A 57,671-nucleotide genomic window follows, 5' to 3' on the forward strand; every position below is an offset into this window, starting at 1 on the left:
ATTTCTCCCCGCAGACGCCAGAACTCCTGTAGTAAACATTTATGGGGATGGCGGTAAAAGCTGATTTGGCCCTTTTGATTGACGATAGCGATAATCTTGCCGTTAGTCAGCGTGGCCTGCTTTTGGTCGTAGACGATATGGCAGGCGCTCTCCGCCACCGGCTCCGTTAGCGCCCAGTCTTCATTTCTCATAACCGGCAGATGACGGCCGCTACGCACGCGCAGGCTGTTCTCGCCCCAGGGTTCAATCCATAAATAGCGATCGTTTTGCTGCCAGACCAGACGATGCGGGTCTTGTTGCAAAAATGGCATGGTGGTTTCTCCCATATTTGGCTGGTAAAGATAAGAACGTTAGTGATTGATCGTTTCCAGATCGCGGCGAACCTCGTCTTCCATGGCTTCATATTTACGGAAGAAAAGCAGGGGGATTGCTGCGAGCGTGAAGAGGAGGGCGGGCGCCCAGATAAAAGCCCAGGTTATCCCTTCCAGGCCTGTAGCGCTCTGCGCATGGTTAGGGACGTAGCCAAAACTGTTCATGATCCAGGCGGCAAAAGCGGTACCGAGACCACTGCCCATTTTGATGCAGAAGGTGCTGCCAAAGGCGATAAGAATGCCGGTAGCTTTGACACCCGTCTTCCATGCGCCAAAGTCGACGGCGAATCCGAGCATGGCGAAGGGCATTGAGCAGGCGATACCGCTACCGATATTGCCCAGAACCCAGGCGGCAATCAGCATTGGAATGTTATCCGCAGCCAGCCACATCATCACACCGCCAAACGTAGCGACCAGCAGACCGCCGATCCAGATCCAGGTTTTAGAGAGGTATTTGCTAAAGAAAGGGATGGCGATGATAAACAGGATCTGAATCGTCGCCAGGCTGTTGATTAGCGGGACCAGATCTTTGCGAACCAGGTTGTAGGTCAGATAGTAGACAATGGTCGTTGAGCGCTGCTGAAGCGCTATCCAAAAGATTAGATTAGCCAGCACCATCAGGATCCACGGCCAGTTGCCTTTCATAGCCGCGAAACTTTTTTTCATCGGCAATCTTGGCTCTTGCTGTATTTTATCCGCATCCATTTCACGAATGTTTTTAAACGCAAAGAGCGTTAGCGCGCAAGATATAATGGCAAATGTAATTGCCGTATAAATAAAACCCGCATGGTCATCACCGTTACCTAAAAAAGCGACTAACGGTAAGGCGGTTGCGTTCATTAATAAAACCCCTATTTGCCCGCCGGTCATTCTCCAGGAATTTAAGACCAGCCGTTCCTTGGGGGATAGGGTCATTAAGGGCAATATTGCACTGAGCGGGGTGTTAAGTCCGGTAAATAAAATACTGGCTATCATGTAGGATATTGCTGCATATATGGCTTTTCCGGTCATACTGATATCAGGAGACCAAAATGAAAGCGCGCTGAATACGGCAAAAGGCAGCGGTAACCATAAAAACCAGGGACGGCATTTACCGTAGCGTGAACGGGTCTTGTCGATGATGATCCCCCAGATTGGAGCATCTACGCCATCAACAATACGCGCCAACAGCAGGATGACACCCGCTACGGCGAGGCTGATACCGGCAACGTCTGTGTAGAAATATAGAATGTATGTTGAACCGAAACAGTACAGCAGATTTCCCGCTACATCTAAAGAACCGTAGCTAATTCGCTGTAGTAAAGATAATGATGTTGACCCGCAAGACTGGGTATCCTCAATAACAGAACTCATAATGATAACTCCGATATTGGTGCGATACGCCCAGAAAAACAGCTTTTACTTTCTAAGCAGTAGGGTTGTCGTTATTTTTTATTGTCCGGGGAAAATTAACCTTTAGGTAAAATAGGGATAAAGACGTTTTATGAAAAGTAGTTAACCCCGGCGTGGCGATCAATTATCAAATCTCACATCAGGATTGCGTTTATTCGTTTTTTGTTGAGCAATGATACTATTTGCTATGGTGGTCACAATTTCGACAGTAATGAAATAAAAAAAAGTAAACAGTGAAAGAAAATAACTTTCATCTGCCTGATGGCGATGTGGGTGGACAGGGGATTAAACATGCCTAGTGCACGAACGGTGCGATAGCAGGCCGCTGTGGAGAAAGTGTGGACTTGAACGACAGACATAAAAAAACCCGCTTGCGCGGGTTTTTTCACAAAGCGATAACAAGCAGGCGATTAAGCCAGTTTGTTGATCTGTGCAGTCAGGTTTGCTTTATGACGTGCAGCTTTGTTTTTGTGGATCAGACCTTTAGCAGCCTGACGGTCCACGAGTGGTTGCATTTCGTTAAATGCTTTCAGTGCAGTAGCTTTGTCGCCAGCTTCGATAGCTGCGTATACTTTCTTGATGAAAGTACGCATCATAGAGCGACGGCTAGCGTTGTGCTTGCGGGCCTTTTCAGACTGAACGGCGCGCTTCTTAGCTGATTTGATATTAGCCAAGGTCCAACTCCCAAATGTGTTCTATATGGACAATTCAAAGGCCGAGGAATATGCCCTTTTAGCCTTCTTTTGTCAATGGATTTGTGCAAATAAGCGCCGTTTAAATTGCAGCACTCGTTGCGTAGTGATGGCGCAGGATTCTACCAGCTTGCGTGGCGTGAATACAGCTTTTCCACGAGAAAAATTGCATTGGATTGCCCGTAAAGGTCTGCAATTTGTTTCATAACAATGAAAACCATCCTCTTTCTGTTTCGGAGAAACAATCGCCGGTTAACCTTGACCGCGGTACAGGGTATACTTTCACGATTTTCACTGTTTTGAGCCAGACATGAAGCTGATACGAGGCATACATAATCTCAGTCAGGCCCCGCATGGGTGTGTGCTGACTATTGGTAATTTCGACGGCGTGCACCGTGGTCATCGTGCGTTGCTGCAGGGCTTACGGGAAGAAGGGCGCAAACGCAATTTGCCGGTGATGGTGATGATTTTCGAGCCACAGCCATTAGAGCTGTTTGCAACGGACAAGTCGCCTGCGCGCCTTACTCGCCTGCGAGAAAAACTGCGTTATCTGGCGGAGTGTGGCGTAGATTACGTACTGTGCGTGCGTTTTGACAGGCGCTTCGCGGCATTAACGGCGCAGAATTTTATCAGCGATCTGCTGGTTAAGCGCCTTGGTGTACAATTCCTTGCCGTGGGCGATGATTTCCGCTTTGGCGCTAGCCGTGCGGGCGATTTCTTGTTATTACAGGAAGCGGGCGCTGAGTATGGCTTTGATATCACCAGTACCCAGACCTTCTGTGAAGGCGGTGTGCGTATTAGTAGCACCGCGGTACGTCAGGCGCTGGCTGAAGATAACCTGCAGTTGGCCGAAAGCCTGCTTGGGCACCCTTTTACCATCTCAGGACGGGTGGTACATGGTGACGAGTTAGGACGCACCATTGGTTTTCCGACGGCAAACTTACCGCTTCGTCGCCAGGTTTCTCCGGTGAAAGGGGTTTATGCGGTTGAAGTGATGGGGCTGGGTGACAAACCTTTTCCCGGCGTTGCCAATATCGGCACCCGCCCGACGGTAGCCGGCGTACGTCAGCAGTTGGAAGTGCATCTACTGGACGTTGTAATGGACCTCTACGGTCGCCATATAGATGTAGTGCTGCGTAAAAAAATTCGCAGCGAGCAGCGATTTGCCTCGCTGGATGAACTAAAAGCGCAGATTGCGCGTGATGAGTTGACTGCCCGCGATTTTTTTGGGCTAACAAAACCGGCTTAATGCCTATACGAGTTTTAAATACGGAACCGAGAATCTGATGAGTGACTATAAATCAACCCTGAATTTGCCGGAAACAGGGTTCCCGATGCGCGGCGATCTCGCCAAGCGCGAACCGGGAATGCTGGCGCGTTGGACTGATGATGACCTGTACGGCATCATTCGTGCGGCCAAAAAAGGCAAAAAAACCTTCATTCTGCATGATGGCCCTCCTTATGCGAATGGCAGTATTCATATTGGTCACTCGGTTAACAAGATTCTGAAAGACATTATCGTGAAGTCCAAAGGACTCACGGGCTATGACTCGCCTTACGTTCCGGGCTGGGACTGCCACGGTCTGCCGATCGAGCTGAAAGTAGAGCAGGAATATGGCAAACCGGGCGAGAAGTTCACCGCCGCTGAGTTCCGCGCTAAATGCCGTGAATACGCTGCTACACAGGTTGACGGTCAGCGTAAAGACTTTATCCGTCTTGGCGTGCTGGGCGATTGGTCGCATCCGTACCTGACCATGGACTTCAAAACCGAAGCCAACATCATTCGCGCGCTGGGTAAAATCATCGGCAACGGTCACCTGCATAAAGGTGCGAAGCCGGTGCACTGGTGCGTTGACTGCCGTTCCGCGCTGGCGGAAGCGGAAGTTGAGTATTATGACAAAACCTCCCCGTCCATCGACGTGGCGTTCCACGCAGCCGATCAGGACGCGGTGAAAGCGAAATTTGCCGTTTCTGACGTTAACGGCCCGATCTCGCTGGTTATCTGGACCACCACCCCGTGGACGTTGCCGGCGAACCGCGCGATCTCCCTGGCGCCTGATTTTGACTATGCGCTGGTGCAGATCGATGGCCAGGCCGTGATTCTGGCGAAAGATCTGGTTGAAAGCGTCATGCAGCGTATTGGCGCGGCTGACTACACCATTCTGGGTACCGTTAAAGGCGCAGAGCTGGAACTGTTGCGCTTTACCCACCCGTTTATGGGTTTTGACGTGCCAGCGATTCTGGGCGATCACGTCACGCTGGATGCGGGTACCGGGGCGGTACATACCGCGCCTGGCCACGGCCCGGACGACTATGTCATCGGTCAAAAATATGGTCTGGAAGTGGCGAACCCGGTTGGTCCGGATGGCGCTTATCTGGCGGGCACCTACCCGACCCTGGACGGCGTAAACGTCTTTAAAGCCAACGATATTGTTGTCGCTCTGCTGAGCGAAAAAGGCGCGTTGCTGCATGTCGAGAAGATGCAGCATAGCTATCCGTGCTGCTGGCGCCATAAAACGCCGATCATCTTCCGTGCGACCCCGCAGTGGTTCGTCAGCATGGATCAGAAAGGCTTGCGCGCGCAGTCTCTGAAAGAGATCAAAGGCGTGCAGTGGATCCCTGACTGGGGCCAGGCACGTATTGAATCCATGGTTGCCAATCGTCCTGACTGGTGTATCTCCCGTCAACGTACGTGGGGTGTGCCGATGTCTCTGTTCGTTCACAAAGACACCGAAGAGCTGCATCCGCGCGCTATCGAACTGATGGAAGAAGTGGCTAAACGCGTTGAAATTGACGGTATCCAGGCGTGGTGGGATCTCGATCCGAAAGATATCCTCGGCGATGAAGCAGACCAGTATGTCAAAGTCCCGGATACGCTGGACGTATGGTTTGACTCTGGTTCCACCCACTCATCCGTTGTGGACGTGCGTCCTGAATTTGCTGGCCACGCAGCGGATATGTATCTGGAAGGCTCTGACCAACACCGCGGCTGGTTCATGTCTTCTCTGATGATCTCCACTGCCATGAAAGGCAAAGCACCTTATCGCCAGGTACTGACTCACGGTTTCACCGTGGATGGTCAGGGCCGTAAGATGTCCAAGTCTATCGGTAACACCGTTTCTCCGCAGGACGTGATGAACAAACTCGGCGCGGATATTCTGCGTCTGTGGGTCGCGTCTACCGATTACACCGGTGAAATGGCGGTTTCTGACGAAATCCTGAAACGTGCAGCCGACAGCTATCGTCGTATCCGTAACACCGCGCGCTTCCTGCTGGCGAACCTGAACGGGTTCGATCCAGTAAAAGACATGGTGAAACCGGAAGAGATGGTGGTGCTGGACAGGTGGGCGGTAGGTTGTGCACAAGCGGCCCAGGAAGAGATCCTGAAAGCTTACGAAGCCTATGACTTCCACGAAGTGGTACAGCGCCTGATGCGCTTCTGCTCCGTCGAAATGGGTTCGTTCTACCTCGACATCATCAAAGACCGCCAGTACACCGCGAAAGCGGAAAGCCGGGCGCGTCGTAGCTGCCAGACTGCGCTGTTCCACATTGCAGAAGCGCTGGTTCGCTGGATGGCGCCGATCATGTCCTTCACCGCTGATGAAATCTGGGGCTACCTGCCGGGCGATCGTGAAAAATACGTCTTTACCGGTGAATGGTACGAAGGCCTGTTTGGCTTAGGCGAAACCGAGGCGATGAACGATACCTTCTGGGACGAGCTGCTGAAAGTACGCGGCGAAGTGAACAAGGTTATCGAGCAAGCGCGTGCGGATAAGAAAGTCGGCGGTTCTCTGGAAGCGGCAGTCACCCTGTACGCTGAACCCGAACTGGCGGCGAAACTGACCGCACTCGGCGAAGAGTTGCGCTTTGTGCTGCTGACCTCCGGCGCGAGCGTTGCGGACTATGCCGCGGCGCCAGCTGATGCTCAGCAGAGCGAATTGCTCAAAGGTCTGAAAATCGTACTGAGCAAAGCCGAAGGTGAGAAGTGCCCGCGTTGCTGGCATTACACTACCGACGTCGGCCAGGTGGCGGAACATGCAGATATCTGCGGACGCTGTGTCAGCAACATCGCCGGTGATGGCGAACAACGTAAGTTTGCCTGATGAGTAAGCCTCTTTGTTCAACAGGACTACGCTGGCTATGGCTGGTGGTAGTCGTGCTGATTATCGATTTAGGCAGCAAGTACCTGATCCTCCAGAACTTTGCTCTGGGGGATACGGTATCGCTGTTCCCGTCGCTTAATCTGCACTACGCGCGAAACTATGGCGCGGCGTTTAGCTTCTTAGCCGACAGCGGCGGCTGGCAACGTTGGTTTTTTGCCGGTATCGCTATTGGTATCTGCGTCATCCTGATGGTGATGATGTATCGCTCGAAGGCGACGCAGAAGCTGAACAACATCGCGTATGCGTTAATCATTGGCGGTGCGCTGGGCAATCTGTTCGATCGCCTGTGGCATGGCTTCGTGGTTGATATGATTGACTTTTACGTCGGTGACTGGCATTTCGCGACATTCAACCTGGCTGATACGGCAATCTGTATCGGCGCGGCATTGATTGTTCTCGAAGGCTTCTTACCGTCGAAAGAGAAAAAAGCCGCATAAAAAAATGCCGGATGGCGCTATGCTAATCCGGCTTACAATCTATCGCGAACCTTGTAGGCCCGGTAAACGTAGCGCCACCGGGCAAACAGGCGGCAGCAATTTTAAAGAGCAACCTGCATGTCTAAATCAGTACAGAGTAACAGTGCGGTGCTGGTGCACTTCACCCTTAAGCTCGACGATGGCTCCACCGCAGAGTCAACCCGCAATAACGGCAAGCCTGCGCTGTTTCGCCTGGGCGATGGTTCTCTGTCTGAAGGACTGGAACAACACCTGCTGGGCCTAAAAGAGGGTGATAAAACCACTTTTGCTCTGGAGCCGGATGCCGCCTTTGGCGTGTCAAGCCCGGACTTAATTCAGTATTTCTCGCGTCGGGAATTTATGGACGCGGGCGAGCCAGAAATTGGCGCTATCATGCTCTTTACCGCAATGGACGGCAGTGAGATGCCAGGTGTGATTCGTGAAATCAACGGTGACTCGATCACGGTTGATTTCAACCATCCGCTGGCCGGGCATACCGTTCATTTTGATATTGAAGTGCTGGAAGTCGAACCGGCGCTGGAGGCGTAAAATGCAGATCCTGTTGGCTAACCCGCGCGGTTTTTGCGCTGGCGTAGACCGCGCTATCAGCATTGTAGAAAACGCGCTGGCTATTTATGGCGCGCCGATTTATGTCCGTCATGAGGTGGTGCATAACCGCTATGTGGTGGATAGCCTGCGCGAGCGCGGCGCTATTTTTATTGAGCAAATCAGTGAAGTGCCTGACGGCGCGATCCTGATCTTCTCCGCCCACGGTGTCTCTCAGGCGGTACGTAACGAAGCCAAAGGTCGTGACCTCACGGTTTTCGATGCCACCTGTCCGTTAGTCACCAAAGTGCATATGGAAGTGGCGCGCGCCAGCCGTCGCGGTGAAGAGTCAATTCTGATTGGACACGCCGGGCACCCGGAAGTCGAAGGCACGATGGGGCAGTACAGCAACCCGCAAGGGGGAATGTATCTGGTTGAATCACCGGAAGATGTACTGAAACTGAATGTGAAAAATGAAGGAAAATTATCCTTCATGACGCAGACCACGCTCTCCGTTGACGACACCTCTGACGTTATTGACGCGCTGCGTCAACGCTTCCCGAAAATTGTCGGGCCACGCAAAGACGATATCTGTTATGCCACCACCAACCGTCAGGAAGCGGTTCGCGCGCTGGCGGAACAGGCTGATGTGGTGCTGGTGGTCGGCTCGAAAAACTCCTCTAACTCCAACCGTCTGGCTGAACTGGCCCAGCGCATGGGGAAAGCGGCGTATCTGATCGACGATGCGACCGATATCCAGGAAGCGTGGGTAAAAGAGGCGAAGTGTGTGGGCGTGACGGCCGGAGCCTCGGCACCGGATATCCTGGTGCAAAACGTGATCGCTCGCCTGCAGGAGCTTGGCGGTGGGGAAGCTATCCCGCTGGAAGGCCGTGAAGAAAATATTGTTTTCGAAGTGCCTAAAGAGCTGCGTGTGGATGTTCGTGAAGTAGAGTAAGTCTTTCACGATACGATTATGAGAAGATGCCAGACTTAACGTCTGGCATTTTTTATGGAGAAACCATGCGCTTACCGATCATTCTTGATACCGATCCCGGCATTGATGATGCCGCCGCTATTGCCGCCGCGCTGTTTGCCCCTGAGCTGGATCTGCAACTGATGACCACGGTAGCAGGCAACGTTTCGGTGGAAAAAACTACCCGTAATGCGTTGCAGTTGCTGCATTTCTGGAATGCGGATATTCCGCTGGCGCAAGGGGCATCAATGCCACTGGTACGGCCGCTGCGAGATGCCGCTTCCGTGCACGGCGAGTCCGGTATGGAAGGGTATGAATTTGTTGAACATGACCGCCAGGCGATGGCAAAACCCGCCTTCCAGGCTATTCGTGACGCGCTGATGCATGCCCCGCAGCCCGTGACGTTGGTGGCGATTGGCCCGCTGACCAACATCGCGCTACTGCTGACTCATTACCCTGAATGCGTATTCAATATTCACCGTTTGGTGATTATGGGCGGTTCTGCCGGGCGCGGGAACTTCACGCCAAACGCCGAGTTTAATATTGCTATCGATCCTGAGGCCGCCGCGAAAGTTTTCCACAGCGGGCTGGAGATTGTGATGTGTGGGCTGGATGTCACTAATCAGGCTATGCTCGCCCCGGACTATCTGGCGACCTTGCCTCAGCTTAACCAGACGGGAAAAATGCTGCACGCGCTATTTAGCCATTACCGCAGCGGCAGTATGAATACAGGACTGCGGATGCACGACCTGTGCGCGATTGCCTGGCTGGTGCGCCCGGAACTGTTTACCCTGCAGCCGTGCTTCGTGGCGGTGGAAACTCAGGGGGAATATACCTCGGGTACCACGGTGGTGGATATTGAAGGGCATTTGGGTCATCCGGCAAATGCCCAGGTTGCACTGGATCTTGACGTTGAGGGGTTCCAGCAGTGGGTGGCAGAGGTGCTGGCGCTGGCACCTTGAGGCTGTGATCCGGCCCGCAATATGCAGACAGAATTAGCAGGTTAATCGATTAATCTGCTAATCTTATCCTGTTGTTCTCCTCGGGCCGGAGACACATATGAACCTTTCTTTTATCCAGCCACCGCAGGTGGCGTGGGCAAGCGGCGCATTAGCCGATGGCCCGTTATTGCGTAAATCCACTCGCATTCAGGATCTTACTGACGTTTTTGCCGATGAAAATGCCCGCCAGCAACTGTCAGGCGAGCAGGTCGTATATGACGTTGAGATGTTGCATACGTCCCCCGCAGAAGGCGAACTCTACACCGGTGTTACCCATCTTTATCCTGGCCGGATCGGCCGCGAGTATTTTATGACCCGTGGGCATTTCCATGCGCGTCGCGAACAGGGTGAGGTCTATTTTGGTCTGCGTGGCACGGGGTTGCTGCTGTTGCAAACTGAACAGGGTGAGGCGAGGCTGGAAAAGGTATTCGCCGGATCCGTCCACATCATCCCCGGTTTTACCGCACACCGGTTAATCAACACAGGGGAAGAGATTCTGTCGGCGCTCGCCGTATGGCCAGGGATTGCAGGCCATGATTATGCGGCGCTGACCAGGGGCTTCAGAATAAGAGTCTTTGAGGAAAATAAGACGATTCAGGCGAAGGAGGTACAGAATGGCTGACTTAGCGCATTCTTATGGCCTGGATATGAGGGTTCATCACCATCCGCTTGGCTTTAGCTATGGGGATGAAGTCACTGGACCGATGCCGGAGATTCGCCGACTCGATCACATTCGCGCCTCACTGCGCGATCCGCATTGTGAGGGGCCGGAAGAGGTGTATGCCATTGCGATGGATGTGGCACGAATGCAGGATCGCGAAGAGCTGAAAAAGCGGATGCTGTTGTTTGGCGTGGTGACTTATGCAGCGGGACGGCTGGGGGAAGAGCCGGTGCGTAGCCAGGGGCATATTCATCGTATCAGCCAGCACAGCGGCTGGTCCCCGCCAGAGCTTTACGAAATCTGGCAGGGAAAAGCGATAATCTATATGCAGGAGTATGTCGAGGACGACCCTGGGCGTTGTTTTGCTGTGATTGCCGGACCCGGTGAAAAAGTGCTGGTTCCGCCCGGTTGGGGGCATGCGACCATATCCGCAGATCCGAATATACCGTTAACTTTTGGTGCGTGGTGCGATCGTGAATATGGTTTTGAGTACGAGGCTGTGCGCGCGCATAAAGGGTTGGCGTGGTACCCGTTATTGCAGGGCAACCATGTTATCTGGCAGCATAATTCGCGGTACATACCCGGGAGATTACACGCCGTTACGCCCCGACAATATACGGAATTCTCGATTACTTCCGCGCCTGTTTACCAGCAATTCATCGAGGACCCGGCGCGCTTTCAATTTATATCACGCCCGGACAGGCACCCCGAGCTGTGGCAAAACTTCCATCCATAAAATAACCGGGGCATAGCCCCGGTTCTGATTTTGCCTGGCCTACAAACAGAAAAACGCGGTACAGTAGAGTAGGCCGGATAAGCGTATGCGCCATCCGGCAAATGACAGGCACTACCCTGCAAACAGGCCTGTCGCAACGCCGAGCGCAGCCAGTATCAACAATAAAATCATCGCTTTTACTGGCGACACGCCACGCTTGGCCATCAGATACCACGTGCCCAATACAACAATCAGCGGCAATAGCTGCGGGAAAATTCCGTCCAGCATCTGTTGCACATGAATATTTACCCCATCCTTGGTGATAAATTCCAGCCCGGTGCCCAGTTTAACGTAGCTCGCCGCTACGCCACCCATAACAAACACCCCCAGCAGCGATAACGCTTCACGCAGGCGGGCAGATTTGCTGCTCACCAGCATTTCCACCGAGCCGGATCCCATTTTGTAGCCTTTGAGGAACAAAAACCATGAGCCGGGAATAATGATTGCCAGCCAGGCGACGGTATAAAACAGCGGTCCCAGAATGTTACCACCAGCCGCCAGGGCCATACCGATACTGAGCAGGATTGGGATCAGCATGCCCGGGATCATCGAATCGCCAATCCCGGCTATAGGGCCCATCAGTCCAACCTTCAGGGTATTGATCGTTTCCCCATCGATCGGCTCACCGTTCGCTTTTTTCTCTTCCAGCCCCAGTACCATGCCATTAACGATCGCGCCTATCTGCGGCTCCGTATTATAAAACGAGGCGTGACGGCGCAGCATTTCAGTACGTTGGGCGGCGTCGGGATAGAGCTTTTTCGCCACCGGGAGCATACTCAGGCAAAAGCCAAAAGATTCCAGACGTTCAAAGCTCATGGATGACAAGTTGTGCATCATCCATGCGCGCCAGCAGCGGCGAAGATCTTTACGCGTAAGTGTACGTTCTTCCATCAGAATTCATCCTCATCATCAACGACCGACTTTGCATGCGTAGTCTGTGGCGGTTCTGGTTTGTAGTTGTAATGGATCAACGCCAACAGCGAACCGACGATCACTAGCGCGACCATGTTGAGTTTTAAAAAGACGATGCAGACAAAACCGACGAGGAAGTAGATCAGCATGGTGTAATTTTTGATAATCTGCTTAAGCAAAATCGCGATCCCGACGGCGGGTAAAATGCCTCCCAGTACGTTCATCGTCGACAGAACAATTTTCGGCAAACTGTCCATAAAACCGCTGATGTATTGCGCCCCGAAGTAGACCGCAATAAAGGTCGGTACAAAACGCAGGACAAAGTTTGTCACCTGTGGCCAGATGGCGCTGTTCAGGTAAATACCGCGTTCGTCGCCCCGCTCCAGCGCCACATCTGCCCGGTGATTCCAGAAGGAGTTCAGTACCATCATTGCGTTAAACAAAATGGTGCCGGCGATACCGATGGTGGCTGCCAGCGCGACCGCGACCTCGGGGCCCTTTCCGGAAAGGATCCCTAAAGCAATAGCCGGGTAAGCAACAAAGTTGAGGTCGGCGGGCATCGAACCGCCAGGTGTAACCATCGCGATATACACTGCCTGAACCGCGACGCCAATCATGATCCCCGTTTTAATATCGCCAAGGATAATCCCGACCAACATTCCGGAAATCAGCGGACGGGTGATCAGATACCAGCCGCCAGTCAGTCCCAGCAGCCAGGGGCTGCTGAGCGCGCCGAGGTAGCAAAGTATGCCAATCAACGTAGCTTCGATAATCATCGTGCGCTCCTTATTTCAGCTTCTGACGTGCGTCCTGCCAGCTGTAGCAACTGGCGTCTGGGACCAGGCGAAACTCAACCAGGTGCCCATGTTGTGTCAGCCAGTCAAAGGCGGCGATTTCCTCGCCATTCACCGACTGATTTGGGCCGATGGTGGTGGTATCGGCACGGGCGCTCATTGGGCCTACATTAATTTTGCCGTTGGTATTTTTTAGGCTAATACCTGCTTCTTCAATGCGCTTCAGCGTGACGGGTGATTTACCAATGACGAAATAACGCTTCTCGCTGGCAATGACTTTCGGCAGTTTTTCAATCGCGGTGGCCGTATCAAACAACCAGACTTTGGTGTCCTGCACGGCACCTTTCATTACCGAAGAGAGCAGAGGGTCGGCCGCGACGGCGTCGTCTATCGCGACAATCCCGTCACAGGGCAGCTCTTTGGCCCAACGTGTCACGAGCTGCCCATGGATTACGCGGTCATCGATACGTACAAAAGAAATACTCATAGTGGTTTCCTTTAAAAATCGTCGGACTGAACGGATAAAACCGGGGCGGCTTTAATCAACGTGGGTACCGTCAACGCCAACAGCTCGACGGCTGCGGCGTGAACATCCGTTAATTGACAGATCTCCTCGCTTTGTAACAGCATCGGGAAATTGACCCCCGCGACGACGGCAACGGGGGGAACCGTTTGTGCAGAAAACGCATGATGGCAGGCGACATTCCACGGCGTACCGCTTTGCATGTCACAAAGTACCAGTACGCCGTCAGCATCTTTCCCGGCGCTCGCGAGAACCTGAGCAAACGTCTGTTTAAACCCTTCAATACCCGCCTGTTCACTCAGCGTGACGGGGTAAACATGCGGTAATTCTCCATAAACCATACGACCGCTGGCGAGAAGCGCTTCCGCCAGGGGACCATGGGTGGCAACAATAACGTTAATCATGCGTTTATCCTCTAACCCAGGCTTTAATCGTAGCGAGTTGCTGGCCGATACCCTTGCCAAACGGCGAAATACGGTATTCTCCAACGGCGGCCGGGATAATGAAGGTCTCTGCATAGTTGACGACAAACGGGGCAAATGCGCCGCTCGGGCTTTCAACAACGGCCTGCGCACCTTCGACCAGGTTCAGGACGTTTACGCCGCCATGGGTATGGTGCGTGACCGGTGCCGTAAACCAATGGCGTCGCGTTTCAATAAACTCGCGTTCGTGCATTCCGGTTCTTTCTTCCCGCCAACCTTCTCCTTCAGCGAGAGGCTCGATACGGTTGACCAGGTTGTCGTGTACCCATTGCGTGTCGCGCTGCCAGTCAATCACCTGCTGACCGTGATCCAGATGGACCGGGCGCGGTAAGCCGTCTAACCCTAAACGCCCCCAATCCCACAGTTTAAAGGTGAAGATATATGGCGTTGCGCTGATCTCCAGCACCATGGTTCCTGCACCCGAGCAGTGGACGGTTCCGGCGGGGATCAGGAAGTGATCGTGTTTATGCGCAGGGATCTGATTAACGAATCGCGTATCATCAAAGGCTTTTTCACCACGACCCGCGGCTCGGAGATCGTCGAGCATGTCCTGCGGCGCGATCCCGGTTTTGGTGCCGAGATACACCACGGCGTTCGGCTCGGCTTCGAGAATGTAATAGCTCTCATCCTGGGTATAGTGCATACCAAACTGCTGCTGAATGTACTCAGTGAGCGGATGAACCTGAAAGCTCAAATTCTGGCCGCCAATGGTGTCGAGGAAATCAAAACGAATCGGGAATTCTGCACCAAAACGTGCGTGAACTTTCTCGCCCAGCAGGGGGCGGGGACAGGTTAGCACCAGATCCTGAGAGGGGATCTCGATCCGCACGTTGCCAAAACGCAGTAACAGGCTGTTTTCCTCGGGCACGCAATCAAAACACCACGCGTAATTGGGGGCTGAGGGATCGAGATCGAAGTGTTTTTTCATCCATTGCCCACCCCAAACGCCTGGGTCGAAGAACGGGGCAACGCGAAACGGTTGTTGAGTTGTTTGTTGCAGACCGGCGCGAAACGCGTCGCCGCTGACCATCGCGGGATGATTTTCTACCGTGGTATCAAGCAAATAATCGACGCGTTTGAGTAACGGCGTTTTGTGTCGGTCGAATACCCGCCACTCAATGAAGAAGGCACGTTTGTACCGACGAAGAATATCTTCATCCTGGTTTTCCGCCCCCCAGTTCCCCAGCCCGTCATGGCGCATACGCTGTTGAATTTCCCAGCGCGGAAGATCGGCATAAACCAGTACGTCACCCGGGTGTGCCAGCGTCGCACCGGGTCCGTATACCACGACCAGACCTTCGGCAACGGCATCAATCTGTTGGCGGAGCTGACTGAGCTTGTCGCTATCAAAAAACTCATCCAGGTGATGGCAGGAAAGGACGCCGAACACGCGATCGTCGGTAAGGTTACGCGCCAGTAACTCATGCAGGGCCTGCTCATCTCGGCGGGCGGATTCAATATTCAGCACCAGCGTGGTATCTAACGTCGTGACAAGCTGTTGTTCCAGTTCTTCAAGCCGCACGCCCGGATAGCAATCCACGATCAATACGGTTTTGGCTGCAGCAGAAACCCTGGTGTTAAGCACAGAATGGATCTCCGCCCAACCCTGCCAGGCGTGATCGTCATATCCCTGAACGTTAACCTCAGGGAATTTATTATAGGTTGTCGTCATTTTCTTTCTCCGTGTTGGCTTATTTAAGATTAATCGATTAACCTTATTTTCATAGTGTGGTTAACGCGATTAACCCGCCATATTCAGAATCAAGAGCGGTGAAAAGCGCGTTAGCGTGATGTGAATCACACGTAAAAAAGCGATATTTCGGTTATTCGATTAACCTTCGATAAAAAATCAGGAGCAGGTATGACCACAGTCACTTTGGCGCAGGTAGCTGAGCGCGCGGGAGTCTCCACGGCGACCGTGTCGATGGTATTGCGTAACCGGGGGCGAATTTCTCAGGCTACACGCGACCGGGTGCTTAAAGCGCTGGATGATGCTGGCTATGTGTATAATCAAACCGCCGCTAACCTGCGTAACCGGAGCAGTAATCAGGTTGGATTGTTGCTCCACGATATCACTAACCCTTTTTACGGCGAGATGACTGCAGGGCTAAGCCATGAGATGGAACGACATGATCTGTTGTTGTTTCTGGCAAATAGCGAAGAGTCAGGGGAACGGCAGCAAAAATTTGTCGATTCTTTGATGCGCAATAATGCCTGCGGCATGGTGCTCTGCGCGGCGCGCGAGACGCCGACATCCTTCTTCGAGGCGCTGAAAAGGCGCAATATCCCCGCCATTATGGTCGTCCGTCCCCTTAGCGATCCTGATTTTGATTTTGTCGGAACCGATAACTTTCTCGGTACGCAAATGGCCACCACCCATTTAGTTAAAATGGGGCACAAGAATATTGCGTTTATTGGGGGGGGGCCTGGTTCTGGCAGTCGGACACAGCGTATCGGTGGCTTCACCAGCACATTGCTGGAACAAGGAATATCGCCGAATCCAGAATGGATCGTGGCTACGCAGGCCAGCCAAATTGACGGCGCAAAAGTAGCGGAGTCTCTTCTTCTGCGTTACCCGCAAATTACCGCCGCCGTTTGTTATCAGGATATTGTGGCGCTTGGGGTTATGCAGGCGCTACGTAAAATGGGGCGGGAACCTGGGCGGGATTTTGCGCTGGTGGGGTTTGACGACATCACCGAAGCGGCGCTGGTACAACCTGCGCTTACCACCGTGTCGGTGGCGGCAAAAGAGATAGGTCGTAAGGCTGGAGAGCTGCTTTATAGCCGTATTCAGGGAAATGACGAACCGCCGAAACGTATTATCCTGCCGCCGGCGCTGGTAGTCAGAGAATCATGTGGTTTTTGCTGATCGTCATGCCTTTTACTGATATCTCTGGCTGTTTATCATTAAATTCTAATTATCGACGTTTTCGGCTGGCGGCGCAGCGATGCGCTGGTTACTCTGAAAACGATTTACGCAAAATTAACAAAAGAGAATAGCTATGCATGATGCACAAATCCGCGTTGCCATCGCGGGAGCCGGAGGACGCATGGGGCGTCAGTTGATTCAGGCCACACTTGGCATGGATGGCGTACAGCTTGGCGCGGCGCTGGAGCGCGAAGGCTCTTCCTTACTGGGAAGCGATGCCGGAGAGTTAGCGGGAGCCGGGAAAACAGGCGTTACCGTACAAAGCAGCCTTGAGGCGGTGAAAGATGATTTCGATGTTTTCATCGATTTCACGCGCCCGGAAGGCACGCTGGCACATCTGGCGTTTTGCCGCCAGCACAGTAAAGGGATGGTGATTGGCACCACCGGGTTTGATGATGCTGGTAAGCAGGCTATTCGCGATGCTGCGCAGGAGATTGCTATCGTTTTCGCTGCGAACTTTAGCGTCGGCGTTAACGTCATGCTCAAGCTGCTGGAGAAAGCGGCAAAAGTGATGGGGGACTATACCGATATTGAGATTATCGAAGCGCATCACCGCCACAAAGTGGATGCCCCATCGGGGACGGCGCTGGCAATGGGCGAGGCGATCGCCGGGGCGTTGGATAAAGATCTCAAAGACTGCGCGGTCTACACGCGCGAAGGTTATACCGGCGAGCGTGTGCCGGGCACTATTGGTTTTGCGACCGTACGCGCCGGTGACATTGTCGGCGAACATACCGCAATGTTTGCTGATATTGGCGAGCGTATTGAAATCACCCATAAAGCATCCAGTCGCATGACGTTTGCCAATGGCGCAGTGAGATCGGCTGTTTGGCTGAAATATAAGTCAAACGGTCTTTTTGATATGAAAGATGTGCTTGATTTACGCAGTTTATAGATTTTGTTACCCTTCGTGATGTGGTTATTGTAATCATAATTATTTGATTACATAGGGCAATATTTTATTGCCCTTTAATTTTTTGCATTTTGGCTTGGTTTTTTGTTTAAGAGTGTATTTGTTTATGTCTTCATGCTTTATTCTGTTATCTCAATGTAAATTTTGACCAAATGGTCCACTTTTTTCTATCACTCTTCCGGTTTTTACACTCTTTACCTACCGCAAGCGTTTTCCACCCTGAGTTAGATGATCTTTTTGCCTGTTAAATCGAATGATTTATTCCAGTGGCGTAAAATAATAATAAAAATTACCCTTTTGGGTAGACTTTTACGTGGGCTATCTCTAGAATGCCGCCGTTTGCCAGAAATCCATAGGTAAGCAAATTTGCATTGATTCATGAGGTGTTAATGAATTAATATGCAAATAAAGTGAGTGAATATTCTCTGGAGGGTGTTTTGATTAAGTCAGCGCTATTGGTTCTGGAAGACGGAACCCAGTTTCACGGTCGGGCCATAGGGGCAACAGGTTCGGCGGTTGGGGAAGTCGTTTTCAATACTTCAATGACCGGTTATCAAGAAATCCTCACTGATCCTTCCTATTCTCGCCAAATCGTCACTCTTACTTATCCCCATATTGGTAATGTCGGCACCAATGCCGCCGATGAAGAGTCTTCTCAGGTTCACGCTCAAGGTCTGGTTATTCGCGACCTGCCGCTGATTGCCAGCAACTTCCGCAACACCGAAGACCTCTCTTCTTACCTGAAACGCCATAACATCGTGGCGATTGCCGATATCGATACCCGTAAGTTGACGCGTCTGCTACGTGAGAAGGGCGCTCAGAACGGCTGCATCATTGCAGGCGATAATCTGGATGCTACGTTGGCCTTAGAAAAGGCCAAAGCGTTCCCGGGCTTAAATGGGATGGACCTGGCAAAAGAAGTGACCACGGCTGAATCCTACAGCTGGACGCAGGGTAGCTGGACGCTGGCGGGTGACCTGCCGGAAGCCAAGTCCGCAGAAGAGTTGCCGTTCCACGTGGTGGCCTACGATTTTGGTGCCAAGCGCAACATCCTGCGCATGCTGGTGGACCGCGGCTGCCGCCTGACAGTGGTACCGGCGAAAACTTCCGCTGAAGAAGTGCTGGCGATGAATCCGGACGGCGTGTTCCTGTCAAACGGCCCTGGCGACCCGGCCCCGTGCGACTATGCCATCGACGCGATTGAGAAATTCCTCCAGACCGACATTCCGGTATTTGGCATCTGCCTCGGCCATCAGCTGCTGGCGCTGGCGAGCGGTGCGAAGACCATCAAGATGAAATTTGGTCACCACGGTGGTAACCACCCGGTGAAAGACATGGATAAGAATGTGGTGATGATCACCGCGCAGAACCACGGCTTTGCGGTTGATGAAGACTCGCTGCCAGCCAACCTGCGCGTAACCCATAAATCCCTGTTCGACGGTACCCTGCAAGGGATTCACCGTACCGATAAACCGGCGTTCAGCTTCCAGGGCCACCCAGAGGCGAGCCCAGGCCCGCACGACGCGGCACCGCTGTTCGACCACTTTATCGAGCTTATTGAGCAATACCGTCAGTCCGCGAAATAATCAGGAGTAATAAGAGCCATGCCAAAACGTACAGACATAAAAAGTATCCTGATTCTGGGCGCGGGCCCGATTGTTATCGGTCAGGCGTGTGAGTTTGACTACTCCGGTGCCCAGGCGTGTAAAGCGCTGCGCGAAGAGGGTTACCGTGTCATTCTGGTGAACTCTAACCCGGCAACCATCATGACCGACCCGGAAATGGCCGATGCGACCTACATCGAGCCGATTAACTGGGAAGTGGTACGCAAAATCATCGAAAAAGAGCGTCCGGATGCGGTGCTGCCGACCATGGGCGGCCAGACGGCGCTGAACTGCGCGCTGGAGCTGGAGCGTCAGGGCGTACTGGAAGAGTTCGGCGTGACCATGATTGGCGCCACCGCCGATGCGATTGATAAAGCAGAAGACCGTCGACGCTTCGATGTGGCAATGAAGAAAATCGGCCTCGACACCGCGCGTTCCGGTATCGCGCACACTATGGAAGAAGCGCTGGCGGTTGCCGCTGACGTGGGCTTCCCGTGCATCATCCGTCCGTCCTTTACCATGGGCGGCACCGGCGGCGGTATCGCTTACAACCGTGAAGAGTTCGAAGAAATCTGCGAACGCGGTCTGGACCTCTCGCCAACCAACGAGCTGCTGATTGATGAGTCGCTGATCGGCTGGAAAGAGTACGAGATGGAAGTGGTGCGTGATAAGAACGACAACTGCATCATCGTCTGCTCTATCGAAAACTTCGATGCAATGGGTATCCACACTGGTGACTCCATCACCGTAGCGCCAGCGCAGACTCTGACCGACAAAGAATACCAAATCATGCGTAACGCCTCGATGGCGGTACTGCGTGAAATCGGCGTCGAAACCGGTGGTTCTAACGTCCAGTTCTCGGTGAACCCGAAAGACGGTCGCCTGATTGTTATCGAAATGAACCCGCGCGTCTCCCGCTCCTCGGCGCTAGCCTCGAAAGCTACCGGCTTCCCGATTGCCAAAGTGGCAGCGAAACTGGCGGTGGGTTACACCCTCGACGAACTGATGAACGACATCACCGGCGGCCGTACGCCGGCCTCCTTCGAGCCGTCTATCGACTACGTTGTCACCAAGATTCCACGCTTCAACTTCGAGAAATTCGCTGGCGCTAACGACCGTCTGACCACCCAGATGAAATCCGTCGGTGAAGTGATGGCGATTGGCCGCACGCAGCAGGAATCCCTGCAAAAAGCGCTGCGCGGCCTGGAAGTGGGCGCCACCGGTTTCGACCCGAAAGTGAGCCTCGACGACCCGGAAGCGCTGACCAAAATCCGCCGCGAGCTGAAAGATGCGGGCGCTGAGCGTATCTGGTACATCGCCGATGCGTTCCGCGCGGGCCTCTCCGTCGACGGCGTGTTCAACCTGACCAACATCGACCGCTGGTTCCTGGTGCAGATTGAAGAGCTGGTGCGTCTGGAAGAGAAAGTGGCGGAAGTGGGCATTAACGGCCTCAACGCTGACTTCCTGTTCCACCTGAAGCGTAAAGGTTTTGCCGATGCGCGCCTGGCGAAGCTAGCAGGCGTGCGCGAAGCGGAAATCCGCAAGCTGCGCGACCAGTACAACCTGCATCCGGTCTACAAGCGCGTGGATACCTGCGCGGCGGAATTCGCCACCGATACCGCCTACATGTACTCCACCTATGAAGAAGAGTGCGAATCTAACCCGTCCGTTGACCGCGATAAAATCATGGTCCTCGGCGGCGGCCCGAACCGTATCGGCCAGGGTATCGAATTTGACTACTGCTGCGTACACGCCTCGCTGGCGCTGCGCGAAGACGGCTACGAGACCATCATGGTCAACTGTAACCCGGAAACCGTCTCCACCGACTACGACACTTCCGACCGTCTGTACTTCGAGCCGGTCACGCTGGAAGACGTGCTGGAAATCGTGCGCATCGAGAAGCCGAAGGGCGTCATCGTGCAGTACGGCGGCCAGACCCCGCTGAAGCTGGCGCGTGAACTGGAAGCCGCAGGCGTACCGGTTATCGGCACCAGCCCGGACGCCATCGACCGCGCGGAAGACCGTGAACGCTTCCAGCACGCGGTTGACCGTCTGAAGCTGAAGCAGCCGGCGAACGCCACCGTCACCGCCATTGAACAAGCGGTTGAGAAGGCGAAAGAGATTGGTTACCCGCTGGTGGTGCGCCCATCCTACGTACTGGGCGGCCGCGCGATGGAAATCGTCTATGACGAAGCCGACCTGCGTCGCTACTTCCAGACTGCGGTCAGCGTGTCTAACGATGCGCCGGTGCTGCTGGACCGCTTCCTTGATGATGCGATTGAAGTCGACGTTGACGCCATCTGCGACGGCGAAATGGTGCTGATTGGCGGCATCATGGAACACATCGAGCAGGCGGGCGTACACTCCGGCGACTCCGCCTGTTCCCTGCCAGCCTACACGCTGAGCCAGGAGATTCAGGATGTGATGCGCCAGCAGGTGCAGAAGCTGGCCTTCGAGTTGCAGGTGCGCGGCCTGATGAACGTGCAGTTTGCGGTGAAAGACAACGAAGTCTACCTGATTGAAGTTAACCCGCGTGCGGCTCGTACCGTACCGTTCGTCTCCAAAGCCACCGGCGTACCGCTGGCGAAAGTGGCGGCGCGCGTGATGGCCGGCAAATCGCTGACCGAGCAGGGCGTGACCAAAGAAATTATTCCACCGTACTACTCGGTGAAAGAAGTGGTGCTGCCGTTCAACAAATTCCCGGGCGTAGACCCGCTGTTAGGGCCAGAAATGCGCTCTACCGGGGAGGTGATGGGCGTGGGCCGTACCTTCGCGGAAGCGTTCGCCAAGGCACAGCTGGGCAGTAACTCCACCATGAAGAAACAGGGCCGTGCGCTGCTCTCCGTTCGCGAAGGTGACAAAGAGCGCGTGGTTGACCTGGCCGCTAAGCTGCTGAAACAGGGCTTCGAGCTGGATGCCACCCACGGTACCGCGATTGTGCTGGGCGAAGCCGGTATCAACCCGCGTCTGGTGAACAAGGTACATGAAGGTCGTCCGCACATTCAGGACCGTATCAAGAATGGCGAATACACCTACATCATCAACACCACCGCAGGTCGTCAGGCGATTGAAGACTCCAAACTGATTCGCCGCAGCGCGCTGCAGTACAAAGTGCACTACGACACTACACTGAACGGCGGCTTCGCCACCGCGATGGCGCTGAACGCGGACGCTACCGAGAAAGTAACCTCGGTGCAGGAAATGCACGCGCAGATCAAAAAGTAATAAACTGAAGATATCGGTGATATTGCCGTTAATTGGATCTGCAATATAAATTACAAACGGTTCCTGTATAGGAACCGTTTTTTTTACTCTTTCAGGTCATTCCTGGAGAAGTCCGTTTCCGTAACCACATTTTCAATGTAATAAGCACGATATTGCTCACACTAATCAACATTCAAGTCGCATACTATCTTTATATCCACAATTTTAATATGGCTTAGTTTTTATTAATTTGGACAGGCCGTAGCCAGATTTTTAATTTGTGAAATGGTGTGCTTATGTGTGAAAAATATGTTGAAAGACCGCTTTATTTGTTAATTGCTGACTGGATGATGGCAGAGGACCGATGGATTACTGCCAAGGAGATTTCCCGTCAATTTGATATTGAACACTGCAAAGCAATTAATACGCTCTCCTATATTCTGTCAGAAGTGGGGGAAATTGTTTGTGAAGTGAAGATGATCCCTAACCAGATTGCAGGACGAGGCTGTCAGTGCCAGCGTCTGGTGAAAGTCGTGAGTATTGATTCTCATCTCTATCGCCGATTGAATCATAATTTGCAGGAAAGAAAAGTGAGCGTGGCGAAAACACCGCGCCTGTCAGCGGTTCCTCCAACAGAGCTTAACCGTGAGCAGAAATGGCAGATGATGCTGTCAAAAAGTATGCGTCGCTAATTGTCTGTTTACCTGATGGCTGTATAAACGGTGATTGACGCGTAGGCCGGATAAGCGTGAGCGCATCCGGCATCAATTACTGTGCTGATTTTGGCTTTACGTCCGTCGTGCCTTTCAGGCGCGGCCGGTTTTCTTCGACCTGCGTTAACGGCTTCGTTTCAGATAACCCTGTTCGACAGCGGACCGCAAGATCCTGATATTCTTTGGTGTTGAGGCGTTTCCAGTGCAGCTCCTGGTCTGTGACCTGGCGTAGTACGCGCGCAGGTGAACCCACCAGCATCTGCCTTGCCTCCCCCTGAAATCCGGCTTTGACGAAACTCATGGCGGCGACAATGCTCTCTTCGCCAATCACTGCGCCGTCCATAATGACGCTGTTCATGCCGACCAGGGCGTCCCGTCCCACCACGCAGCCATGTAAAATAGCGCCGTGGCCGATATGGCCGTTTTCATGCACGATGGTATCGGTATCGCAGTAGCCATGCATAATGCAGCCATCCTGCAGATTAGATCCTGCCTCCAGGATCAGGCGACCATAATCCCCACGCAATGACGCGAGTGGGCCAATATAAACACCAGCACCCACGATGACATCGCCAATCAGCACGGCGCTGGGATGGACAAACGCGTCCGGGTGCACCACCGGGATCAGTCCTTCAAAGGCGTAATAGCTCATGGTTTTACCTCGGTTTTTTTGTCGGATGGCGGCGTAAACACCTTATCCGGCCTACGGTTGTGCATGTGTTGTAGGCCGGATAAGCGAAACGCCATCCGGCATAGTCACATTAACGACCTTTCCACACCGGATCGCGTTTTTCGGCAAATGCCAGCGGTCCTTCGAGCGCATCTTCTGAATGCAGTACCGAAGGATAATGCTTCAGCACGCCGCTGCGGATGTAGCGGTAGCCTTCTTCAACCGGCATTTCACTGGTCGCGCGATAAATCTCTTTCAGCGCCGCGATAGCCAGCGGAGCGCTATTGACCAGTTGTTGCGCCAGTTCGCGCGCGCTATCCATCAGTTCGCTCTGGCTGACAACGCGGTTCACGATCCCCCAACGCAGCGCTTCTTCGGCGCTCATTCGTCTGCCGGTCATTACCATTTCGTTGACGATAGCTGGTGGCAACAGCTTAGGCAGGCGCAAAACGCCGCCGCTGTCAGGCACGATGCCGAGCTTTGCTTCCGGCAGCGCGAAGCTGGCGTTTTCGGCGCAGACAATAAAGTCTGCCGCCAGCGCCAGTTCGAAACCGCCGCCAAACGCATAGCCGTTCACCGCGGCGATGACCGGCTTATCGAGGTCAAATATTTCGGTTAAACCGGCAAAGCCGCCGGGACCAAAATCGGCATCCGGCGCTTCACCTTCCGCTGCCGCTTTTAAGTCCCAGCCAGCAGAAAAGAATTTCTCACCGCCGCCGGTAATGATTGCTACGCGTAATTCCGGGTCGTCACGGAAATTAAGAAAAGCTTCACCCATCGCAAAACTGGTTTTCGCGTCAATGGCATTCGCTTTAGGTCGGTCGAGGGTAATTTCCAGGATCGGGCCGTTACGGGTCAGATGTAATGATTCACTCATAGTTCATCTCCAGATAAATAGTTTCCCGGCGGGAGGGATTCCTGCCGGAAGGTTTATTTCAGATTTTTTTGATTATTTTTCCTGAACAATTGCGCGGCAGGTCGGTTCTGATCTCCATAAAAGAGGGAACCTTGAATTTCGCCATATTGTTTTCGCAGAAGCTGAAAAACTCGGCCTCGCTTAATGTTTCACCTTCATTAAGGACAATAAATGCTTTAATGGCTTCATCACGGATCGCATCTTTAATACCAACCACTACAATGTCCTGAATTTTCGGATGTGCAGAAATAATATTTTCCAGCTCGACGCAGGAGACATTTTCCCCGCCGCGTTTAATCATGTTGCAGCGTCTGTCGACAAAATAGAAATAGCCATCCTCATCCTGGTAACCCGAATCACCGGTATGTAACCAGCCCTCTGGTTCCAGCGCCCTGGCGGTTGCCTCCGGCTGCATGTAATACTCTTTGAAGATAGTCTTGCCGGGGATGCCTTTAATACAGATTTCGCCAATTTCTCCGGCGGGCAGCGGGCGATTTTGATCGTCGCGAATTTCAGCTTCATAGCTAAAACCCACGCGACCAATGGAAGGCCAGCGTCGTTTGTCTCCTGGACGGTCGCCAATAATTCCGACAATGGTTTCAGTCATACCATAAGAGGTCAGCAGCCTGACGCCAAAGCGTTCGGTAAAGGCGTCTTTTTCCTGTGCGGATAGATTGAGATAGAACATCACTTCGCGCAGATGATGCTGCCTGTCCGTTGGCGCGGCGGGCTGGACCATCAGCGTGCGGATCATCATCGGGATGCACTCGGTCACCGTCGCCTGATATTTACGTACCTGACCCCAGAATGCTCGGGCGCTGTACTTTTCCAGCAGCACAAAGGTACTGCCGGCGGAAAAGGCTGGCATTGCCGCGGTACACTGACAGTCGATATGAAAAGCGGGCATCACCGTCATGTACACGTCATCATCGCGCAGGGCGATTTGCCAGGCAGAGTAGTAGCCCGCAAAACGCAGATTATAGTGGGTAATAACCACCCCTTTTGGACGCGAGGTGGTACCGGAGGTAAACAAAATTTCCGCCGTATCGTCAGTGGATAACGCTGGCGTATAGCACAGCGTGGCCGACTGACGTGCTTGCAGTTGGGAAAAGTGGCTCACGCCATCGTCAGCCGGAAGCTGCTCGCCAATCAGACAGATATGATTAAGCGGAGTGCTATTTTCCTGGCGTATTTCACGGTACATAGGATAAAACTGGACGCTGGTAACCAGCAGGCTCACCTGGCTGTTTTGCAGGATCCAGGCACTTTCTTCGCCCAGTAAGCGGGCATTAATCGGCACCATAATGGCGCCGATTTTTGCCAGTCCAAACCAGCAAAAGATGAATTCCGGACAGTTATCCAGATGCAGTGCGACTCTATCGCCCTTGCGGATCCCTAAGGAATGAAAAAGGTTCGCCGTGCGGTTAATCTCTTCATTTAGCGAGGCATAGCTAAACTGCCGAACGATTCCCTCACAGGATTCGAAAATTAACGCCGTTTTATCTCCGTACACTTCGGCCAGGTCGTCCCACATCTGACGTAAGTTTTGTCCGCCAACGATATCCATATTGCTTTATCCACTGAAATCAGGCGTGAGCGCTAACCAACGAGCAGGTTAGCGCGTCGCGTTTATTCCTCAACCCTGGCCAGGCCTTTGCCGACCAGCTCATTTATGTCTGCTTCGCTATAACCAATGTTTTTCAGAATGGCGGCGGTATCCATGCCGTGTGAGGGCATGCCACGCCAGATTTTCCCCGGGTTGTTTTTAAATTTCGGCATGATGTTCGGCCCTTTACAGGTGCGGCCGTCCATTGTTTGCCACTGAGTAATGGATTCGCGGGCAACGTACTGCGGATTACCTTCCAGTTCTGGAATGGTTAGCACCTTTGCACAGGCGATATTCAGCTCAGCAAAGCGCGCCTGAACTTCGGCGATAGTGTGTGTTGCCAGCCAGGCGTCCAGTTTCTCTTCGACGAGCGGGCCGTAAGGGCATTCCACGCGATGAATTAGCTGCGTGCCTTCCGGAACTTCCGGCGTACCGAGAATGTGGGCAAGGCCAATATCTTTAAAGCACTCGTTGATTTGCGTGATGCCGACCAACTCCATGACGATGTAACCATCGGCGCATTTATACAGGCCGCAACCGGCGTAGTAGGGGTCTTTCCCTTTCGTCATACGTGGACAGATTTCGCCGCCGTTGAAGTAGTCCATCATGAAATACTGACCCATGCGCAGCATCACTTCGTACATGGCGATATCGATGCTTTCACCTTTACCCGTTTCGCGCACTTTGTGCAGGGCAGCCAGCGCCGCTGTTGTCGCGGTCATCCCGGAGAAGTAATCGGCGGTATACGGGAAGGCTGGCATCGGTTGGTCAACGTCGCCGTTTTGGATCAGATAACCACTGAACGCCTGCGCGATGGTGTTATACGCCGGAAGATTGGTGTACTCCTCGGTACCAAACTGGCCGAAGCCAGAAAGGTGGGCAATGACCAGTTTCGGGTTATGTTCCCACAGCACTTCATCAGTAATACCGCGGCGTGCAAAGGCAGGGCCTTTACTGGCTTCAATGAAAATATCGGTGGTTTCCATGAGTTTCAGAAACGCTTCCCGACCTTCATCTTTGAAAATATTCAGTGACAGGGCGTGCAGGTTGCGGCGTGAGAGCTGCGGGTAGTTAGGCTGTACGCGGATGGTATCAGCCCATGCGACGTTTTCAATCCAGATAACCTCGGCGCCCCATTCGGCGAACATCTGTCCGGCGAACGGACCGGCGATTTCGATCCCTGAAAAAACAACGCGTACCCCAGCAAGAGGACCAAAGGTTGGCATTGGTAAATGATTCATCATTTTTCTCCTGGCATTTTTTGTAGGCCCGGCAACTACGGCGCCACCGGGCATGTTGCCGGATGGCGGCGTAAACGCCTTATCCGGCCTACGAATCGTGCTGAATTAGCGGTATTGCTTGAGTACCGCACGACCCAACGTCAGGATCTGCATTTCGTCAGAACCACCAGAAACACGGTCAACGCGCAGGTCACGCCAGAAACGCGTGATGCGGTGGTTGCCCGCGATACCAACACCTCCCAGTACCTGCATGGCGGTGTCTACCACTTCAAACGCGGCGTTGGCGCAGAAGTATTTGCACATTGCCGCGTCGCCGGAGGTAATAGTGCCGTTATCCGCTTTCCACGCGGCTTCCAGCAGCATGTTTTTCATGGAGTTCAGTTTGATCGCCATATGCGCAAACTTCTCCTGAATCAGCTGGAAACGGCCAATAGTTTCACCAAACTGCACGCGCTGATTAGCGTAACGCGCAGCGTCTTCAAAAGCGCACATTGCCGTACCGTAGTTGGTCAGCGCGACGAGGAAGCGTTCATGGTCAAACTCTTCTTTCACGCGGTTGAAGCCATTACCTTCCCGACCGAACATGTCTTTTTCGTCCAGTTCAACGTCGTCAAAGGTGATTTCACAGCAGCTATCCATGCGCAGACCAAGTTTCTCCAGTTTGTTGACCTTGATACCCGCTTTGCTCATGTCAACAAACCACTCGGTGTAAACAGGTTTATCCGGCGATGCACCGTCTCTCGCCATGACCACGATGTACGGGGTATAGGCGCTACTGGTGATAAAGCACTTACTGCCATTAAGATAAACCTTACCATTTTTGCGTGTATAAGTGGTTTTAAGACTACCAACATCCGATCCCGCTCCCGGTTCGGTGATAGCAGAGTTCCACATCTGCTTACCGGTGCCCTGGAACGCCATGATTTTATCAATTTGCTCCTGAGTCCCTTCACGCAGGAAAGTGTTAAAACCTCCCGGCAATTGGTACAACACGTAAGTTGGCGCGCCAAGACGTCCCAGCTCCATCCAGACGGCGGCGACGGTGACAAAACCCGCTTCCAGACCGCCGTGTTCCTCCGGGATCAGCAGGCTATCAATGCCCATATCCGCCAGCGCTTTTACAAAACGCTCAGGGTAGACGCTGTCACGATCGCACTCGGCAAAATAAGCTTCCCAGTTCTCACTGGCCATCAGTTCACGAATACCGGCGACAAACAGTTCCTGCTCGTCATTTAAGTTGAAATCCATCTTTCAGCCTCTTGATCAATTGGGTTAATTAGAATTACTTGTCTTTCCAGTGCACTTTGGCGTCTTTAATAAAGGACAGCGTCACCATAATGTTGACGAAGAACAGCGGGCATCCTCCGGCGATAATCGCGGTCTGAATGGGCTTCAGCCCGCCCAGCGCCAGCAGAACGATACCGATGATGCCGACCAGAATGGACCAGCCGATGCGTACCAGCAGCGGCGGCTCTTCACCATCGCGAACTTCGCGACAGGTCGACATCGCCAGGGTGTAAGAGCAGGCGTTAATCAGCGTGACGGTGGCGATAAAGCAGAGGATAAAGAAACCCCACATGGTGGCGGTGCTGAGCGGCAAGGCGGCCCAGGTTTCGATAATGGCGCGCGCCACGCCGTGTTGTTCAATCAACTGCGGAATGTTGAGGATGTTTTTATCCATCAGCAGCAGCGTGTTACTGCCAAGGACAGTCCACAGGATCCAGGTAGACGCGGTCAGGCCCAGTACCATCCCGAAGCACAGTTCACGTACGGTACGACCCCGAGAAATACGAGCCAGGAAGATACTCATCTGGATGGCGTAAATAACCCACCACGCCCAGTAGAAAACGGTCCAGCCCTGCGGGAAGCCGCCTTTACCGATGGCATCGGTATAGAACAGCATCCGTGGCAGATGCATCAGCAGCATCCCTACAGAATCGGTGAAGTAGTTCATGATGAAGCTGGCGCCGCTGACGATAAACACCCAGCCGAGCATCAGGAAGCTCAGGTAGCTACGCACATCGCTGGCGATTCTGACCCCTTTTTGCAAGCCGCAGGCCACGCAAATAGCGTTCAATATGATCCAGCAGGTGATGATGATGGCATCCAATTGCAGCGTATGCGGAATACCGAACAGCCATTGCATACACTCGGTGACCAGCGGGGTAGCCAGACCGAGGCTGGTGCCCATTGCGAAGATCAGCGCCACCAGGTAGAAGTTATCGACGATGGTGCCGAACAGCCCTTTTGCATGTTTTTCGCCCACTAACGGTACCAGCGTGGAGCTGGGGCGGATGACATCCATCTTGCGTACAAAGAAGAAGTAGGCGAAGGCCACGGAAAGGAAGCTATAGGTTGCCCACGGCAATGGCCCCCAGTGGAACAGGCTGTACGCCAGACCTATCTCTTTCGCGCCTGTGGAATTTGGTTCCAGACCGAACGGCGGGGTGGAGATATAGTAGTAGATCTCAATAGAGCCCCAGAACAGAACTGCAGCGGATGTACAGGAGGCGAACATCATGAAAATCCAGCTGGCGGTACTAAACTCCGGTTTTTCGTCACCTAATCTCTTTTTGGCATAGGGGCCAAAAACCAGCCAGAACCAGCCGAAGAGCATGACGACCATATACCATTCAAATGCCCAACCCCAGACATTGGTGACATAACTGAATACCGCATTAATAACGACGTTAGCGGCATCAAGATCTCTTACTGTTAGCCAGCAAAGTATTCCGACAATTATTAATGGCGGAAAAAAAACCTTCGGTTCAATTCCCGATTTTCTCTTTTCATTTTTCATAAGTGAATTCCAGTGTGAAAACGAAATTTATTTAGCGTGCCCGTTTATGAACGTTTGTTTATTTATTATTAATGATTTGTTGATAAATTTTTAACCTCTGGGACGCCTCAGTGAGTAACTCATAATGGGTATTCATTTCGGGTGATTCTGTTATCGGTATCACACTTTTTCGTGCTGGTTATTTTGTGTTTAAATTCTGATTTTTATTTTGTAAATCATATTGTTGATGCTGATTTTTTAACTTTTTTAAGTGTCTGGCGTTCAATATTGTTGAGCCAGCAAACAATATTGAAAATTTTTATGTTTGGCATATTTCTTTCAATATTGGTGAGGTGCGTAACACTATTGAAAGTTACGAATATCAATGTGTGACATTTTCAATATTGGTGATTAAGGTTTTATTTCCGAATTAAAGAGCGTGATATCTGTATTTAACACCGCCGATATAAATACGTTTCCTTCATGATTTCTGGAGATGCAATGAAGATAATTACTTGCTACAAATGCGTACCTGATGAACAGGATATTGCGATTAATAATGCTGATGGAACACTCGATTTCAGCAAAGCGGATGGCAAAATCAACCAATATGATCTGAATGCAATTGAAGCTGCTTGCCAGTTAAAACAGCAGTTGGGAGACGCTCAGGTTGTCGCCATGAGCGTTGGCGGCAAAGCGCTGACCAATGCAAAAGGGCGCAAAGATGTCCTCTCTCGTGGCCCTGATGAACTGATTGTCGTGATTGACGATCAATTTGAGCAGGCTCTGCCGCAACAAACCGCCAGCGCGCTGGCTGCCGCCGCGCAAAAATCAGGTTTCGATCTGCTTATTTGCGGTGACGGTTCTTCCGATCTTTATGCTCAGCAGGTTGGTCTGCTGGTGGGCGAAGCGCTGAACGTTCCGGCGATTAACGGCGTGAGTAAGATCCTCTCTCTTACCGACAGCACATTGACGGTAGAACGCGAACTGGAAGATGAAGTTGAAACGCTGAGCATCCCGCTCCCGGCGGTGATTGCGGTTTCCACCGACATCAACACCCCACAAATCCCTTCGATGAAAGCCATTCTTGGCGCGGCGAAAAAACCGGTTCAGGTCTGGTCGCCTGCGGATATCGGGCTGAACAGCGTATCCGCGTATTCCGCACAACAGGTTGCCGCACCGAAGCAGCGCGAGCGTCAGCGTGTGGTGATTGAAGGTGACGGGGAAGAACAAATCGCCGCGTTTGTCGAGAATCTGCGCAAAATCATTTAATTATCAGGGGATGTTATGAACAAATTTTCCAGTGTCTGGGTATTCAGCGATACCCCTTCTCGTCTGCCCGAACTGATGAGTGGCGCGCAGGCTGTAGGTGAAAAAGTTAACGCGTTCGTACTGAACGAAGCGGACAGCGCGACAGCATGTCATTTGGGCGCGGATCATGTCTGGCTGCTCAGCGGCAAACCAGAAGACCGCATGATCGAAGACTACGCTGATGCGATGGCTGAGACTATTCGTCAGCATAGCGAGGGAGGCGCGGTGCTGCTGCCGAATACGCGTCGAGGCAAGCTTTTGGCAGCAAAACTGGGCTTTCGCTTGTCGGCTGCGGTTTCCAACGATGCCAGCGAAGTCGCCCTGCAGGATGGAAAAGCGGCGGTTAAACATATGGTCTACGGCGGTCTGGCGATAGGAGCGGAAACCATCGCTTCGCCGTTTGCCGTGATCACGCTTAGCAGCGGAACGTTTGACGCACAAGACCCGGACACTTCTCGCAGCGGCGAGATGCATACCGTGCAGTGGCAGGCTCCGGCCATTAACGTGACCCGCACCGCAACCCAGGCGCGTCAGAGCAACAGCGTTGACCTCGACAAAGCGCGTCTGGTGGTCAGCGTGGGACGTGGCATCGGCAGCAAAGAGAATATCTCGCTGGCCGAAGCGCTGTGCCAGACGATTGGCGCCGAGCTGGCCTGCTCTCGCCCGGTGGCGGAAAACGAGAAGTGGATGGAGCACGAGCGCTACGTCGGTATCTCCAACCTGATGCTCAAGCCTGAACTGTATCTGGCGGTGGGGATCTCCGGGCAGATCCAACATATGGTTGGTGCCAACGGCGCGCAGACGATTTTCGCCATCAACAAAGATAAAAACGCGCCAATCTTCCAGTATGCAGATTTTGGCATCGTTGGCGATGCGCTGAAGATCCTGCCTGCGCTGACGGCTGCCTTAGCGCGATAAACCATTTCGGGCAGGATGCGAAGGTATCCTGCCGCTGACAGGAGTACGTATGTCCGAAGATATCTTTGATGCCATCATCGTGGGTGCAGGTCTGGCCGGTTCGGTTGCGGCGCTGGTGCTTGCTCGCGAAGGTGCACAGGTGCTGGTTATCGAGCGTGGCAATTCTGCTGGCGCGAAGAATGTCACCGGTGGGCGTTTGTATGCACATAGCCTGGAACGCATCATTCCCGGCTTTGCGGATCAGGCCCCCATTGAACGCATGATCACCCACGAAAAACTCGCCTTTATGACCGAAAAAGGGGCGATGACGATGGATTATTGCAACGGCGAGGACGCCGCATCGTCGCAAGTTTCTTATTCCGTTTTGCGCAGTAAATTTGACGCCTGGCTGATGGAGCAGGCCGAAGAGGCGGGGGCGCAACTTATCACCGGTATTCGCGTGGATAATGTCGTTCAGCGTGATGGCAAAGTCGTGGGCGTGGAAGCCGATGGCGATATTCTGGAAGCCAAAGTCGTAATCCTCGCTGATGGGGTGAATTCTCTGCTGGCTGAAAAGCTGGGCATGGCCAAGCGTGTTGAGGCATCGCATGTTGCTGTCGGCGTGAAGGAACTGATCGAATTGCCGAAGTCGGTAATTGAAGATCGTTTCCAGTTACAGGGCAACGAAGGTGCCGCCTGTCTGTTTGCCGGGGCGCCAACCGATGGTCTGATGGGTGGTGGCTTCCTGTATACGAATGAAACAACCCTTTCCCTGGGGCTGGTCTGTGGACTTCATCATCTGAAAGACGCGAAAAAATCGGTCCCGCAAATGCTGGAAGATTTCAAACAGCATCCGGCAGTTGCGCCGTTGATCGCCGGTGGCAAGCTGGTGGAATATGCCGCACACGTTGTACCCGAGGCGGGAATGAATATGCAGCCTGAACTGGTGGGCGATGGCGTACTGATTGCCGGAGACGCTGCCGGCATGTGTATGAACCTAGGCTTTACCATCCGTGGTATGGATCTCGCCATATCCGCAGGCGAAGCGGCGGCGAAGACGGTGCTTTCGGCGATGAAGCGTGACGATTTTAGCAAGCAGTTGTTGGGTGAATACCGTCAGCATCTGGACGAAGGTCCGATGCGCGATATGCGCATGTATCAGAAGCTTCCCGCTTTTCTTGATAATCCCCGCATGTTTACCGCTTATCCCGAAATGGCGGTCAGTATCGCGCGCGACCTGTTCACCGTGGATGGCTCCGCTCCGGTGCCAATGCGTAAAAAAATCCTGCGCCATGCGAAGAAAGTGGGCTTCATCAACCTGATGAAAGATGGCCTGAAAGGAGTGACCGTATTATGACATCTCCCGTCAATGTGGACGTCAAACTGGGCGTCAATAAGTTCAATGTGGATGAAGACAGCCCGCACATCATTCTCAAAACCGATCCTGATAAACAGGCACTGGAGGTGCTGATTAAGGCCTGTCCGGCGGGACTGTATAAAAAGCAGGACGACGGTAGCGTTCGTTTTGATTACGCCGGGTGCCTGGAGTGCGGAACGTGCCGGATCCTCGGCCTTGATACGGCGCTGGAAAAATGGGAATACCCACGCGGGACGTTTGGCGTGGAGTTCCGCTACGGCTAAACCTGGTGCCGGATGGTGGCTTCGCCTTATCCGGCCTACAGGCATAGTACGTAGGCCTTAAAGCTACGCGCCATCAGGCATTAAGTTAAATAAAACAGGACATCACCATGCAGCAGCCCAGGAACTTTGATGATATCAAATTTACCTCTATTCATCGCCGGATAATGCTATGGGGAAGCGGTGGGCCGTTTCTGGATGGTTATGTGCTGGTAATGATTGGCGTGGCGCTGGAACAGCTCACGCCAGCATTGAAACTGGATGCTGACTGGATTGGTCTGCTGGGGGCCGGTACACTGGCTGGCCTGTTTATTGGTACATCGCTGTTTGGCTACATTTCCGATAAGGTCGGGCGGCGCAAAATGTTTATTATCGATATCATCGCCATTGGCGTGATATCGGCGGCGACGATGTTCGTTACCTCGCCCGTTGAACTGTTGGTGATGCGCGTGCTGATCGGCATTGTGATTGGCGCCGATTACCCGATCGCCACCTCGATGATTACCGAATTTTCCAATACCCGCCAGCGTGCCTTCTCTATCGGTTTTATCGCGGCTATGTGGTATGTCGGCGCAACCTGTGCCGATCTGGTCGGTTACTGTTTGTATGATGTTGAGGGCGGATGGCGCTGGATGCTAGGCAGTGCGGTGATCCCCTGTATTTTGATCCTGATTGGACGCTTCGACCTGCCTGAATCGCCGCGCTGGCTGCTGCGTAAGGGGCGGGTGAAAGAGTGCGAGGCGATGATGATCAAGCTGTTCGGCGAACCGGTGGTGTTCGACGAAGAAGCGCCGCAGGAGACGCGTTTTCTCCAGCTGTTTAACCGCCGCCATTTCCCATTTGTGCTGTTTGTTGCCGCCATCTGGACCTGTCAGGTGATCCCGATGTTCGCCATTTACACCTTTGGTCCGCAGATTGTTGGACTACTGGGACTGGGCGCCGGGAAAAGCGCCGCGTTGGGCAACGTGGTGATTAGCTTGTGCTTTATGCTGGGATGTATTCCGCCGATGTTCTGGCTCAACAGCGCGGGGCGGCGACCGCTGTTAATTGGCAGCTTTATTATGATGACGCTGGCGCTGGCCGTACTGGGGTTAATTCCTGATATGGGGGCGTGGCTGGTGGTGCTGGCCTTTGCCGTATACGCATTTTTCTCTGGTGGTCCGGGGAATCTGCAGTGGCTATATCCTAACGAACTGTTTCCTACCGATATTCGCGCGTCTGCCGTCGGGGTGATTATGTCGTTAAGCCGCATCGGGACCATTGTTTCCACCTGGGCGCTACCGGTGTTCATTAGCAAATACGGCATCAGTAATGTCATGCTGATGGGGGCAGGAATTTCGCTGATTGGCCTGCTCGTGTCCATTGCTTTTGCACCAGAAACACGCGGCCTGACGTTGTCTCAAACCAGTCAGATGACGATTCGCAGTAAGCCCGTGACCAGGGCAGGCTATTAGGAGTGTTCTGTATTTTCCCTGTAACTCAGTCAGTTAGCCTACAGTTAATGTATATATCACTGAAAACGACTGAAAAGCAGGGAGAACACCATGCAAAAACATATCCTGATCACCTCTATTTTTACCGCAGCAGCACTGTTTACCGTCGCCGGTTGTTCCTCAAACCAGGCGGTGAAAACCACCGACGGCAAAACCATCGTCACCGACGGCAAACCGCAAGTGGATGATGATACTGGCCTGGTGTCATATAAAAATGCGCAAACAGGTAAGACGGAGCAGATTAACCGCGACCAGGTTAAAGATATGAGTGAGCTGGACAACTAACTCAGATTTTTCCATTTATCTACTCAATAATATTGACTGTTAGCCTGTGGATTAACTGACTAAACTCACTGTTATTACAATAATGCAGTGACACAGGCTAATCATGATTCTCATCATTTATGCGCATCCCTATCCGCAGCATTCGCATGCGAATAAGCGGATGCTTGATCAGGCAAGGACGCTGGAGGGCGTGGAGATCCGCTCGCTCTACCAGCTCTACCCCGATTTCAATATCGATATTGCCGCTGAACAGGATGCGTTGGCACGCGCTGATTTAATTATCTGGCAGCATCCTATGCAGTGGTATAGCACGCCTCCGTTACTCAAATTGTGGATGGATAAAGTCCTCTCTCACGGCTGGGCCTATGGCCATGGCGGAACAGCGCTGCACGGTAAACATCTGCTGTGGGCTGTGACGACTGGCGGCGGTGAAAACCACTTTGATATCGGATCCCATCCTGGCTTTGATGTACTTTCCCAGCCCTTACAGGCAACGGCTTTATATTGCGGCCTCAAATGGCTGCCGCCGTTTGCGATGCACTGTACGTTTATTTGTGATGATGAAACGCTGCAGGCGCAGGCGCGCCACTATAAACAGCGTCTGCTGGAGTGGCAGGAGGTGCATCATGGATAGTCATACGCTAATACAGGCGCTGATTTACCTCGGTTCGGCGGCGCTGATTGTCCCCATAGCCGTACGGCTGGGCTTAGGGTCGGTGCTGGGCTATCTCATTGCCGGGTGCATCATCGGTCCATGGGGTTTGAGGCTGGTGACCGATGCCGAATCAATCCTCCATTTTGCCGAGATCGGCGTGGTGCTGATGCTGTTTGTCATCGGCCTGGAACTGGATCCGCAACGTTTGTGGAAGCTGCGAGCCTCGGTGTTTGGCGGTGGTGCATTACAAATGGTGGTTTGCGGTGGGCTGATCGGTCTGTTCTGTATGTTCCTCGGCCTGCGCTGGCAGGTAGCGGAACTGATCGGCATGACGCTGGCGCTTTCCTCCACGGCCATCGCTATGCAGGCGATGAATGAACGTAACCTGATGGTGTCGCAACTCGGACGCAGCACATTTGCCGTGCTGCTGTTTCAGGATATCGCCGCTATTCCACTGGTGGCGATGATCCCATTACTCGCGGCGAGCGGCGCATCGACAACGCTTGGGGCGTTTGCGCTCTCTGCGCTAAAGGTGGCGGGCGCACTGGTGCTGGTGGTGTTGTTAGGCCGCTATGTGACGCGTCCGGCCTTACGTTTTGTCGCCCGTTCAGGCCTGCGGGAAGTGTTTAGCGCCGTTGCGCTGTTCCTCGTTTTTGGCTTCGGTCTGCTGTTGGAAGAGGTCGGACTGTCGATGGCGATGGGGGCGTTCCTGGCCGGTGTGCTGCTGGCCAGCTCTGAGTATCGCCACGCGCTGGAAAGCGATATTGAACCGTTCAAAGGGCTGTTGTTGGGTCTGTTCTTCATCGGCGTGGGGATGTCTATCGATTTTGGCACGCTGATTGATAACCCTTTGCGCATTATCATCTTGCTGGTTGGTTTCCTGGTTATCAAAACCGTCATGCTGTGGCTGATAGCGAAACCGTTGCAGGTGCCGAATAAGCAACGTCGCTGGTTTGCCGTATTATTAGGGCAGGGCAGTGAATTTGCCTTCGTGGTGTTTGGCGCGGCGCAAATGGCAGACGTGCTTGATCCTGATTGGGCGAAATCGTTGACCCTGGCGGTGGCGCTGTCGATGGCGGCGACGCCAATTTTACTGGTGATTTTGACGCGACTGGAAAAATCAGCGACCGGTGAAGAGCGGGAAGCGGATGAAATCGACGAAGAACAACCGCGAGTGATCATCGCCGGGTTTGGGCGATTTGGTCAGATTACCGGTCGTTTGCTGTTGTCGAGCGGCGTCAAAATGGTGGTTCTTGATCATGACCCGGACCATATCGAAACGCTACGTAAATTTGGCATGAAGGTTTTCTATGGCGATGCGACCCGGATGGATCTGCTGGAGTCTGCCGGGGCGGCTAAAGCTGAAGTCATCATTAACGCCATTGACGATCCGCAAACCAGCCTGCAATTAACCGAAATGGTGAAGGAGCATTTCCCTCATCTGCAAATTATTGCCCGCGCGCGCGATGTGGATCATTACATTCGCCTGCGCCAGGCGGGGGTGGAAATGCCGGAACGTGAAACCTTTGAAGGCGCGCTGAAGACCGGGCGTCTGGCGCTGGAAGGGCTTGGGCTGGGGCGCTATGAAGCGCGTGAGCGGGCCGACGTATTCCGTCGTTTCAATATGCTTATGGTTGAGGAGATGGTGAAAGGGGAAAATGACGCGATTTCCCGTGCAGCGGTTTATAAACGCACCAGCGCAATGCTGAGTGAAATTATTGCGGAAGATCGCCAACACTTATCGTTAATTCAACGCCATGGCTGGCAAGGCACGGATGAAGGTAAACATACGGGCGACGTCGCCGATGAGCCGGAAGTGAAACCGTCAGCATAGAGTAAAAAATGTGATGTTCTGCAAACTTTACTGCTAATTGACTGTTTTTGAACTACTGTAATGTTGGCGTACCACCTTAAATAGGTCGGTTCGCCAGCAGAACGGAAAATTTTCATGCTCATCCTCTTTCCGCCAGTCGACGAAAGATTGCGCTTTCCGTATAGTGGCGACAATTTTTTTGTATCCGGGAAACATTCAATGATCAGTCTGATTGCGGCGTTAGCGGTAGATCGCGTCATCGGTATGGAAAACGCCATGCCATGGAACCTACCTGCCGATCTCGCCTGGTTTAAACGTAATACCTTAAACAAGCCGGTTGTCATGGGACGCCATACCTGGGAATCCATCGGGCGACCGTTGCCAGGGCGTAAAAATATCATCATTAGTAGTCAACCAGGCACCGACGATCGTGTGCAGTGGGTGAAGTCTGTTGATGAAGCAATAGCGGCCTGCGGCGATGAACCTGAAATTATGGTGATTGGCGGTGGACGCGTGTATGAGCAGTTCCTGCCGAAAGCGCAAAAACTGTATCTGACACACATTGATGCGGAAGTTGAAGGGGATACGCATTTCCCGGACTACGAACCGGACGACTGGGAATCGGTGTTCAGCGAATTTCACGATGCCGACGCGCAAAACTCCCACAGCTACTGCTTCGAGATTCTGGAGCGTCGTTAATACTGTAATGTAAGTGCCGGATGGCGGCGAAACGCCTTATCCGGCCTACTCTTGTGCCAGATGTAGGCCTGATAAGCGTAGCGCCATCAGGCATAAACCTATCAGGCGTTGACCGCTTCGCCGGGATCCAGATTCAGATGGCGATTTGATGGCTGCACAAAGTACTGTTTGTCTTCCCAGCGCAGACAGGTGAGGTCTCCCCCCCAGCAACATCCCGTATCCAGCGCGTAGATACCTTCAGGCGTGCCTTTCCCCTCCAGCGATGCCCAGTGCCCGAAAGCAATGCTATAGGCTTCACTGACAGGCCCAGGAATGGCAAACCAGGGCTTCAGCGGGGCTGGCGCATCTTCTGGCGACTCTTTGCTGTACATATCCAACTGACCGTTGGGGAAGCAGTAGCGCATACGGGTAAATGCGTTGGTAATAAAACGCAGGCGCGCCAGCCCCGTGAGTTCCGGCGTCCAGTTGTTTGGCATGTCGCCATACATGGCGTCAAGGAAGAAGGGATACGAGTCGCTCGACAATACGGCTTCAACATCGCGGGCACAATTCCTCGCTGTCTGCAGATCCCATTGTGGGGTAATGCCGGCATGCGCCATCACCAGCTTCTTCTCTTCATCAATCTGCAAGAGTGGCTGGCGGCGTAACCAATTAAGTAACTCATCCGCATCCGCTGCTTCGAGCAGCGGTGTGAGCCGGTCTTTCGGTTTGTTACGGCTGATACCAGCAAACACGGCCAGCAGGTGCAGATCGTGATTGCCAAGGACTAACCGCACGCTATCGCCCAGCGATTTCACGTAGCGTAAAACGTCCAGAGAGCCTGGCCCACGCGCGACCAGATCGCCGGTGAGCCAGAGGGTGTCTTGTTCGGGGTTAAAGTCTACCTGGTGCAGCAAGGCGATCAGTTCATCGTAACAACCGTGAACGTCGCCAATAAGGTATGTCGCCATAGTTATTGTTTTAGTGAATGAGTGTTGGAACGGCGAGCCGAAACACGGGAATGTCGATGGTAAAGGCGATGCCTTGTTCATCGATCATTTCGTAATGACCCTGCATGGTGCCCAGCGGTGTTTCAATTACCGCTCCGCTGGTGTACTGATACTCTTCGCCAGGTTCGATGTGGGGCTGAACGCCAACCACACCTTCGCCCTGAACTTCGGTTTCGCGGCCATGACCATTAGTGATCAACCAATAACGCCCCAACAGCTGCACAGGCGCTCGCCCCAAATTGCGGATAGTCACGGTATAAGCAAAAACGTAACGTTCATCATCAGGTGAGGATTGCGCCTCAATGTAGACGCTTTGTACCTGAATGCACACTCGGGGCGAATTGATCATCTTTAACTCTCCTTCGATGGCGCTTTTTCTGACAGATAGTTAGCCATCCGGCAGTATTGCGCGACAGAGATATTTTCCGCTCGCATCGCCGGATCAATACCCAGCTCGGTCAGGACCTCAACGCTAAACAGGTTACCGAGGCTGTTACGTACCGTTTTACGGCGCTGGTTAAACGCTTCGGTGGTAATACGGCTCAGCACGCGGACATCTTTAACCGGGTACGGCATCGTCGCATGTGGAACCAGACGCACAACGGCGGAATCGACTTTAGGCGCAGGCGTGAATGCGGATGGCGGTACTTCGAGTACCGGGATCACATTGCAATAATATTGCGCCATGACGCTTAATCGACCATACGCTTTACTGTTTGGCCCTGCAACCAGACGATTGACTACCTCTTTTTGCAACATGAAATGCATGTCGGCAATGGCATCAGTATAGGTAAAAAGATGGAACATCAGCGGCGTGGAGATGTTGTACGGCAGGTTGCCGAAAACGCGCAGCGGCTGGCCCATCGTTTGTGCGAGTTCGCCGAAGTTCATCGTCATGGCATCTTGCTGATAAATCGTCAGCTTTGGCCCTAAAAACGGGTGAGTTTGCAGGCGCGCGGCAAGGTCGCGGTCCAGTTCAATGACCGTGAGCTTATCCAGTCGTTCACCTACTGGCTCGGTCAATGCTGCCAGGCCCGGGCCGATTTCGACCATTGCCTGACCTTTCTGCGGATTGATAGCAGAGACAATACTTTCGATCACAAACTGATCGTTAAGGAAGTTTTGCCCGAAACGTTTACGGGCTAAGTGGCCCTGATGGACTCGATTATTCATTAGTATTAACAATCATTTTGATGGCGAGGTTAAGCGCCGTAATAAAACTGCCGACATCTGCTTGCCCACGACCCGCAAGTTCAAGTGCGGTACCGTGATCGACAGATGTGCGAATAAAGGGCAGGCCCAGCGTGATATTCACACCGCGACCAAATCCCTGGTATTTTAGCACGGGGAGACCCTGATCGTGGTACATTGCCAATACGGCATCCGCGTGGTCGAGATATTTGGGCTGAAACAGCGTATCTGCAGGCAGTGGGCCGTTTAATTTCATCCCCTGCGTACGCAGGGCATCGAGGACCGGAATGATGGTGTCTAACTCTTCCGTCCCCATATGTCCGCCTTCACCAGCATGCGGGTTAAGGCCACACACCAGAATATGCGGATCGGCAATGCCAAACTTGGTGCGCAAATCATGATGCAGAATGCCGATCACTTCCTGCAACAGTGCGGGTGTAATAGCGTCGGCAACGGCTCTGAGCGGCAAATGCGTGGTGGCCAGCGCTACGCGCAGTTCCTCCGTCGCCAGCATCATCACCACTTTCTTCGCCTGTGAACGCTCTTCAAAAAACTCGGTATGCCCGGTAAACGGCACCCCAGCGTCATTGATTACGCCCTTGTGGACAGGGCCGGTAATCAGCGCCGCAAATTCACCTTGCAGACAACCATCGCAGGCGCGAGCCAGCGTATCCACGACATATTGCCCATTTTCTACCGCCAATTGACCTGCGACTACAGGTGCTCGTAGCGCAATCGGTAACAGCGTCAACGTACCTGCTGATTGCGGTCTGGCTGGAGTATCTGAAGAGTAGGGGAGGAGTGAAAGCGGTAAACCGAGCATCGCTGCCCGGTCACTGAGAAGAGCGGCATCCGCACAGACGACGAGTTCTACGGGCCACTCACGCTGTGCGAGCTGAACCACGAGGTCTGGGCCAATCCCGGCGGGTTCGCCGGGAGTGATGACAACGCGTTGAATACGAGTCATTAGTTGCTCAGAATTTTAACGTATGCGCTGGCGCGCTGTTCCTGCATCCAGGTCGCTGCTTCTTCCGAGAATTTACGGTTCATCAGCATACGGTAGGCACGGTCTTTCTGCGCTGCGTCAGTTTTATCCACATTACGCGTGTCCAGCAGTTCGATCAGATGCCAACCGAAAGAGGAATGCACCGGGGCGCTCATCTGGCCTTTGTTAAGTTTGGTCAGCGCATCGCGGAAAGCGGGATCGAAAATATCCGCTGCAGCCCAGCCCAGATCGCCGCCCTGGTTGGCAGAACCGGGATCCTGAGAAAACTCTTTCGCTGCTGCCGCGAAGGTGGTTTTACCGCTCTTAATATCTGCCGCGATTTGTTCCAGCTTCAGACGCGCCTGTTGATCGGTCATGATCGGCGATGGCTTCAGCAGAATATGGCGGGCGTGCACTTCAGTCACGGAGATGCTCTGACTTTGACCACGCATATCGTTGACTTTCAGGATGTGGAAACCTACACCTGAACGAATAGGGCCGATGATATCGCCTTTCTTTGCGGTGCTTAACGCCTGAGCGAAGATGCCCGGTAGTTCCTGAATACGTCCCCAACCCATCTGGCCGCCTTTCAGCGCCTGCTGGTCTGCGGAGTAAGTGATAGCCAGTTTGCCGAAATCGCTACCGTTACGCGCTTCATCAACAACGGAACGCGCCTGGCTTTCAGCCGCGTTTACCTGATCTGAAGTTGGGTTTTCCGGTAATGGGATCAAAATGTGGCTCAGGTTCAGCTCGGTGCTGGCATCGTTTTGGTTGCCAACCTGCTGCGCCAGGGCATCCACTTCCTGCGGCAGAATGGTGACGCGACGGCGGACTTCGTTGTTACGCACTTCGGAGATGGTCATCTCTTTGCGGATCTGGCTACGATAGGTCGAATAGCTTAAGCCATCCTGTGCCAGACGGCTGCGCATCTGATCCAGCGTCATGTTGTTCTGCTTGGCGATGTTGGCGATAGCCTGATCCAACTGCTCGTCAGAGATTTTAACCCCCATCTTCTGACCCATTTGCAGGAGGATTTGATCCATGATCAAACGTTCCAGGATCTGATGACGCAGCGTGGCGTCATCCGGTAACTGCTGACCAGCCTGACCCGCATTAAGTTTTACTGACTGCATTAAGCCATCGACGTCGCTTTCGAGAACGACGCCGTTATTGACGACGGCTGCGACTTTATCGACTACCTGTGGGGCAGCGAAACTGGTATTCGCGATCATGGCGATACCGAGAAGCAGCGTTTTCCAGTTCTTCATACTTTTTCCATTTCAATTAACCGCAATGCGGATTACGTTGTAAATCAATCAGATCATAAAGCGCTTTGATACGGCAAAATGTTCGAACGCAACATTTGGTTGGTGCCGAGACCGTAGTTAGAGCTCAGGCCACGCAGTTCGATATTAAAGCCGATCGTGTTGTCATAAATCGCGTGCTGCATTTTGTTATCCCAACCGTTCAGCTTACGTTCGTAGCCGAAGCGAATAGCGTAACAGCAGGAGTTGTACTGTAAGCCCAGCATTGAATCTGCTTCTTTGTTCACATTGGTATCGAAGTAGTAAGCACCGACAATCGACCAGCGGTCGGCAATCGGGAAGCTCGCCACCGCACCCACCTGTGAAATCCCATTTTCATATTGGGCGTTAGTTACATCGCGTGAAGGTACCGCGGCCTTAATATACTCTGGGCTGGCATAACGGTAGTTCAATTGCAGCATACGGTTTTCGTCACGGCGGTATTCGATACTGCTATTGCTGGTTGCGATGCTATCCAGGCGCGTGTCGTACTGGATCCCACTGCGTAAACCCCAGCGATCGGAGATGCGCCAGTAGGTATCGCCAGCCCATACCAGTGAGCCCGTTTTGTCGTCATTCTCCCATTCTGTATGGTCATCGCCAGTGCGAGACTCGGTGAAATAGTAGATTTGACCCACAGAAATATTAAAACGTTCAACGGCCGCGTCATCATAAACGCGAGATGTGACCCCGGTCGTTACCTGATTGGCGGAAGCAATACGGTCCAGGCCGCCATAAGAGCGGTCACGGAACAGGCCACTGTAGTCAGATTGCAGCAGGGATGAGTCATAGTTATAAATATGACTTTGATTGCGATACGGGACGTACAGGTACTGCGCGCGCGGCTCCAGCGTCTGGGTATATCCCGGCGCCAGCATGTTCATATCGCGCTCGAAGACCATCTTGCCGTCGACTTTAAACTGCGGCATGACGCGGTTGGCTGAATCGTCTAGCTTGTTCACGTTGCTTGGCTTGCTGTTGTACCAATCCAGGTTACTTTGCTGATAGTGCGTTGCCAGCAGTTTTGCTTCGGTATTGACACTGCCCCAGTTATTCGACAGCGGCAGGTTAATCGTTGGCTCCAGATGCAGACGTGTTGCTTCCGGCATATAATCCGTGGTGTTCACGAAATGAACCGCCTGGCCATAAATACGAGTATCAAACGGGCCGACGTCGTTCTGGTAGAAGTTGACATCTAATTGCGGTTCGGCGGAATAGCTACTTTTATTCTGGTCACCAAAAACCTGGAATTGTTTGGTAGATACCGTAGCGTCAAAGTTCTGTACCGCATAGCCGACGCTGAATTTTTGCGTGGCATAGCCGTCGGTACTGGAACCGTACTTGTTGTCAAAGTCGTTGAAGTAGCTAGAATCGCTGACCTTGGTGTAGTCGACGTTGAAACGCCACACCTGGTCCATGACGCCAGCGTGCCGCCAGTAAAACAGCCAGCGGCGTGAGTTGTCATCCTTCGGGTTATCATCCTCGTACACTTTATCGGAGTTCAGATAGTCGAACTCCATCAGGCCTGCACCCGCCTGGGTGAGGTAGCGGAATTCGTTCTCCCACATGATGCCGCCACGACGGTGCATATAATGCGGCGTGATGGTGGCGTCCATATTGGGCGCAATGTTCCAGTAGTACGGAAGATAGAACTCAAAATAGTTATTAGTCGAGTATTTTGCGTTCGGGATCAGGAAACCGGAACGGCGCTTATCGCCGACGGGCAACTGTAAATAAGGACTGTAAAAGACCGGAACCGGACCCAGTTTAAAACGGGCGTTCCAGATCTCTGCGACCTGTTCTTCACGATCGTGGATGACTTCGCTACCGACGACGCTCCAGGTATCGGAACCGGGCAGACAGGAGGTAAAGCTACCGTTTTCCAGAACGGTATAACGGTTTTCCCCACGCTGTTTCATCAAGTCGGCTTTCCCGCGTCCCTGACGGCCCACCATCTGGTAATCACCTTCCCAGATGTTGGTATCTTTGGTATTCAGATTAGACCAGCCCTTCGGTCCCTTCAGAATAACCTGATTGTCATCGTAATGGACATTACCCAACGCATCGACGGTACGTACTGGCTCCGGCTGGCCTTCTGCCTGCTTCTGATGAAGCTGAACTTCGTCGGCTTGCAGGCGGCTATTACCCTGCGCAATATCCACGTTGCCGGTAAACACTGCGTCATCCGGGTAATTCCCTTTCGCGTTGTCGGCATTGATGGTGACGGGTAATTCATTGGTTTCGCCCTTCACCAGAGGACGGTTATAGCTCGGCACGCCCAGCATACACTGTGAGGCGAGATCGGCTGCCAGACCCTGTTGACTATAAAGGGCGCTGGCAATCATGGTGGCCAGAAGAGTGGGAATACGTTTTTTCATACGTTGTATTTATTGTTCCATCATCGGTAGCGTCGCGCGTGACAAACGGTCACAGCCTAACTTATCTCATCTTCACTGCGCTAGTGTTAATCCTGCCCATTTAGGCATCCGTGGTGTTAGGCACGGCATTGAATGACAGGTATGATAATGCAAATTATAGGCGATGTCCCACAATTGACCGCAGCCGTCAAACGGTAAAAGCAGCTTATATTGTGGGACATAGTCTGGCTGAGAGCATAAAGATTTGGGGAGTCTATGCAGTATTGGGGAAAGATAATTGGTGTAGCCGTGGCTTTAATGATGGGCGGCGGCTTCTGGGGTGTGGTTCTGGGCCTGTTAGTCGGCCACATGTTCGACAAAGCCCGCATGCGCAAAATGGCGTGGTTTGCCAACCAACGTGAACGCCAGGCGCTTTTTTTTGCCACCACTTTTGAGGTGATGGGACATCTGACCAAATCCAAAGGTCGCGTCACGGAAGCCGATATTCATATCGCCAGCCAGTTGATGGATCGGATGAATTTGCACGGTGATTCCCGTACTGCCGCGCAACACGCCTTCCGGGTGGGAAAATCAGACAATTACCCATTACGTGAAAAGATGCGTCAGTTTCGCAGCGTCTGTTTTGGTCGATTCGATCTGATCCGCATGTTTCTGGAGATCCAGATCCAGGCAGCATTTGCCGATGGGTCATTGCATCCTAACGAGCGCGAAGTGTTGTATGTGATCGCTGAAGAGTTGGGGATTTCGCGCACCCAGTTTGATCAGTTTCTGCGCATGATGCAGGGCGGGGCACAGTTCGGCGGCGGATATCAGCAGCAGTCCGGTGGTGGCGGCTGGCAGCAAGCGCAACGAGGCCCGACGCTGGAAGACGCCTGCAATGTTCTCGGTGTTAAAACAACCGACGATGCGACCACCATTAAACGCGCTTATCGTAAACTGATGAGCGAACACCATCCGGACAAGCTGGTGGCGAAAGGGCTGCCGCCGGAGATGATGGAGATGGCTAAGCAGAAGGCGCAGGAAATTCAGAAGGCGTACGAGCTGATTAAAGAGCAGAAAGGATTTAAGTAAATATACACGGCATCCTTCAAGCTGCCTCTTTGTTGGCTGCACTGTGAAACCCCAGTCACATAGTTATCTATGCTCCTGGGGATTTCTTCGTTTGCCGCCTCGATGCATCTCGAATGATTTGTGTCTATAAATAGAGACACAAAGCAAAAACGAAATGCGTCCCCAGCAACGTTTTAAAAATCTGCCGGGACTTTAAACGTCATGCTGTTGCCGTATTCGGGATGGGTGATGGTTAACATCTCTGCGTGCAGCAGCAGGCGCGGCGCTAACGCCAGGGCCTGTGGCGGGGCGTAGAAGCGGTCACCCAGAATCGGATGCCCTAATGCCAGCATATGCACTCGCAGCTGGTGGGAGCGTCCGGTAATAGGTTTGAGCACCACCCGGGCGGTGTTATCCGCCGCGAACTCTACCACTTCATACTCGGTCTGCGCGGATTTCCCGGTCTCATAACACACTTTCTGCTTTGGCCGGTTCGGCCAGTCGCAAATCAGCGGTAAATCAACCAGTCCCTCGGCCGGAGCGGGATGTCCCCATACGCGTGCGACATACTGCTTTTTCGGTTCGCGCTCGCGAAACTGGCGTTTTAGTTCACGCTCTGCCGCTTTGGTTAGCGCGACTACAATCACGCCGCTGGTTGCCATATCCAGACGATGCACGGATTCAGCCTGCGGATAATCGCGCTGAATGCGCGTCATCACGCTGTCTTTGTGCTCATCCAGACGGCCCGGCACGGACAACAAGCCGCTCGGCTTATTGACCACCATAATGTGCTCATCCTGATACAGGATAACCAGCCAGGGCTCCTGCGGCGGATTGTAGTTTTCCATCCCCATGTATGGCTCCGTTACTGGTGCGTCACAACGATCAGACGCAGGGCATCCAGACGCCAGCCCGCCTGATCCAGGCTTTCCAACACCTGCTGGCGGTTGCTTTCAATGGCGCTGAGTTCGTCATCACGGATGTTCGGGTTAACTGCACGCAGGGCTTCCAGACGCGACAGTTCTGCTGTCAGCTTCTCGTCCGCTTCCTTACGCGCCGCGTCGATCAGCGCGCGGGCGGATTTTTCCACCTGCGCTTCACCCAGTTGCAGGATGGCATGAACATCCTGCTGCACGGCGTTGACCAGTTTGCTGCCGGTGTGGCGGTTAACGGCGCTGAGCTGACGGTTAAAGGTTTCGAATTCAACCTGCGCGGCAAGGTTATTACCGTTTTTATCCAGCAGCATGCGTACCGGCGTTGGTGGCAGGAAGCGGTTCAACTGCAGTTGTTTCGGCGCTTGCACCTCTACAACGTAGACCAGTTCAACCAGCAGAGTGCCGACTGGTAATGCCTTGTTTTTCAATAAAGAAATAGTGCTGCTTCCGGTATCGCCGGAAAGGATCAGATCCAAACCATTGCGGATCAGCGGATGCTCCCAGGTAATAAACTGAGCGTCTTCACGCGACAGGGCGACATCACGTTCAAATGTAATGGTGCAGCCATCTTCCGGCAGGCCAGGGAAATCCGGTACCAGCATGTGGTCGGACGGCGTCAGCACGATCAAATTGTCGCCACGGTCATCTTGATTAATACCGACGATATCAAACAGGTTCATGGCAAAGGCGATCAGACTGGTGTCGTCATCCTGCTCTTCAATACTTTCGGTAAGCTGTTGAGCTTTTTCGCCGCCATTGGAGTGAATTTCCAGCAGGCGATCGCGGCCTTGCTCCAGCTGGGCTTTCAGCGCGTCATGCTGCTCACGGCAGGTTTTGATCAGGTCATCAAAGCCATCGGTGTTTTCCGGCTCAGCCAGGAAGCCGATCAGATTGCTGTATACCGTGTCATAGATAGTACGTCCGGTTGGGCAAGTGTGTTCGAACGCATCCAGACCTTCGTGGTACCAGCGCACCAGCACGGATTGCGCTGTTTTTTCCAGGAACGGCACGTGGATCTGAATATCATGCGCCTGACCGATACGGTCCAGACGACCAATACGCTGTTCCAGCAGGTCCGGGTTGAACGGCAGGTCGAACATCACCAGGTTGCTGGCGAACTGGAAGTTACGCCCCTCGGAGCCGATTTCAGAACACAGCATCACCTGGGCGCCGCTATCTTCTTCGCTAAACCAGGCTGCCGCGCGGTCACGTTCAATGATCGACATTCCTTCATGGAACACGGCGGCGCGGATCCCTTCACGCTCGCGCAAGACCTGCTCCAGTTGCAGCGCGGTGGTTGCTTTCGCGCAGATAACCAGCACTTTTTGCGAGCGGTGGCTGGTCAGGTAGCCCATCAGCCATTCCACGCGCGGATCAAAGTTCCACCAGGTGCCGGTGTCACCTTCGAATTCCTGATAAATCTGTTCCGGGTAGAGCATGTCGCGAGCCCGGTCTTCCGCACTCTTTCGTGCACCCATAATGCCGGAGACTTTAATCGCGGTCTGATATTGGGTTGGCAGCGGCAGCTTGATGGTATGCAGTTCGCGTTTCGGGAAGCCTTTCACACCGTTACGGGTATTACGGAACAGCACGCGGCTGGTGCCATGGCGGTCCATCAGCATTGAAACCAGCTCCTGGCGCGCGCTCTGGGCGTCCTCGCTGTCGCTGTTTGCCGCCTGCAATAACGGCTCAATGTCCTGCTCGCCAATCATGTCGCCTAACATGTTCAGCTCATCGTTACTCAGCTTGTTGCCAGCCAGCAGCATGGCGACGGCATCAGCGACCGGACGGTAATTTTTTTGCTCTTCAACAAACTGGGCGAAATCGTGGAAACGGCTTGGATCCAGCAGGCGCAGACGCGCAAAGTGGCTTTCCATACCCAGTTGTTCTGGCGTTGCGGTCAGTAGCAGGATACCCGGCACGCGTTCAGCCAGCTGTTCAATGGCCATATATTCGCGGCTGGGCGCATCTTCGCTCCACACCAGGTGATGGGCTTCATCGACAATCAGCAGATCCCATTCGGCGTCACACAAGTGCTCCAGACGCTGTTTACTGCGACGGGCAAAGTCCAGCGAACAGATAACTAACTGTTCGGTTTCAAACGGGTTGTAGGCGTCATGCTGCGCTTCTGCATAACGCTCATCATCAAACAGCGCAAAACGCAGGTTGAAACGGCGCAGCATTTCGACCAGCCACTGGTGCTGTAGCGTCTCCGGGACGATGATCAGTACGCGTTCAGCGGCGCCGGAAAGCAGTTGCTGATGCAGGATCATCCCAGCCTCAATGGTTTTACCTAAACCCACTTCGTCAGCCAGCAAAACGCGCGGGGCGTGACGACGACCAACATCATGAGCAATGTTGAGCTGGTGGGGGATCAGGCTGGTACGCTGGCCGCGCAAACCACTCCACGGCATACGGTACTGTTCGCTCTGAAATTTACGCGCGCGATAGCGCAGCGCAAAGCGGTCCATACGATCAATTTGGCCAGCAAACAGGCGATCCTGTGGTTTGCTGAATACCAGTTTACTGTCGAGCAGCACTTCACGCAGCGTTACACCGGTTTCTTCGGTATCAAGGCGGGTTCCGATATAGGCAAGCAGGCCGTTTTCTTCTTTTACTTCATCGACATGCAGCTGCCAGCCTTCATGGCTCGTTATCGTATCGCCAGGATTGAACATCACGCGGGTCACGGGAGAATCACTGCGCGCATACAGACGGTTTTCGCCCGTCGATGAGAAAAGTAAAGTGACGGTTCGCGCATCCATGGCGACAACAGTACCAAGTCCCAGTTCGCTTTCTGTATCGCTGATCCAGCGTTGACCAAGTGTAAAAGGCATATATGTTCGGCTCTATATCTTTAATTGCAGGTAATACTCGTCATTTTCCGGGCTAACCCGGTTTTTGAGAGCATACGACCCCGCTACCAGGCTAATAAATCAGTGGTAGTGGTGTTAAATGGGTCCAGGAATGGAAAGGGCGCTATGGTACTGGATGGCGGCGGTTTCGTCACGCGTCAAAATAACCCCAGTTGCCCTGTGAGTAGTGTAGCAAAGTTATCATCGATAAAGGGAAGTATTCCCTCGGCAACTGGTTGTATCTGACGGGTCAAATAGTGCTCATAATCGAGAGCAGATTGCTGATAATCCACAGGTTCAGGGCCGTTTACTGTCCAGACATATTTAATGGTGCCACGGTTTTGGTACTGTGGCGCACGACCTCGTTTTATATTCTGTTCATCAGCCAGTCGTGCCGCGCGGACGTGTGGCGGAACATTACGCTGGTATTCACTTAACGGGCGGCGCAGGCGTTTGCGGTACACCAGTTGCGCATCAAGTTCACCCGCCATCAGACGGTCGATGGTCTCGCGGACAAACTCCTGATACGGCTCGTTACGAAAAATTCGCAGGTACAGCTCCTGCTGGAATTGTTGTGCCAGCGGTGTCCAGTCGGTGCGAACCGTTTCCAGCCCCTTAAACACCATGCGTTGTTCAGCCCCTTCCTGAATCATTCCGGCGTAACGTTTTTTACTACCGGTATCTGCACCGCGAATAGTCGGCATCAGAAAGCGACAAAAGTGGGTTTCAAACTCCAGCTCCAGCGCGCTGGTCAGATTTTGTTGCTTTAGCGATTGCGCCCACCACGAGTTGACATGGCTCACCAGCTCCCGGCCAATCCGGGCGGCATCATCTTCTGAGTGCGCCTTTTTAAGCCAGACAAAGGTCGAGTCGGTATCACCATAGATGACGTCGTAACCCTGAGCCTCAATTAACGCTTTGGTCTGGCGCATGATCGCATGACCGCGCATCGTGATTGATGAGGCCAGTCTCGGGTCGAAAAAGCGACAGGCGGTCGTGCCAAGCACACCGTAAAACGCGTTCATGATAATTTTCAGCGCCTGCGAGAGCGGTTTATTTCCGTGGCGTTTTGCTTCTTCACGCCCGTGCCAGATCTGAGTAACGATCTCCGGCAGGCAATGTTTTTCGCGTGAGAACCAGGCGTCAAGAAAACCTTCGGTGCTGTGCTCCCGATCCGGTTGCGCCATCCCTTCAATAAGCCCCACCGGATCGATCAAAAATGTACGAATAATTGAGGGGTACAGGCTTTTGTAATCCAGCACCAGCACGGAGTCGTACAATCCCGGGCGCGAGTCCATCACGTAGCCGCCGGGGCTGGCGTGCGCGGGAACTTCCCCCAGATTTGGCGCCACGTAACCCGCCCGGTGCATGCGCGGAAGGTAGAGGTGGCCGAAGGCGGCAACCGAACCACCGTGACGGTCGACCGGTAGACCGTTGACCGTCGAGCGCTCCAGCAGAAAAGGCATGATCTCGGTTTTATGAAAAATACGCGTGACCAGCTCACAGTCTTTGAGATTGTAGGTGGCGAGCGCGGGTTTATCCTGGGCAAACCGACGGTCAATTTCGTCCATTCGGTCCCACGGGTTATCAATCGACTTGCCTTCACCCAGCAATTCTTGCGACACCGTTTCCAGCGAGAATGACGAGAAATTCCAGAAGGCGGATTTGAGTGCTTCAATGCCGTCAATGATCAGACGACCTTTGGCCTGCGCGAAGAACACGCCGTTTTTGAAGCCATGCTCGCGCCACTCCAGTTCGCTATTATCACGACCAAAACGCAGGGGGATGCGATAACGTTCGGCATGCTTTTGCAGGACGCGTAAATCGAATTGCACCACGTTCCAGCCGATGATGACATCGGGATCGTGACGGGCAATCCAGTCGTTGAGCTTTTCCAGCAACTGCGGGCGGCTTGCCACGTACTCAAGTTCAAAATCCAGCGCCGAGGCATCGCCGTTTGCCGGGCCGAGCATGTAGACAATACGCTGCCCGCAACCTTCAAGGCCAATGCAGTAGAGTTCACCATGCCGTGTGGTTTCGATATCCAGCGATACCCATTTTAGCGGTGGACGATAGCTCGGGTTTGGTTTCAGGCGGGTATTAATCAGCGTGCCGTGCTGTTTGTCGCCTTCGGCCCAGACCGGGGACGTGATGAAGCGTTCCATCAGGTAGCGCTCCGGCGGGCGGATATCCGCCTCGTAGACAGTGACGCCGTTTTCGCGCAGGAGTTTTTCCAGCCGCATGAGCTGGCGATGGGAGCGGCAATACAGACCCGAAACGGGCTGGCGGTGGAAATCTTGTAGTTGAAGCGGCGTCAGGCGATAGCCGTTCTCTGTACGTAATAATGATGTAACGCGCGGAACCTGACTGCCTGGTATAAACGCGACGGATTCCTGCGGCGCGAGCGTAACCAGCAGCGGCCCGTCGTCTGTAGCCAGCCAGAATGAGACCTCAGTTCCCTGCGGGGTGTCCCGCCAGTGCCGGGTTAAAATAAAGCCTGCCTGCGCCACGCTGTGTATCCATTAAAAAACCAGGCATGATTATAGCCTGGTTCTGATAGATTTGCTGTGGTTTTATACAGTTATCCTGTACCCGCAGAGACTACTGTCCGTAATACGCTTTAGCACCGTGTTTACGTAGGTAGTGCTTATCCAGTAGGGTTTGTTGCATATCCGGCAGTTGCGGCGCGAGCTGGCGGCAGAAAATCCCCATATAGGCGACTTCTTCCAGCACGATGGCGTTATGCACCGCATCTTCGGCATTTTTTCCCCAGGCGAACGGACCGTGAGAGTGCACCAGTACGCCAGGCATCTGCGCTGCGTCAATGCCTTGTTTCTCGAAGGTTTCAACGATTACATTTCCGGTTTCCCACTCGTATTCACCGTTAATCTCGCTGTCGGTCATTTTCCGCGTACAGGGAATCGTGCCGTAGAAATAGTCCGCGTGGGTGGTGCCTGTCGCTGGAATTGACTGACCCGCCTGCGCCCAGATTGTCGCGTGGCGCGAGTGGGTATGAACAATACCGCCAATGCTCGGGAATGCCTGATATAACAAACGGTGCGTTGGAGTATCGGAGGAGGGCTTTTTCGTGCCTTCAACGACTTCCCCAGTGGCGATACTGACAACAACCATATCGTCTGCGGTCATGACGCTGTAATCGACACCGGAAGGTTTAATCACAAACACGCCGCGTTCGCGATCGACGGCGCTAACGTTTCCCCAGGTCAGCGTCACCAGGTTGTGCTTTGGCAGCGCCAGATTCGCTTCCAGTACCTGACGTTTAAGATCTTCTAGCATGTTAACTCCTGAATGCCGGATGGCGCTTCGCTTATCCGGCCTACGTAATTTGTAGGCCCGGTAAATGAAATGCCACCGGGCAATCCGTTTCACCAATTAACGTTTGAACCCGTAATACACTTCGTTCCAGCGCAACGCGTCCTTAAAGGCCGGCAGACGGGTATCGTTATCGATCACTGCGATCTCGATATCATGCATTTCAGCGAACTGGCGCATATCGTTCAGATCCAGCGCATGGCTGAAGACGGTGTGGTGCGCGCCACCGGCAAGGATCCAGGCCTCAGATGCGGTTGGCAGATCCGGCTGGGCCTTCCACAATGCGTTAGCCACCGGCAGTTTCGGCAGGTCATGCGGCGTTTGCACAGTGTTGATGCAGTTAACCAGCAAGCGATAGCGATCGCCGAGATCGATCAGGCTGGCAACCACTGCCGGGCCAGTTTTAGTGTTGAAGATCAGACGGGCAGGATCGTCTTTACCGCCAATACCAAGGTGCTGAACGTCGAGGATCGGTTTCTCTTCCACAGCGATTGACGGGCACACTTCCAGCATGTGCGAGCCGAGCACCAGATCGTTGCCTTTCTCGAAGTGGTAGGTGTAATCCTCCATAAATGAGGTGCCGCCCTGCAGACCGGTTGACATCACCTTCATGATGCGAAGCAGAGCGGCGGTTTTCCAGTCGCCTTCGCCCGCAAAGCCGTAGCCTTGCTGCATCAGACGCTGTACGGCCAGACCCGGGAGTTGTTTCAGGCCGTGCAAATCTTCAAATGTCGTCGTAAAGGCGTGGAATCCGCCCTGTTCCAGGAAGCGTTTCATCCCCAGTTCAATACGGGCGGCTTCCAGTACGTTCTGACGTTTTTCACCATGGACTTGCGTGGCCGCCGTCATGGTGTAGGTGCTTTCGTACTCGTCGATCAGTGCGTTGATTTCGCCGTCACTAATTGCGTTCACTACCTGCACCAGATCGCCCACGGCCCAGGTATTTACCGAGAAACCGAATTTGATCTGTGCGGCAACTTTATCGCCGTCAGTGACCGCCACTTCGCGCATGTTGTCGCCAAAACGGCAGACTTTCAGATGGCGGGTATCCTGTTTGGACACCGCCTGGCGCATCCAGGAGCCAATACGCTCGTGCGCTTGCTTATCCTGCCAATGACCGGTGACCACGGCGTGCTGCTGACGCATACGCGCACCGATGAAGCCGAACTCGCGACCGCCGTGTGCGGTCTGGTTCAGGTTCATAAAGTCCATATCAATGCTGTCCCACGGCAGGGCGGCGTTGAACTGGGTGTGGAACTGCATCAGCGGTTTGTTGAGGATAGTCAGACCGTTAATCCACATTTTGGCTGGAGAGAAGGTGTGCAGCCAGACCACCAGGCCTGCGCAGCGATCGTCATAGTTGGCATCACGACAGATAGCGGTAATTTCGTCAGGAGAAGTACCCAGCGGTTTTAATACCAGTTTGCAGGGCAGGTTAGCTTCCGTATTCAGTGCGTTAACAACGTGCTCGGCATGTTGGGTTACCTGACGCAGTGTTTCCGGGCCATACAGATGCTGGCTACCAATCACAAACCACACTTCATAGTTATCAAAAATTGTCATTGTCGTGTCCTTAATGAGTCAGGGTTGCCAGGTCTACCGGGGCTTGCTGCGCCGGTGCGGCAGTCGGAAGGTACTGTTGTTCAGCGCTTACCGCCCACTGCTGGTAGCGGCGGTAAAGTTGTTCAAAACGTTGAGCCTGTTCTGGACGAGGTTGCATCGTCTTTTCTACTGCGCTCGCCATGTGTTGCTGGGCGGCTGGAATGTCTGCATGGACCTGCGCGGCAACGGCGGCGAAGATAGCCGCACCGAGCGCGCAGCACTGGTCTGAAGCGACAATCTGTAGCGGACGGTTTAGCACGTCGCAGCAGGCCTGCATGATGACCGGGTTTTTACGCGCGATACCGCCGAGCGCCATGACGTTGTTAACCGCAATGCCTTGTTCGGTGAAGCATTCCATGATGGCGCGTGCGCCAAAGGCCGTGGCGGCAATCAGACCACCAAACAGCGCTGGCGCATCGGTTGCCAGATTCAGGTCGGTAATGACGCCTTTCAGACGCTGGTTGGCATTCGGCGTACGACGACCATTAAACCAGTCAAGCACCACCGGCAGGTGATCCAGCGACGGATTTTTCGCCCAGGCTTCGGTGAGCGCTGGCAGCAGCTGTTTTTGGCTGGCTTTAATCTGGGTTTTCAGTTCCGGGTGCTGCGCGGCAAGCTGTTCCAGCGGCCAGCTCAACACACGGCTAAACCAGGCATAGATATCGCCGAAAGCAGATTGCCCCGCTTCCAGACCGATAAAATGCGGCACCACGCTGCCATCAACCTGGCCGCAAATGCCTTTCACCGCGCGTTCGCCAACGCTTTGTTTGTCGGCAATCAGAATGTCGCAGGTAGACGTGCCGATGACTTTCACCAGCGTATTGGGTTGTGCGCCTGCGCCGACCGCGCCCATATGGCAGTCAAAAGCTCCGCCTGAAATCACCACGGTTTCTGGTAGCCCCAGGCGCTGCGCCCACTCGGCACACAGAGTGCCAACCGGCAGGTCCGCCGTGAAGGTGTCGCTAAACATTGGGTATTGCAGATGGCGGTTGAGGATGGGGTCGAGTTCGTCAAAGAAACTGGCTGGCGGCAGCCCCCCCCAGCTTTCATGCCACAGGGATTTATGCCCGGCGCTGCAGCGACCGCGACGAATATCCTGGGGGCGCACAGTGTTGGAGAGCAGGGCCGGAACCCAGTCACACAGCTCAATCCATGAGACCGCCGCCTCGGCGACCGCGTGGTCCTGGCGAGTCACGTGCAGGATTTTTGCCCAGAACCATTCGCTGGAATAAATACCGCCAATATAGCGGGAGTAATCGATCTTGCCCGGCGTGTGGCACAGGCGAGTAATTTCTTCGGCTTCTTCGACCGCGGTGTGATCTTTCCACAGAACAAACATCGCATTCGGGTTTTCCGCGAACTCCGGGCGCAGCGCCAGTACGTTGCCGTCGGCATCGATGGGCGCCGGGGTTGAACCGGTACTGTCAACGCCAATCCCGACCACTTCCGCGCGTTGTTCCGCGCTCAGCTCGGCCAGGACGGTTTTCAGCGCCGCTTCCATGGACTCAATGTAGTCGCGCGGATGATGGCGAAACTGGTTGTTTGGGCCGTCGCAATACTGCCCTTCCTGCCAACGTGGGTACCACTCAACGCTGGTGGCGATTTCTTCACCAGTGGCACATTCCACCGCCAAAGCGCGTACCGAATCACTACCAAAATCGAGGCCAATTGCAATCGCCATCGTCTTACTCCATCCAAAAATACGGGTATGGATAAACAGTAGTGAGAAGGGATAAAAACCGTCAGGCAGGATCCGCTAATCTTATGGACTAAAATGCTGTGGCATCACAAAGTGTGACGCCGTGCAAATAATCAATGTGGACATTTCTGCCGTAGTTATAGACACTTTCGTTAGCCGATTTTGACGTTGGCGTAGTACATGTTTTTTACAAATTGCTTTTCACAAGCGGGGTTGATGGTCCATTACTGCAAACACTGTGACC

At 53.4% G+C, this 57,671-nt stretch carries 49 protein-coding genes and 1 pseudogene (1 of these 50 cut by a window edge); 24 read left to right on the forward strand and 26 right to left on the reverse strand.

Annotation, left to right across the window (positions count from 1 at the left end; all coding sequences use genetic code 11):
• The 3 genes from FDX11_RS21070 to rpsT form a co-directional block, all read right to left on the reverse strand.
• Positions 1-311 carry the start of a TIM-barrel domain-containing protein gene (locus FDX11_RS21070; RefSeq protein ID WP_042312458.1) on the reverse strand. It extends 1,729 nt beyond the left edge of the window, so only the first 311 of its 2,040 coding nucleotides appear in the window; its start codon is at positions 309-311; the stop codon falls past the left edge of the window.
• A gap of 39 nt (positions 312-350) precedes the next feature.
• Positions 351-1,724, reverse strand: a complete 1,374-nt coding sequence (locus tag FDX11_RS21075) for an MFS transporter (protein ID WP_137398490.1) — start codon at positions 1,722-1,724, stop codon at positions 351-353.
• Positions 1,725-2,173: 449 nt separating this feature from the next.
• On the reverse strand, positions 2,174-2,437 hold the full coding sequence (gene rpsT, locus FDX11_RS21080) for a 30S ribosomal protein S20 (protein WP_038637070.1): 264 nt from the start codon (positions 2,435-2,437) through the stop codon (positions 2,174-2,176).
• A gap of 105 nt (positions 2,438-2,542) precedes the next feature.
• On the opposite strand from rpsT, the pseudogene FDX11_RS25555 reads away from it, so the two are divergent.
• The 9 genes and pseudogenes from FDX11_RS25555 to FDX11_RS21125 all read left to right on the forward strand — a co-directional run bounded on the left by FDX11_RS25555 (position 2,543) and on the right by FDX11_RS21125 (position 10,990).
• Positions 2,543-2,758: pseudogene (locus tag FDX11_RS25555) on the forward strand (DUF2575 domain-containing protein).
• 7 nt (positions 2,759-2,765) lie between these two features.
• Positions 2,766-3,704 carry a bifunctional riboflavin kinase/FAD synthetase gene (ribF, locus tag FDX11_RS21090; RefSeq protein ID WP_042312451.1) on the forward strand — a complete coding sequence of 313 codons (939 nt, stop codon included), beginning with the start codon at positions 2,766-2,768 and terminating at the stop codon, positions 3,702-3,704.
• A gap of 37 nt (positions 3,705-3,741) precedes the next feature.
• Positions 3,742-6,558: an isoleucine--tRNA ligase gene (ileS, locus tag FDX11_RS21095; protein ID WP_042312449.1), complete on the forward strand. Its 2,817-nt coding sequence runs from the start codon at positions 3,742-3,744 to the stop codon at positions 6,556-6,558.
• Positions 6,558-7,055, forward strand: a complete 498-nt coding sequence (gene lspA, locus FDX11_RS21100; RefSeq protein ID WP_003018932.1) for a signal peptidase II — start codon at positions 6,558-6,560, stop codon at positions 7,053-7,055. The genes ileS and lspA overlap by 1 nt, the downstream gene beginning before the upstream one ends.
• Before the next feature lie 117 nt (positions 7,056-7,172).
• Positions 7,173-7,622, forward strand: a complete 450-nt coding sequence (gene fkpB, locus FDX11_RS21105; protein ID WP_003018929.1) for an FKBP-type peptidyl-prolyl cis-trans isomerase — start codon at positions 7,173-7,175, stop codon at positions 7,620-7,622.
• A gap of 1 nt (position 7,623) precedes the next feature.
• Positions 7,624-8,574 (forward strand): 4-hydroxy-3-methylbut-2-enyl diphosphate reductase, encoded by a 951-nt coding sequence (gene ispH / locus FDX11_RS21110; protein ID WP_032948486.1) that lies wholly within the window; start codon positions 7,624-7,626, stop codon positions 8,572-8,574.
• Positions 8,575-8,639: 65 nt separating this feature from the next.
• Complete coding sequence (gene rihC / locus FDX11_RS21115) at positions 8,640-9,554, forward strand: ribonucleoside hydrolase RihC (protein WP_137365134.1); 915 nt, start codon at positions 8,640-8,642, stop codon at positions 9,552-9,554.
• A gap of 97 nt (positions 9,555-9,651) precedes the next feature.
• Positions 9,652-10,215, forward strand: a complete 564-nt coding sequence (locus FDX11_RS21120; RefSeq protein ID WP_042312440.1) for a glucose-6-phosphate isomerase family protein — start codon at positions 9,652-9,654, stop codon at positions 10,213-10,215.
• Positions 10,208-10,990, forward strand: a complete 783-nt coding sequence (locus FDX11_RS21125) for a glucose-6-phosphate isomerase family protein (RefSeq protein WP_061382893.1) — start codon at positions 10,208-10,210, stop codon at positions 10,988-10,990. Before FDX11_RS21120 ends, FDX11_RS21125 begins: the two co-directional genes overlap by 8 nt.
• Before the next feature lie 111 nt (positions 10,991-11,101).
• Here FDX11_RS21125 and FDX11_RS21130 read toward each other — a convergent pair whose 3' ends face one another.
• From FDX11_RS21130 to FDX11_RS21150, 5 genes are read right to left on the reverse strand one after another with little or no spacing between them, the layout of a single operon-like run.
• Positions 11,102-11,920, reverse strand: a complete 819-nt coding sequence (locus tag FDX11_RS21130; protein WP_016151643.1) for a PTS system mannose/fructose/sorbose family transporter subunit IID — start codon at positions 11,918-11,920, stop codon at positions 11,102-11,104.
• Complete coding sequence (locus tag FDX11_RS21135; RefSeq protein ID WP_042312436.1) at positions 11,920-12,717, reverse strand: PTS sugar transporter subunit IIC; 798 nt, start codon at positions 12,715-12,717, stop codon at positions 11,920-11,922. Before FDX11_RS21135 ends, FDX11_RS21130 begins: the two co-directional genes overlap by 1 nt.
• A gap of 10 nt (positions 12,718-12,727) precedes the next feature.
• Positions 12,728-13,222 (reverse strand): PTS sugar transporter subunit IIB, encoded by a 495-nt coding sequence (locus FDX11_RS21140; protein ID WP_061382895.1) that lies wholly within the window; start codon positions 13,220-13,222, stop codon positions 12,728-12,730.
• A gap of 11 nt (positions 13,223-13,233) precedes the next feature.
• Positions 13,234-13,662, reverse strand: a complete 429-nt coding sequence (locus tag FDX11_RS21145) for a PTS sugar transporter subunit IIA (protein ID WP_061382896.1) — start codon at positions 13,660-13,662, stop codon at positions 13,234-13,236.
• A 4-nt stretch (positions 13,663-13,666) separates the two neighbouring features.
• On the reverse strand, positions 13,667-15,412 hold the full coding sequence (locus tag FDX11_RS21150) for a class I mannose-6-phosphate isomerase (RefSeq protein ID WP_061382898.1): 1,746 nt from the start codon (positions 15,410-15,412) through the stop codon (positions 13,667-13,669).
• 189 nt (positions 15,413-15,601) lie between these two features.
• Between FDX11_RS21150 and FDX11_RS21155 the strand changes: the two genes are divergently transcribed.
• From FDX11_RS21155 to caiF, 5 genes are all read left to right on the forward strand, one after another.
• The gene (locus FDX11_RS21155) at positions 15,602-16,609 is read left to right on the forward strand and encodes a LacI family DNA-binding transcriptional regulator (RefSeq protein ID WP_137398491.1); all 1,008 of its coding nucleotides are present in this window, start codon (positions 15,602-15,604) and stop codon (positions 16,607-16,609) included.
• Positions 16,610-16,742: 133 nt separating this feature from the next.
• Positions 16,743-17,564 carry a 4-hydroxy-tetrahydrodipicolinate reductase gene (gene dapB, locus FDX11_RS21160; protein WP_137398492.1) on the forward strand — a complete coding sequence of 274 codons (822 nt, stop codon included), beginning with the start codon at positions 16,743-16,745 and terminating at the stop codon, positions 17,562-17,564.
• A gap of 455 nt (positions 17,565-18,019) precedes the next feature.
• On the forward strand, positions 18,020-19,168 hold the full coding sequence (gene carA, locus FDX11_RS21165; protein ID WP_137398493.1) for a glutamine-hydrolyzing carbamoyl-phosphate synthase small subunit: 1,149 nt from the start codon (positions 18,020-18,022) through the stop codon (positions 19,166-19,168).
• 18 nt (positions 19,169-19,186) lie between these two features.
• Positions 19,187-22,411, forward strand: a complete 3,225-nt coding sequence (carB, locus tag FDX11_RS21170) for a carbamoyl-phosphate synthase large subunit (RefSeq protein ID WP_042312421.1) — start codon at positions 19,187-19,189, stop codon at positions 22,409-22,411.
• 275 nt (positions 22,412-22,686) lie between these two features.
• Positions 22,687-23,082, forward strand: coding sequence for a carnitine metabolism transcriptional regulator CaiF (caiF, locus tag FDX11_RS21175; RefSeq protein ID WP_042312419.1), 396 nt, complete (start codon positions 22,687-22,689; stop codon positions 23,080-23,082).
• A gap of 76 nt (positions 23,083-23,158) precedes the next feature.
• Here the strand turns inward: caiF and caiE are convergent, their stop codons facing one another.
• The 6 genes from caiE to caiT all read right to left on the reverse strand — a co-directional run bounded on the left by caiE (position 23,159) and on the right by caiT (position 30,336).
• On the reverse strand, positions 23,159-23,755 hold the full coding sequence (caiE, locus tag FDX11_RS21180; RefSeq protein WP_137398494.1) for a carnitine operon protein CaiE: 597 nt from the start codon (positions 23,753-23,755) through the stop codon (positions 23,159-23,161).
• Between the two features lie 109 nt (positions 23,756-23,864).
• The gene (gene caiD / locus FDX11_RS21185) at positions 23,865-24,650 is read right to left on the reverse strand and encodes a crotonobetainyl-CoA hydratase (RefSeq protein ID WP_042312416.1); all 786 of its coding nucleotides are present in this window, start codon (positions 24,648-24,650) and stop codon (positions 23,865-23,867) included.
• A gap of 58 nt (positions 24,651-24,708) precedes the next feature.
• Positions 24,709-26,256 (reverse strand): crotonobetaine/carnitine-CoA ligase, encoded by a 1,548-nt coding sequence (caiC, locus tag FDX11_RS21190; RefSeq protein ID WP_137398495.1) that lies wholly within the window; start codon positions 26,254-26,256, stop codon positions 24,709-24,711.
• Positions 26,257-26,318: 62 nt separating this feature from the next.
• Positions 26,319-27,536 carry an L-carnitine CoA-transferase gene (gene caiB, locus FDX11_RS21195; RefSeq protein WP_042312412.1) on the reverse strand — a complete coding sequence of 406 codons (1,218 nt, stop codon included), beginning with the start codon at positions 27,534-27,536 and terminating at the stop codon, positions 26,319-26,321.
• A gap of 105 nt (positions 27,537-27,641) precedes the next feature.
• Positions 27,642-28,784: a crotonobetainyl-CoA dehydrogenase gene (gene caiA, locus FDX11_RS21200; RefSeq protein ID WP_003018898.1), complete on the reverse strand. Its 1,143-nt coding sequence runs from the start codon at positions 28,782-28,784 to the stop codon at positions 27,642-27,644.
• A 34-nt stretch (positions 28,785-28,818) separates the two neighbouring features.
• Positions 28,819-30,336 (reverse strand): L-carnitine/gamma-butyrobetaine antiporter, encoded by a 1,518-nt coding sequence (caiT, locus tag FDX11_RS21205; protein ID WP_042312410.1) that lies wholly within the window; start codon positions 30,334-30,336, stop codon positions 28,819-28,821.
• A 480-nt stretch (positions 30,337-30,816) separates the two neighbouring features.
• On the opposite strand from caiT, the gene FDX11_RS21210 reads away from it, so the two are divergent.
• The 9 genes from FDX11_RS21210 (at position 30,817) to folA (ending at position 39,106) form a co-directional block, all read left to right on the forward strand.
• Positions 30,817-31,587, forward strand: a complete 771-nt coding sequence (locus FDX11_RS21210; RefSeq protein ID WP_137398496.1) for an electron transfer flavoprotein FixA — start codon at positions 30,817-30,819, stop codon at positions 31,585-31,587.
• A 15-nt stretch (positions 31,588-31,602) separates the two neighbouring features.
• Positions 31,603-32,544 (forward strand): electron transfer flavoprotein subunit alpha/FixB family protein, encoded by a 942-nt coding sequence (locus FDX11_RS21215; protein WP_061382909.1) that lies wholly within the window; start codon positions 31,603-31,605, stop codon positions 32,542-32,544.
• A 49-nt stretch (positions 32,545-32,593) separates the two neighbouring features.
• The gene (locus FDX11_RS21220) at positions 32,594-33,880 is read left to right on the forward strand and encodes an FAD-dependent oxidoreductase (protein WP_137398497.1); all 1,287 of its coding nucleotides are present in this window, start codon (positions 32,594-32,596) and stop codon (positions 33,878-33,880) included.
• Positions 33,877-34,164: a ferredoxin-like protein FixX gene (gene fixX / locus FDX11_RS21225; RefSeq protein ID WP_000203736.1), complete on the forward strand. Its 288-nt coding sequence runs from the start codon at positions 33,877-33,879 to the stop codon at positions 34,162-34,164. The genes FDX11_RS21220 and fixX overlap by 4 nt, the downstream gene beginning before the upstream one ends.
• A 107-nt stretch (positions 34,165-34,271) precedes the next feature.
• Positions 34,272-35,615 (forward strand): MFS transporter, encoded by a 1,344-nt coding sequence (locus tag FDX11_RS21230; RefSeq protein WP_042312400.1) that lies wholly within the window; start codon positions 34,272-34,274, stop codon positions 35,613-35,615.
• Positions 35,616-35,705: 90 nt separating this feature from the next.
• Positions 35,706-35,939: a YgdI/YgdR family lipoprotein gene (locus tag FDX11_RS21235; RefSeq protein WP_003018880.1), complete on the forward strand. Its 234-nt coding sequence runs from the start codon at positions 35,706-35,708 to the stop codon at positions 35,937-35,939.
• Between the two features lie 103 nt (positions 35,940-36,042).
• Positions 36,043-36,573, forward strand: coding sequence for a glutathione-regulated potassium-efflux system oxidoreductase KefF (gene kefF / locus FDX11_RS21240; RefSeq protein WP_038637110.1), 531 nt, complete (start codon positions 36,043-36,045; stop codon positions 36,571-36,573).
• A complete protein-coding gene (gene kefC, locus FDX11_RS21245) occupies positions 36,566-38,428 on the forward strand; it encodes a glutathione-regulated potassium-efflux system protein KefC (protein ID WP_042312396.1) in 1,863 nt (620 codons plus the stop codon). Before kefF ends, kefC begins: the two co-directional genes overlap by 8 nt.
• A gap of 198 nt (positions 38,429-38,626) precedes the next feature.
• Positions 38,627-39,106, forward strand: a complete 480-nt coding sequence (folA, locus tag FDX11_RS21250; RefSeq protein WP_137398498.1) for a type 3 dihydrofolate reductase — start codon at positions 38,627-38,629, stop codon at positions 39,104-39,106.
• A gap of 101 nt (positions 39,107-39,207) precedes the next feature.
• Here folA and apaH read toward each other — a convergent pair whose 3' ends face one another.
• The 6 genes from apaH to lptD are packed head-to-tail and all read right to left on the reverse strand — an operon-like array spanning position 39,208 to position 45,953.
• Positions 39,208-40,056: a bis(5'-nucleosyl)-tetraphosphatase (symmetrical) ApaH gene (gene apaH, locus FDX11_RS21255; RefSeq protein WP_042312394.1), complete on the reverse strand. Its 849-nt coding sequence runs from the start codon at positions 40,054-40,056 to the stop codon at positions 39,208-39,210.
• A 10-nt stretch (positions 40,057-40,066) separates the two neighbouring features.
• Positions 40,067-40,444 carry a Co2+/Mg2+ efflux protein ApaG gene (gene apaG, locus FDX11_RS21260; RefSeq protein ID WP_003018867.1) on the reverse strand — a complete coding sequence of 126 codons (378 nt, stop codon included), beginning with the start codon at positions 40,442-40,444 and terminating at the stop codon, positions 40,067-40,069.
• Between the two features lie 2 nt (positions 40,445-40,446).
• Complete coding sequence (gene rsmA / locus FDX11_RS21265) at positions 40,447-41,268, reverse strand: 16S rRNA (adenine(1518)-N(6)/adenine(1519)-N(6))-dimethyltransferase RsmA (protein ID WP_061382914.1); 822 nt, start codon at positions 41,266-41,268, stop codon at positions 40,447-40,449.
• Positions 41,261-42,253 (reverse strand): 4-hydroxythreonine-4-phosphate dehydrogenase PdxA, encoded by a 993-nt coding sequence (gene pdxA / locus FDX11_RS21270; RefSeq protein WP_042312390.1) that lies wholly within the window; start codon positions 42,251-42,253, stop codon positions 41,261-41,263. The genes rsmA and pdxA overlap by 8 nt, the downstream gene beginning before the upstream one ends.
• The gene (gene surA, locus FDX11_RS21275) at positions 42,253-43,539 is read right to left on the reverse strand and encodes a peptidylprolyl isomerase SurA (protein ID WP_042312387.1); all 1,287 of its coding nucleotides are present in this window, start codon (positions 43,537-43,539) and stop codon (positions 42,253-42,255) included. The genes pdxA and surA overlap by 1 nt, the downstream gene beginning before the upstream one ends.
• A 53-nt stretch (positions 43,540-43,592) precedes the next feature.
• Positions 43,593-45,953, reverse strand: a complete 2,361-nt coding sequence (gene lptD, locus FDX11_RS21280) for an LPS assembly protein LptD (RefSeq protein WP_137398499.1) — start codon at positions 45,951-45,953, stop codon at positions 43,593-43,595.
• A 255-nt stretch (positions 45,954-46,208) separates the two neighbouring features.
• Here lptD and djlA point away from each other — a divergent pair, with 255 nt between their 5' ends.
• The gene (gene djlA / locus FDX11_RS21285; protein ID WP_003845702.1) at positions 46,209-47,024 is read left to right on the forward strand and encodes a co-chaperone DjlA; all 816 of its coding nucleotides are present in this window, start codon (positions 46,209-46,211) and stop codon (positions 47,022-47,024) included.
• A gap of 173 nt (positions 47,025-47,197) precedes the next feature.
• Here djlA and rluA read toward each other — a convergent pair whose 3' ends face one another.
• The 6 genes from rluA to araB all read right to left on the reverse strand — a co-directional run bounded on the left by rluA (position 47,198) and on the right by araB (position 57,409).
• Positions 47,198-47,857, reverse strand: a complete 660-nt coding sequence (gene rluA / locus FDX11_RS21290) for a bifunctional tRNA pseudouridine(32) synthase/23S rRNA pseudouridine(746) synthase RluA (RefSeq protein ID WP_042312382.1) — start codon at positions 47,855-47,857, stop codon at positions 47,198-47,200.
• A gap of 11 nt (positions 47,858-47,868) precedes the next feature.
• Positions 47,869-50,775 carry an RNA polymerase-associated protein RapA gene (gene rapA / locus FDX11_RS21295; protein ID WP_137398500.1) on the reverse strand — a complete coding sequence of 969 codons (2,907 nt, stop codon included), beginning with the start codon at positions 50,773-50,775 and terminating at the stop codon, positions 47,869-47,871.
• Positions 50,776-50,951: 176 nt separating this feature from the next.
• On the reverse strand, positions 50,952-53,303 hold the full coding sequence (gene polB / locus FDX11_RS21300) for a DNA polymerase II (protein ID WP_137398501.1): 2,352 nt from the start codon (positions 53,301-53,303) through the stop codon (positions 50,952-50,954).
• Positions 53,304-53,394: 91 nt separating this feature from the next.
• Entirely contained in the window at positions 53,395-54,090 is a 696-nt protein-coding gene (araD, locus tag FDX11_RS21305) for an L-ribulose-5-phosphate 4-epimerase (RefSeq protein WP_042312376.1), read from the reverse strand.
• Between the two features lie 96 nt (positions 54,091-54,186).
• The gene (gene araA / locus FDX11_RS21310) at positions 54,187-55,689 is read right to left on the reverse strand and encodes an L-arabinose isomerase (RefSeq protein ID WP_137398502.1); all 1,503 of its coding nucleotides are present in this window, start codon (positions 55,687-55,689) and stop codon (positions 54,187-54,189) included.
• 10 nt (positions 55,690-55,699) lie between these two features.
• Entirely contained in the window at positions 55,700-57,409 is a 1,710-nt protein-coding gene (araB, locus tag FDX11_RS21315; protein WP_137360238.1) for a ribulokinase, read from the reverse strand.
• Between the last annotated feature and the right edge of the window lie 262 nt (positions 57,410-57,671).

The organism is Citrobacter sp. wls714, from assembly GCF_005281025.1.
Taxonomy (GTDB): Bacteria; Pseudomonadota; Gammaproteobacteria; order Enterobacterales; family Enterobacteriaceae; genus Citrobacter; species Citrobacter werkmanii.

Excerpts from the sequence above, each read along its gene's own strand:
- FDX11_RS21075 (WP_137398490.1), bottom strand. The coding sequence starts at position 1,724 with ATGAGTTCTGTTATTGAGGATACCCAGTCTTGCGGGTCAACATCATTA.
- ribF (WP_042312451.1), top strand. The coding sequence starts at position 2,766 with ATGAAGCTGATACGAGGCATACATAATCTCAGTCAGGCCCCGCATGGG.
- ileS (WP_042312449.1), top strand. The coding sequence starts at position 3,742 with ATGAGTGACTATAAATCAACCCTGAATTTGCCGGAAACAGGGTTCCCG.
- lspA (WP_003018932.1), top strand. The coding sequence starts at position 6,558 with ATGAGTAAGCCTCTTTGTTCAACAGGACTACGCTGGCTATGGCTGGTG.
- fkpB (WP_003018929.1), top strand. The coding sequence starts at position 7,173 with ATGTCTAAATCAGTACAGAGTAACAGTGCGGTGCTGGTGCACTTCACC.
- ispH (WP_032948486.1), top strand. The coding sequence starts at position 7,624 with ATGCAGATCCTGTTGGCTAACCCGCGCGGTTTTTGCGCTGGCGTAGAC.
- rihC (WP_137365134.1), top strand. The coding sequence starts at position 8,640 with ATGCGCTTACCGATCATTCTTGATACCGATCCCGGCATTGATGATGCC.
- FDX11_RS21120 (WP_042312440.1), top strand. The coding sequence starts at position 9,652 with ATGAACCTTTCTTTTATCCAGCCACCGCAGGTGGCGTGGGCAAGCGGC.
- FDX11_RS21125 (WP_061382893.1), top strand. The coding sequence starts at position 10,208 with ATGGCTGACTTAGCGCATTCTTATGGCCTGGATATGAGGGTTCATCAC.
- FDX11_RS21130 (WP_016151643.1), bottom strand. The coding sequence starts at position 11,920 with ATGGAAGAACGTACACTTACGCGTAAAGATCTTCGCCGCTGCTGGCGC.
- FDX11_RS21135 (WP_042312436.1), bottom strand. The coding sequence starts at position 12,717 with ATGATTATCGAAGCTACGTTGATTGGCATACTTTGCTACCTCGGCGCG.
- FDX11_RS21140 (WP_061382895.1), bottom strand. The coding sequence starts at position 13,222 with ATGAGTATTTCTTTTGTACGTATCGATGACCGCGTAATCCATGGGCAG.
- FDX11_RS21145 (WP_061382896.1), bottom strand. The coding sequence starts at position 13,662 with ATGATTAACGTTATTGTTGCCACCCATGGTCCCCTGGCGGAAGCGCTT.
- FDX11_RS21150 (WP_061382898.1), bottom strand. The coding sequence starts at position 15,412 with ATGACGACAACCTATAATAAATTCCCTGAGGTTAACGTTCAGGGATAT.
- FDX11_RS21155 (WP_137398491.1), top strand. The coding sequence starts at position 15,602 with ATGACCACAGTCACTTTGGCGCAGGTAGCTGAGCGCGCGGGAGTCTCC.
- dapB (WP_137398492.1), top strand. The coding sequence starts at position 16,743 with ATGCATGATGCACAAATCCGCGTTGCCATCGCGGGAGCCGGAGGACGC.
- carB (WP_042312421.1), top strand. The coding sequence starts at position 19,187 with ATGCCAAAACGTACAGACATAAAAAGTATCCTGATTCTGGGCGCGGGC.
- caiF (WP_042312419.1), top strand. The coding sequence starts at position 22,687 with ATGTGTGAAAAATATGTTGAAAGACCGCTTTATTTGTTAATTGCTGAC.
- caiE (WP_137398494.1), bottom strand. The coding sequence starts at position 23,755 with ATGAGCTATTACGCCTTTGAAGGACTGATCCCGGTGGTGCACCCGGAC.
- caiD (WP_042312416.1), bottom strand. The coding sequence starts at position 24,650 with ATGAGTGAATCATTACATCTGACCCGTAACGGCCCGATCCTGGAAATT.
- caiC (WP_137398495.1), bottom strand. The coding sequence starts at position 26,256 with ATGGATATCGTTGGCGGACAAAACTTACGTCAGATGTGGGACGACCTG.
- caiB (WP_042312412.1), bottom strand. The coding sequence starts at position 27,536 with ATGAATCATTTACCAATGCCAACCTTTGGTCCTCTTGCTGGGGTACGC.
- caiA (WP_003018898.1), bottom strand. The coding sequence starts at position 28,784 with ATGGATTTCAACTTAAATGACGAGCAGGAACTGTTTGTCGCCGGTATT.
- caiT (WP_042312410.1), bottom strand. The coding sequence starts at position 30,336 with ATGAAAAATGAAAAGAGAAAATCGGGAATTGAACCGAAGGTTTTTTTT.
- FDX11_RS21210 (WP_137398496.1), top strand. The coding sequence starts at position 30,817 with ATGAAGATAATTACTTGCTACAAATGCGTACCTGATGAACAGGATATT.
- FDX11_RS21215 (WP_061382909.1), top strand. The coding sequence starts at position 31,603 with ATGAACAAATTTTCCAGTGTCTGGGTATTCAGCGATACCCCTTCTCGT.
- FDX11_RS21220 (WP_137398497.1), top strand. The coding sequence starts at position 32,594 with ATGTCCGAAGATATCTTTGATGCCATCATCGTGGGTGCAGGTCTGGCC.
- fixX (WP_000203736.1), top strand. The coding sequence starts at position 33,877 with ATGACATCTCCCGTCAATGTGGACGTCAAACTGGGCGTCAATAAGTTC.
- FDX11_RS21230 (WP_042312400.1), top strand. The coding sequence starts at position 34,272 with ATGCAGCAGCCCAGGAACTTTGATGATATCAAATTTACCTCTATTCAT.
- FDX11_RS21235 (WP_003018880.1), top strand. The coding sequence starts at position 35,706 with ATGCAAAAACATATCCTGATCACCTCTATTTTTACCGCAGCAGCACTG.
- kefF (WP_038637110.1), top strand. The coding sequence starts at position 36,043 with ATGATTCTCATCATTTATGCGCATCCCTATCCGCAGCATTCGCATGCG.
- kefC (WP_042312396.1), top strand. The coding sequence starts at position 36,566 with ATGGATAGTCATACGCTAATACAGGCGCTGATTTACCTCGGTTCGGCG.
- folA (WP_137398498.1), top strand. The coding sequence starts at position 38,627 with ATGATCAGTCTGATTGCGGCGTTAGCGGTAGATCGCGTCATCGGTATG.
- apaH (WP_042312394.1), bottom strand. The coding sequence starts at position 40,056 with ATGGCGACATACCTTATTGGCGACGTTCACGGTTGTTACGATGAACTG.
- apaG (WP_003018867.1), bottom strand. The coding sequence starts at position 40,444 with ATGATCAATTCGCCCCGAGTGTGCATTCAGGTACAAAGCGTCTACATT.
- rsmA (WP_061382914.1), bottom strand. The coding sequence starts at position 41,268 with ATGAATAATCGAGTCCATCAGGGCCACTTAGCCCGTAAACGTTTCGGG.
- pdxA (WP_042312390.1), bottom strand. The coding sequence starts at position 42,253 with ATGACTCGTATTCAACGCGTTGTCATCACTCCCGGCGAACCCGCCGGG.
- surA (WP_042312387.1), bottom strand. The coding sequence starts at position 43,539 with ATGAAGAACTGGAAAACGCTGCTTCTCGGTATCGCCATGATCGCGAAT.
- lptD (WP_137398499.1), bottom strand. The coding sequence starts at position 45,953 with ATGAAAAAACGTATTCCCACTCTTCTGGCCACCATGATTGCCAGCGCC.
- djlA (WP_003845702.1), top strand. The coding sequence starts at position 46,209 with ATGCAGTATTGGGGAAAGATAATTGGTGTAGCCGTGGCTTTAATGATG.
- rluA (WP_042312382.1), bottom strand. The coding sequence starts at position 47,857 with ATGGGGATGGAAAACTACAATCCGCCGCAGGAGCCCTGGCTGGTTATC.
- rapA (WP_137398500.1), bottom strand. The coding sequence starts at position 50,775 with ATGCCTTTTACACTTGGTCAACGCTGGATCAGCGATACAGAAAGCGAA.
- araD (WP_042312376.1), bottom strand. The coding sequence starts at position 54,090 with ATGCTAGAAGATCTTAAACGTCAGGTACTGGAAGCGAATCTGGCGCTG.
- araA (WP_137398502.1), bottom strand. The coding sequence starts at position 55,689 with ATGACAATTTTTGATAACTATGAAGTGTGGTTTGTGATTGGTAGCCAG.
- araB (WP_137360238.1), bottom strand. The coding sequence starts at position 57,409 with ATGGCGATTGCAATTGGCCTCGATTTTGGTAGTGATTCGGTACGCGCT.